Origin of the sequence: Pseudomonas sp. Irchel s3f19 (genome assembly GCF_900187555.1) — a bacterium.
GTDB lineage: Bacteria > Pseudomonadota > Gammaproteobacteria > Pseudomonadales > Pseudomonadaceae > Aquipseudomonas > Aquipseudomonas capeferrum.
In genome coordinates this window covers 1-57157 of sequence record NZ_FYDW01000016.1, presented here as the reverse complement: position 1 = coordinate 57157, position 57157 = coordinate 1, and the positions used below count along the sequence as shown (strand labels likewise).

General features: G+C 64.3%; 47 protein-coding genes and 2 pseudogenes (1 of these 49 cut by a window edge). 17 read left to right on the top strand and 32 right to left on the bottom strand.

Annotated elements, in window-relative coordinates:
• The 4 genes in view from CKW22_RS24600 to CKW22_RS24585 are tightly spaced (at most 33 nt apart) and all read right to left on the bottom strand, a layout consistent with a single transcriptional unit that may run on beyond the window.
• A protein-coding gene (locus tag CKW22_RS24600) for an acetoin dehydrogenase dihydrolipoyllysine-residue acetyltransferase subunit (protein WP_095065385.1) crosses the window boundary here: on the bottom strand, positions 1 to 1013 show its 5' portion. 94 nt of this gene lie to the left of the window's left edge; 1013 of the gene's 1107 nt are visible here — the first part of the coding sequence; it begins with the start codon at positions 1011 to 1013; the stop codon falls past the left edge of the window.
• Complete coding sequence (locus CKW22_RS24595) at positions 1010 to 2032, bottom strand: alpha-ketoacid dehydrogenase subunit beta (RefSeq protein WP_016497851.1); 1023 nt, start codon at positions 2030 to 2032, stop codon at positions 1010 to 1012. Before CKW22_RS24595 ends, CKW22_RS24600 begins: the two co-directional genes overlap by 4 nt.
• 33 nt (positions 2033 to 2065) lie before the next feature.
• A complete protein-coding gene (locus CKW22_RS24590) occupies positions 2066 to 3043 on the bottom strand; it encodes a thiamine pyrophosphate-dependent dehydrogenase E1 component subunit alpha (protein ID WP_033703401.1) in 978 nt (325 codons plus the stop codon).
• 22 nt (positions 3044 to 3065) lie between these two features.
• On the bottom strand, positions 3066 to 4121 hold the full coding sequence (locus CKW22_RS24585; protein WP_047583489.1) for an ATP-NAD kinase family protein: 1056 nt from the start codon (positions 4119 to 4121) through the stop codon (positions 3066 to 3068).
• A 283-nt stretch (positions 4122 to 4404) separates the two neighbouring features.
• On the opposite strand from CKW22_RS24585, the gene CKW22_RS24580 reads away from it, so the two are divergent.
• On the top strand, positions 4405 to 6258 hold the full coding sequence (locus tag CKW22_RS24580) for a sigma-54-dependent Fis family transcriptional regulator (RefSeq protein ID WP_095065383.1): 1854 nt from the start codon (positions 4405 to 4407) through the stop codon (positions 6256 to 6258).
• A gap of 149 nt (positions 6259 to 6407) precedes the next feature.
• Here CKW22_RS24580 and accC read toward each other — a convergent pair whose 3' ends face one another.
• From accC to CKW22_RS24550, 6 genes are all read right to left on the bottom strand, one after another.
• Positions 6408 to 7763 carry an acetyl-CoA carboxylase biotin carboxylase subunit gene (accC, locus tag CKW22_RS24575; protein WP_033703398.1) on the bottom strand — a complete coding sequence of 452 codons (1356 nt, stop codon included), beginning with the start codon at positions 7761 to 7763 and terminating at the stop codon, positions 6408 to 6410.
• 17 nt (positions 7764 to 7780) lie between these two features.
• Positions 7781 to 8242, bottom strand: a complete 462-nt coding sequence (gene accB / locus CKW22_RS24570; RefSeq protein WP_033703397.1) for an acetyl-CoA carboxylase biotin carboxyl carrier protein — start codon at positions 8240 to 8242, stop codon at positions 7781 to 7783.
• Between the two features lie 99 nt (positions 8243 to 8341).
• Positions 8342 to 8794 carry a type II 3-dehydroquinate dehydratase gene (gene aroQ / locus CKW22_RS24565; protein WP_033703396.1) on the bottom strand — a complete coding sequence of 151 codons (453 nt, stop codon included), beginning with the start codon at positions 8792 to 8794 and terminating at the stop codon, positions 8342 to 8344.
• Between the two features lie 179 nt (positions 8795 to 8973).
• The gene (locus CKW22_RS24560; RefSeq protein ID WP_095065381.1) at positions 8974 to 10752 is read right to left on the bottom strand and encodes a protein-disulfide reductase DsbD; all 1779 of its coding nucleotides are present in this window, start codon (positions 10750 to 10752) and stop codon (positions 8974 to 8976) included.
• Between the two features lie 130 nt (positions 10753 to 10882).
• The gene (locus tag CKW22_RS28235) at positions 10883 to 11662 is read right to left on the bottom strand and encodes a methyl-accepting chemotaxis protein (RefSeq protein ID WP_371856448.1); all 780 of its coding nucleotides are present in this window, start codon (positions 11660 to 11662) and stop codon (positions 10883 to 10885) included.
• A gap of 1315 nt (positions 11663 to 12977) precedes the next feature.
• Entirely contained in the window at positions 12978 to 14345 is a 1368-nt protein-coding gene (locus tag CKW22_RS24550; RefSeq protein ID WP_033703393.1) for a diguanylate cyclase, read from the bottom strand.
• A gap of 249 nt (positions 14346 to 14594) precedes the next feature.
• Between CKW22_RS24550 and CKW22_RS24545 the strand changes: the two genes are divergently transcribed.
• The 6 genes and pseudogenes from CKW22_RS24545 to CKW22_RS24520 all read left to right on the top strand — a co-directional run bounded on the left by CKW22_RS24545 (position 14595) and on the right by CKW22_RS24520 (position 19761).
• Positions 14595 to 15662: a DUF2333 family protein gene (locus tag CKW22_RS24545; RefSeq protein WP_033703391.1), complete on the top strand. Its 1068-nt coding sequence runs from the start codon at positions 14595 to 14597 to the stop codon at positions 15660 to 15662.
• Positions 15663 to 15664: 2 nt separating this feature from the next.
• On the top strand, positions 15665 to 16198 hold the full coding sequence (locus CKW22_RS24540; protein WP_033703390.1) for an NUDIX hydrolase: 534 nt from the start codon (positions 15665 to 15667) through the stop codon (positions 16196 to 16198).
• Between the two features lie 231 nt (positions 16199 to 16429).
• Positions 16430 to 16801 (top strand): translation initiation factor Sui1, encoded by a 372-nt coding sequence (locus CKW22_RS24535; protein ID WP_033703388.1) that lies wholly within the window; start codon positions 16430 to 16432, stop codon positions 16799 to 16801.
• Positions 16802 to 16953: 152 nt separating this feature from the next.
• Positions 16954 to 18867, top strand: a complete 1914-nt coding sequence (speA, locus tag CKW22_RS24530; RefSeq protein WP_033703387.1) for an arginine decarboxylase — start codon at positions 16954 to 16956, stop codon at positions 18865 to 18867.
• A gap of 153 nt (positions 18868 to 19020) precedes the next feature.
• Positions 19021 to 19194: pseudogene (locus CKW22_RS28010) on the top strand (transposase); the annotation flags it as partial.
• A 111-nt stretch (positions 19195 to 19305) separates the two neighbouring features.
• The gene (locus CKW22_RS24520) at positions 19306 to 19761 is read left to right on the top strand and encodes a transposase (protein WP_095065375.1); all 456 of its coding nucleotides are present in this window, start codon (positions 19306 to 19308) and stop codon (positions 19759 to 19761) included.
• Between the two features lie 63 nt (positions 19762 to 19824).
• On the opposite strand, the gene CKW22_RS24515 is transcribed toward CKW22_RS24520, so the two are convergent.
• Positions 19825 to 21162 carry an MATE family efflux transporter gene (locus CKW22_RS24515; RefSeq protein ID WP_033703386.1) on the bottom strand — a complete coding sequence of 446 codons (1338 nt, stop codon included), beginning with the start codon at positions 21160 to 21162 and terminating at the stop codon, positions 19825 to 19827.
• A gap of 166 nt (positions 21163 to 21328) precedes the next feature.
• Between CKW22_RS24515 and CKW22_RS24510 the strand changes: the two genes are divergently transcribed.
• Positions 21329 to 26239 carry an alpha-2-macroglobulin gene (locus CKW22_RS24510; protein WP_095065373.1) on the top strand — a complete coding sequence of 1637 codons (4911 nt, stop codon included), beginning with the start codon at positions 21329 to 21331 and terminating at the stop codon, positions 26237 to 26239.
• A gap of 186 nt (positions 26240 to 26425) precedes the next feature.
• Here CKW22_RS24510 and CKW22_RS24505 read toward each other — a convergent pair whose 3' ends face one another.
• Entirely contained in the window at positions 26426 to 26719 is a 294-nt protein-coding gene (locus CKW22_RS24505) for a hypothetical protein (protein ID WP_033703383.1), read from the bottom strand.
• Positions 26720 to 26796: 77 nt separating this feature from the next.
• On the opposite strand from CKW22_RS24505, the gene pbpC reads away from it, so the two are divergent.
• Both pbpC and CKW22_RS24495 read left to right on the top strand, forming a co-directional pair.
• The gene (pbpC, locus tag CKW22_RS24500; RefSeq protein ID WP_033703382.1) at positions 26797 to 29151 is read left to right on the top strand and encodes a peptidoglycan glycosyltransferase PbpC; all 2355 of its coding nucleotides are present in this window, start codon (positions 26797 to 26799) and stop codon (positions 29149 to 29151) included.
• A 93-nt stretch (positions 29152 to 29244) separates the two neighbouring features.
• Complete coding sequence (locus tag CKW22_RS24495) at positions 29245 to 30918, top strand: ShlB/FhaC/HecB family hemolysin secretion/activation protein (protein WP_095065371.1); 1674 nt, start codon at positions 29245 to 29247, stop codon at positions 30916 to 30918.
• A gap of 41 nt (positions 30919 to 30959) precedes the next feature.
• On the opposite strand, the gene CKW22_RS24490 is transcribed toward CKW22_RS24495, so the two are convergent.
• From CKW22_RS24490 to CKW22_RS24455, 8 genes are all read right to left on the bottom strand, one after another.
• A complete protein-coding gene (locus CKW22_RS24490) occupies positions 30960 to 31715 on the bottom strand; it encodes a response regulator transcription factor (RefSeq protein ID WP_095065369.1) in 756 nt (251 codons plus the stop codon).
• Positions 31716 to 31854: 139 nt separating this feature from the next.
• The gene (locus tag CKW22_RS24485; protein WP_095065367.1) at positions 31855 to 32325 is read right to left on the bottom strand and encodes a prepilin peptidase; all 471 of its coding nucleotides are present in this window, start codon (positions 32323 to 32325) and stop codon (positions 31855 to 31857) included.
• A gap of 195 nt (positions 32326 to 32520) precedes the next feature.
• A complete protein-coding gene (locus CKW22_RS24480; protein WP_095065365.1) occupies positions 32521 to 33090 on the bottom strand; it encodes a DUF4136 domain-containing protein in 570 nt (189 codons plus the stop codon).
• A gap of 19 nt (positions 33091 to 33109) precedes the next feature.
• Positions 33110 to 33745, bottom strand: a complete 636-nt coding sequence (locus CKW22_RS24475) for a DUF4136 domain-containing protein (RefSeq protein WP_095065363.1) — start codon at positions 33743 to 33745, stop codon at positions 33110 to 33112.
• A 22-nt stretch (positions 33746 to 33767) separates the two neighbouring features.
• The gene (locus tag CKW22_RS24470) at positions 33768 to 34517 is read right to left on the bottom strand and encodes a methyltransferase (protein WP_033703375.1); all 750 of its coding nucleotides are present in this window, start codon (positions 34515 to 34517) and stop codon (positions 33768 to 33770) included.
• Positions 34514 to 34819: a MazG-like family protein gene (locus CKW22_RS24465; protein WP_033703374.1), complete on the bottom strand. Its 306-nt coding sequence runs from the start codon at positions 34817 to 34819 to the stop codon at positions 34514 to 34516. Before CKW22_RS24465 ends, CKW22_RS24470 begins: the two co-directional genes overlap by 4 nt.
• A gap of 87 nt (positions 34820 to 34906) precedes the next feature.
• Positions 34907 to 35758 (bottom strand): MaoC/PaaZ C-terminal domain-containing protein, encoded by an 852-nt coding sequence (locus tag CKW22_RS24460; RefSeq protein WP_095065360.1) that lies wholly within the window; start codon positions 35756 to 35758, stop codon positions 34907 to 34909.
• Positions 35759 to 35760: 2 nt separating this feature from the next.
• On the bottom strand, positions 35761 to 37113 hold the full coding sequence (locus CKW22_RS24455) for a 3-oxoacyl-ACP reductase (protein ID WP_095065358.1): 1353 nt from the start codon (positions 37111 to 37113) through the stop codon (positions 35761 to 35763).
• A 118-nt stretch (positions 37114 to 37231) separates the two neighbouring features.
• On the opposite strand from CKW22_RS24455, the gene CKW22_RS24450 reads away from it, so the two are divergent.
• A complete protein-coding gene (locus tag CKW22_RS24450; protein ID WP_033703507.1) occupies positions 37232 to 38509 on the top strand; it encodes an acetyl-CoA C-acetyltransferase in 1278 nt (425 codons plus the stop codon).
• A 71-nt stretch (positions 38510 to 38580) separates the two neighbouring features.
• Positions 38581 to 39360, top strand: a complete 780-nt coding sequence (locus CKW22_RS24445) for a helix-turn-helix transcriptional regulator (protein WP_033703371.1) — start codon at positions 38581 to 38583, stop codon at positions 39358 to 39360.
• 64 nt (positions 39361 to 39424) lie between these two features.
• Here the strand turns inward: CKW22_RS24445 and CKW22_RS28230 are convergent, their stop codons facing one another.
• The 5 genes and pseudogenes from CKW22_RS28230 to CKW22_RS24425 form a co-directional block, all read right to left on the bottom strand.
• Positions 39425 to 40153 (bottom strand): methyl-accepting chemotaxis protein, encoded by a 729-nt coding sequence (locus tag CKW22_RS28230; protein WP_371856447.1) that lies wholly within the window; start codon positions 40151 to 40153, stop codon positions 39425 to 39427.
• Positions 40154 to 40282: 129 nt separating this feature from the next.
• A pseudogene (locus tag CKW22_RS28225) lies at positions 40283 to 41212 on the bottom strand (cache domain-containing protein); the annotation flags it as partial.
• 327 nt (positions 41213 to 41539) lie between these two features.
• Positions 41540 to 41950 carry a Cu(I)-responsive transcriptional regulator gene (gene cueR, locus CKW22_RS24435; RefSeq protein ID WP_095065356.1) on the bottom strand — a complete coding sequence of 137 codons (411 nt, stop codon included), beginning with the start codon at positions 41948 to 41950 and terminating at the stop codon, positions 41540 to 41542.
• Positions 41947 to 44346: a heavy metal translocating P-type ATPase gene (locus CKW22_RS24430; protein WP_033703367.1), complete on the bottom strand. Its 2400-nt coding sequence runs from the start codon at positions 44344 to 44346 to the stop codon at positions 41947 to 41949. The genes cueR and CKW22_RS24430 overlap by 4 nt, the downstream gene beginning before the upstream one ends.
• A gap of 52 nt (positions 44347 to 44398) precedes the next feature.
• Entirely contained in the window at positions 44399 to 44785 is a 387-nt protein-coding gene (locus CKW22_RS24425; protein ID WP_033703366.1) for a hypothetical protein, read from the bottom strand.
• A gap of 142 nt (positions 44786 to 44927) precedes the next feature.
• On the opposite strand from CKW22_RS24425, the gene CKW22_RS24420 reads away from it, so the two are divergent.
• Together CKW22_RS24420 and CKW22_RS24415 are read left to right on the top strand one after the other, a co-directional pair.
• Complete coding sequence (locus tag CKW22_RS24420; protein ID WP_033703365.1) at positions 44928 to 45125, top strand: heavy-metal-associated domain-containing protein; 198 nt, start codon at positions 44928 to 44930, stop codon at positions 45123 to 45125.
• A gap of 103 nt (positions 45126 to 45228) precedes the next feature.
• Positions 45229 to 46410, top strand: coding sequence for a multidrug effflux MFS transporter (locus tag CKW22_RS24415; RefSeq protein WP_033703364.1), 1182 nt, complete (start codon positions 45229 to 45231; stop codon positions 46408 to 46410).
• On the opposite strand, the gene CKW22_RS24410 is transcribed toward CKW22_RS24415, so the two are convergent.
• On the bottom strand, positions 46361 to 46558 hold the full coding sequence (locus tag CKW22_RS24410) for a hypothetical protein (protein WP_033703362.1): 198 nt from the start codon (positions 46556 to 46558) through the stop codon (positions 46361 to 46363). The genes CKW22_RS24415 and CKW22_RS24410 overlap by 50 nt on opposite strands.
• Positions 46559 to 47086: 528 nt before the next feature.
• On the opposite strand from CKW22_RS24410, the gene CKW22_RS24405 reads away from it, so the two are divergent.
• Positions 47087 to 47800, top strand: coding sequence for a helix-turn-helix transcriptional regulator (locus CKW22_RS24405; RefSeq protein WP_033703360.1), 714 nt, complete (start codon positions 47087 to 47089; stop codon positions 47798 to 47800).
• 19 nt (positions 47801 to 47819) lie between these two features.
• Here the strand turns inward: CKW22_RS24405 and CKW22_RS24400 are convergent, their stop codons facing one another.
• From CKW22_RS24400 to CKW22_RS24375, 6 genes are all read right to left on the bottom strand, one after another.
• Positions 47820 to 48767 (bottom strand): adenosine deaminase, encoded by a 948-nt coding sequence (locus CKW22_RS24400; protein WP_047583501.1) that lies wholly within the window; start codon positions 48765 to 48767, stop codon positions 47820 to 47822.
• 83 nt (positions 48768 to 48850) lie between these two features.
• Entirely contained in the window at positions 48851 to 50206 is a 1356-nt protein-coding gene (locus CKW22_RS24395) for an 8-oxoguanine deaminase (protein ID WP_033703358.1), read from the bottom strand.
• A gap of 120 nt (positions 50207 to 50326) precedes the next feature.
• Positions 50327 to 51013: an SDR family oxidoreductase gene (locus CKW22_RS24390; RefSeq protein ID WP_033703357.1), complete on the bottom strand. Its 687-nt coding sequence runs from the start codon at positions 51011 to 51013 to the stop codon at positions 50327 to 50329.
• 370 nt (positions 51014 to 51383) lie between these two features.
• Positions 51384 to 51968: a YigZ family protein gene (locus CKW22_RS24385; RefSeq protein ID WP_033703355.1), complete on the bottom strand. Its 585-nt coding sequence runs from the start codon at positions 51966 to 51968 to the stop codon at positions 51384 to 51386.
• 9 nt (positions 51969 to 51977) lie between these two features.
• On the bottom strand, positions 51978 to 52640 hold the full coding sequence (locus CKW22_RS24380; protein WP_033703354.1) for a TetR/AcrR family transcriptional regulator: 663 nt from the start codon (positions 52638 to 52640) through the stop codon (positions 51978 to 51980).
• A gap of 90 nt (positions 52641 to 52730) precedes the next feature.
• Entirely contained in the window at positions 52731 to 53648 is a 918-nt protein-coding gene (locus CKW22_RS24375; protein ID WP_033703353.1) for a LysR family transcriptional regulator, read from the bottom strand.
• A 118-nt stretch (positions 53649 to 53766) separates the two neighbouring features.
• Between CKW22_RS24375 and CKW22_RS24370 the strand changes: the two genes are divergently transcribed.
• Positions 53767 to 55113, top strand: a complete 1347-nt coding sequence (locus CKW22_RS24370) for an aspartate aminotransferase family protein (RefSeq protein ID WP_047583502.1) — start codon at positions 53767 to 53769, stop codon at positions 55111 to 55113.
• 72 nt (positions 55114 to 55185) lie between these two features.
• Positions 55186 to 56679, top strand: a complete 1494-nt coding sequence (locus CKW22_RS24365) for a CoA-acylating methylmalonate-semialdehyde dehydrogenase (protein WP_033703351.1) — start codon at positions 55186 to 55188, stop codon at positions 56677 to 56679.
• Positions 56680 to 57157: the final 478 nt, after the last annotated feature.

The window sequence follows — 57157 nt, the reverse complement described above, 5'->3', positions numbered from 1 at the left end:
TCGGCCTCCAGCCCGTCGGCATGGCTGGCCGGGATGATCGCGTCCTTCCCGCCCCAGATCACCAGCGCCGGGTGCTGCCCCAGCACGCCCCGCAGGTCGTGGCGCTGCTGGTCGCCTTCGGCAATGGCCGCCCCCAGCTGGCGCAATGCCGCGTCGACGCCTTCCAGCCGCTTGAACTTGAGCATGTCCTCCAGCAACTGCCGGGTAACCAGCGCCGGGTCGGCAAACAGCTGCACCATCTGCGGCTTGAGTGCATTGCGGTTGGCAGCGGCCACGAAGCCTTGCAGGTACTGGCCGTTGATCGCTGTGCCCAGCCCGGCACTGGCCACCAGGCTCAAGCTTGCCACCCGCTGCGGCGCCAGGCGTGCCACGTTGAGGCTGACTGCGCCGCCCATCGAATGCCCGGCCAGGTGGGCCCGGGGGATCTCCAGGTGGTCGAGCAGTGCCAATACCGCTTCGCTAAGTTCATCCAGGTCCCCGCGTTGCAGCGCCTTGGCCGACTCGCCATGCCCGGGCAGGTCGAGCGCGATGACGCGGCGTTCGGCGGCCAGCGCCGTGTGGTTGAACAGCCAGTTGTTCAAGTCACCGCCAAAGCCGTGCACCAGCACCAGCGGCGTACCGCCTTCGCCCAGTTCGAACCAGCGCAACAGGCGGCCGCCCACTTCGGCTTTTTGCGGGGCTGGGCCCTGCGCCTGGTCTGCGCCACCTTCGGCGACGAACTCGGCCTGGAAGCGCTGCACCACGGCGTCGATCTCGGCCTCGTCGGCTTCGCCTTCGACCACCACCGCCAGCAGCGCACCGACCGGCAGGGTTTCATCCGGCTTGGCCACCAGGCGGCGCAGTACACCGCTGAAGGGCGCCTCGACGCTGCTGCTGATCTTGTCGGTCTCGACGTCCAGCACTTCGTCGCCCTTGCTGATGGCGTCACCTTCCTGCTTGAGCCAGGTATCCACCCGGCCCTCGGTCATCGACAAGCCCCACTTGGGCATGGTCAGCGTATGGATCTGGCTCATGCGGCGCTCCTTGCGGCTTCGATTACCTTGCGCACGGCGGCCTCGATTTTCGCCGCGTCGGGGATGTACAGGTCTTCCAGGGCGTCGGAGAACGGCACCGGCGTATGCGGCGCGGTGACCATCTCGATCGGGCCCTTGAGGGCGCCGAAGGCTTTTTGCGCCACCAGTGCACTGATGTCGGTGGCCATCGAGCAGCGCGGGTTGGCTTCGTCGATCACCACCAGGCGGCCGGTCTTCTCGACGCTTTCGAGAATGCTGTCTTCATCCAGCGGGCTGGTGGTGCGCAGGTCCAGCACTTCGCAGTCGATGCCCTGGCGGGCGAGGTTGTTGGCGGCCTCCAGGGCCACATGGACCATGCGCCCATAGGTCACCAGGGTCACATCGTCGCCGTCGCGCAGGAAGTTGGCTTCACCGAACGGCACCGTGTAGACCTCTTCCGGCACTTCGCCCTGCATGCTGTAGAGCAGTTTGTGCTCACAGAAGATCACCGGGTCGTTGTCGCGTATCGCCTGAATCAGCAGGCCCTTGGCATCGTAGGGCGAAGAGGGGCAGACCACCTTCAGCCCGGGGATGTGCGTCCACAACGAGGTGAGCATCTGCGAGTGCTGGGCTGCCGCGCGCAGGCCGGCGCCGTACATGGTACGCATCACCAGCGGGGTCACCGCCTTGCCGCCGAACATGTAGCGAAACTTGGCGGCCTGGTTGAGGATCTGGTCCAGGCAGCAGCCGGCAAAATCCACGAACATCAGTTCGCACACCGGGCGCAGACCTTGGGTCGCGGCACCCACGGCGGCGCCGACATAGCCGATCTCGGACAGCGGCGCATCCAGTACCCGGCCTGGGAACTGGTGGTAGAGGCCTTTGGTCACGCCCAGCACGCCGCCCCAGGCATCCTCTTCGCCGGGGGCACCGGCACCGCCGGCGACGTCTTCACCGATGATGAACACGGTGCTGTCACGGCGCATTTCCTGGGCCAGGGCTTCGTTGATGGCCTGCTGGTAGCTGATCTTTCTTGCCATGGTGATTCTCCTCTTGTTCTTTTAATCCGCAGCTCAGGGGTAGCTGACGTAGACGTCGCTGAGCAGGTCGGCGGGCTGTGGCTTGGGATCGGATTTGGCACGGCGCACGGCGTCTTCGATCAGGTCCTCGACACGGGCGTCGATGGCGTCCAGTTGTTCGGCACTGAGCAGGCCGGCGCGGGTGGTCTTGTTGCGGAACTGCATCAGGCAATCACGGGTTTCGCGCAGGTTCTTCACTTCATCCGGGGCGCGGTAGGTTTGCGCGTCGCCTTCGAAGTGGCCGTAGTAGCGGCTGAGCTTGACCTCGATCAGCGAAGGCCCTTGCCCGCTACGCGCCCGTTCGATGGCGGCGCCGGCGGCCTCGTACACGGCGAAGAAATCGAAGCCGTCGATGGTCACACCCGGCATGCCGAACCCGGCGGCGCGGTCGGCAATGTGGTCGCAGGCCACCGACCAGTTCGAGGCCGTTGCCTCGGCGTAGCCGTTGTTTTCGGCGACGAAGATGCACGGCAGGTTCATGATCGCGGCCATGTTCATGGCTTCGAACACGGCGCCCTCGTTGGAGGCGCCGTCGCCGAAGAAGGCCACCGACACGTCATCGCGGCCCTTGAGCTTGGCGGCCAGAGCAGCACCGGCAACCAGCGGCGCACCGGCCCCGACGATGCCGTTGGCGCCGAGCATGCCCTTTTCCAGGTCGGCAATGTGCATGGAGCCGCCCTTGCCGCCGCATACGCCAGTTCTCTTGCCGTAGATCTCGGCCATCATGCCGTACACATCCACGCCCTTGGCGATGCAGTGGCCGTGCCCGCGGTGGGTCGAGGCAATGCAGTCGCTGTCGCGCAGGTGGGCCATGACCCCTGCAGCGGAGGCCTCCTCGCCAGCATAGAGGTGGACGAACCCGGGGATCTCGCCGGTGGCAAACTCCACGTGCAGACGCTCTTCGAATGCGCGAATGGTGCGCATCACTTCATAGGCATGCAGCAGTTGTTCGGTACTGAGTTGATTGGACATCTTGTTGTTCTCCAGGGTTGTCTCAACACGCGGTTGCAGGGTGTAGCCGGTGGCCGCGCGGGACGGCCAGCAGGTGATGGCAGGCGGCGTGGGCCAGTACGGCCTCGACGTCCACGGTCAGGGGGCCTTGGTGGTCCAGGGTGATGGTGGGGGTGTCGTGTTCGGCGAATTCGATCTCGCGTTCGCCGTCCAGGGCCAGCGTGCCGCTGGCCAGGCTCAGGCGATAGGCGACACCGGGCGTCAATGGGCCGCTGGCGGTGATGCCACAGCCTTGCAGCACACCGGGCGCCAGCGGTGCGAGCAGGGCCTGTTCAGCGCCAGGGTTCAGGCGTACCCAGGCGCCGTGAGCATCCAGGCGTGAAACCGGGCACCACAGGCCGCACAAGGCGGACAGGCCAATGGCGTGGGGTTCGGCGAAGCAGGCGAACACTTCGCTGAGGTCTTCGCTGCGGCTCAGGGCCCGGGCGCCGATGAAGCGCTGGGGCGACACGGCGACTTCCACCAGGGCCCACTCGGCCAACTGCTGCTCGGGCACCTTCACCAGCAGGCGCTTGTTGCGGCGCAAGCCGATGCTGGCGGGTACGCGGCCGCTGGCGAGCAGGCCGCCGGCCAGGCCGGCGCTGGTGGCTTCGCGCAATTCAGGGAAGGCATTGTTGGTGCCGGTGGACAACGTCAGCAGTGGCGTGTCGCCTGCCTCGGCAGCAACGGCTTTGTGGGTGCCATCGCCGCCGAGTACCGCGATCATCGTCACGCCTTGCTCGACCATGCGCCGGGTGGCCAGGCGGGTATCGGCAACGGTCTGGGTCAACGGCAGGTCGATGATCTCGAGGTTCGGCCAGTGCTGATCGCGAGCGCCCGGGCCTTGGCTGGCCTTGAGCACGGCGGCGGCGATGCCGGTCATGTCGGTGGGCAGCAGAACCTTGCCGATGCCGGTGGCACCGAAGGCGGCGAGCAGGCGCTGGATCGCCGAAGCCTTGTCGGTGCTCGAATAGAGCCCGGCACTGGCAGTCAGGCGGCGCAGGTCGCGGCCAGAGGCAGGGTTGGCAATGATCCCGACAGTCGGGGTGGGTTGCGGCATGGCGCACCTCATATTCTTGTTTGCCATGGGCAGAGCAAGGTGGGTGCCAGCTTTGCTCGGCAGGCCTGAAGTGGCCGCCTTAGAGCGGTTGCGGGATAGCACCAGGCATGTGCCGGGCGGCCCCTGCGAGACGCCGCGTGCCGCGCCGGGGCCGTGTTTGCCGAGACGCTGAGACGCAGCGTCTCAAGCCAACCGGTAATCACACAGTGCTTGTCGGGGCATGCCTGGAAGCGCTTAATGGCCGCACAACGACAAAAACAGCAACGAGAACCGGAGGGCCTGAATGCTTGCCGCGAACTCCCGAGCCCATGTCGACTGCGTCAGCCGGGTGCTGAAAAACGCCGATCGCCTGCCCCAGGCGCCGGTGCCGCCGCTGATCCTCGACTCCTGGCGCCGCTCCATGGACCTGTATCGCCTCGATCCAGGCTCGCAGCAGGGGCCACGTATCCTTTCCCAAAGCCTGCTCAACGAATGCCGCGAACGCGCCGAGCTGTTCTTGCGCATCGCCAGCGATGCGGTGGCGCGGCTGCATGAACGGGTGCGCGGCGCCGACTATTGCGTACTGCTTACCGATGCCCAAGGGCAGACCATCGATTACCGGGTCGAGTCGGCCATCCGCAACGACTGCCGCAAGGCCGGGCTGTACCTCGGCACGTGCTGGTCGGAGGGCGAGGAGGGCACCTGTGGGGTGGCGGCGGTGCTGACCAGCAAGGCGCCGGTCACGGTGCACAAGCGCGATCACTTTCGCGCCGCCTTCATCGGCCTGACCTGCACCGCGGCGCCGGTGTTCGACCCGCTCGGCGAGCTGCTTGGCGTGGTGGATGTGTCCGCCTTGCAGTCCCCGGATGATCGCCGCAGCCAGCACCTGATCCGGCAGTTGGTCGAGCAGACTGCGCGCGAGATCGAAAACGCGTTTTTCATGCACAGCGCCCAGGGCCATTGGGTCATGCGTGCGCATGGCACACCGGGCTACGTCGAGAGCCAGCCGGATTACCTGCTGGCCTGGGATGCCGACGGCCGTCTGCAGGCGCTCAACAGCCTGGCCCGCCAGCGGCTGGTGGAGCGCCTGGGCCGCTTGCCCGAGCATATCGGCGAATTGTTCGACCCGGGCCAACTGCGCTCCATCAACGAGGCCTCGGCGCAACGCCTGCCTGGCTGGGGCGAGCTGTATGGCCGGGTCAGCGCACCGCAACGGCGCCCGCAAGCGCAGCGGTTGCGCCAGGCGCAGGATACGCGCATCGAGCAGCACTTGCGCCTGGCCACGCGGGTCAAGGACTGCAACCTGGCGGTGCTGGTGCAGGGTGAGACAGGCGTCGGCAAAGAGGTTTTCGCCCGTCAGTTGCACCTGCAAAGCCTGCGGCGTGAAGGGCCCTTCGTCACGCTGAACTGCGCAGCCATCCCCGAGAGCCTGATCGAGAGCGAGCTGTTCGGCTATGTGGCCGGGGCGTTCACCGGGGCTTCCAGCAAAGGCATGCAGGGGCTTTTGCAGCAGGCTGATGGCGGCACGTTGTTCCTCGACGAGATCGGCGACATGCCGCTGAATCTGCAGACCCGCCTTCTGCGTGTGCTGGCCGAGGGCGAGGTGGCGCCACTGGGGGCTGCGCGGCGTGAGCGGGTGGATATCCAGGTGATCTGCGCGACGCACCGGGATCTGGCGGCGATGGTGGCGGACGGGCGTTTTCGCGAGGACCTGTATTTCCGCCTGGCCAACGCCAGGTTCGAGTTACCGCCGCTGCGGGATCGGGAGGACCGGTTGGGGTTGGTTCATCAGTTGTTGGCCGAGGAAGCGGAGGCGTGCGGTGTCGAGGTGATGCTGGCGGATGATGCATTGCAGGCGCTGTTGCTGTATCGCTGGCCGGGCAACTTGCGCCAGCTTCGCCAGGTGTTGCGCTATGCCTGTGCGGTGAGTGAAGGCGGGTGGGTCAGGCTTGAGGATTTGCCGCAGGAGGTGCGTGGTGATGCGTTGCCCTCTGGCGACCGTAGCCTTTCCAGCCCGGCGCGGCAGCTGTTGCTCGATGCCTTGATCCGGCATCGCTGGAAGCCGGCAGATGCGGCGCGGGCGTTGGGGATTTCGCGGGCGACGTTGTATCGGCGGGTGCATGAGCATCGTATCGAGATGCCGCGGATGAAAGGGTGAGGATTGTTTGGGGGATTGTGCGGTGACGGCGCTCGATCTCATAGGCAACACACCCCTCAAGGCATGCACCTATCAGCATCACCAACTTCCTGCAGCCAATAAAAAACCCCGGCACAAGTCCGGGGTTTTCATCACATCACACTACACAATCACTCCTGGCTAGCCAGTTTGTGCTCGAGGTAATGAATGTTGACGCCGCCTTTGCAGAAACCTTCATCACGCACCAGGTCGCGGTGCAGCGGGATGTTGGTCTTGATGCCGTCGACGACGATCTCGTCCAGCGCATTGCGCATGCGCGCCATGGCTTCTTCGCGGTCCTTGCCGTAGGTGATCAGCTTGCCGATCAGCGAGTCGTAGTTCGGCGGAACCGAATAACCGCTGTACAGGTGCGAATCGACGCGAACGCCGTTGCCGCCCGGTGCGTGGAAGTGCTTGACCGTGCCTGGGCTCGGGATGAACTTCTTCGGGTCTTCGGCGTTGATCCGGCACTCCAGGGAGTGACCACGGATCACCACGTCTTCCTGGCGGAACGACAGCTTGTTGCCAGCGGCGATGCTCAGCATCTCCTTGACGATGTCGATGCCAGTGACCATTTCCGACACCGGATGCTCAACCTGTACGCGGGTGTTCATCTCGATGAAGTAGAAGTTGCCGTTCTCGTACAGGAACTCGAAAGTACCCGCACCGCGGTAGCCGATCTCGATGCACGCATCGACGCAACGCTTGAAGACTTCCTGACGGGCCTTCTCGTCGATGCCCGGTGCCGGCGCTTCTTCCAGTACCTTCTGGTGACGGCGCTGCAGCGAGCAGTCACGGTCGCCCAGGTGGATGGCGTTGCCCTGGCCGTCGGACAGTACCTGAACTTCCACGTGACGTGGGTTGGTCAGGAACTTCTCCAGGTAGACCATCGGGTTGCCAAACGCAGCACCGGCTTCGGTACGGGTCAGCTTGGCCGAGGAAATCAGGTCCTCTTCCTTGTGCACCACACGCATGCCGCGACCACCACCGCCACCGGCGGCCTTGATGATCACCGGGTAGCCGACGTCACGGGCGATTGCCAGGGCGACTTCTTCGTCTTCCGGCAGCGGGCCGTCAGAGCCCGGTACGGTCGGAACGCCCGACTTGATCATCGCGTCCTTGGCCGAAACCTTGTCGCCCATCAGGCGAATGGTGTCGGCTTTCGGGCCGATGAAGGCGAAACCGGATTTTTCTACCTGCTCGGCAAAGTCGGCGTTTTCAGCCAGGAAGCCGTAGCCCGGGTGGATCGCGGTGGCGCCAGTGACTTCGGCGGCAGCGATGATCGCCGGGATGTGCAGGTAGGAACCTTTGGAGGGCGCAGGACCGATGCAGACCGACTCGTCTGCAAGACCCAGGTGCATCAGTTCGCGGTCAGCCGTGGAGTGCACGGCGACGGTCTTGATGCCCAGCTCTTTGCAGGCACGCAGGATCCGCAGGGCAATTTCCCCGCGGTTGGCGATCAGGACTTTTTCGAGCTTCGCAGACATCGTTGGCTCTCCGCGGTTCAAACGATGGTGAACAGCGGCTGGTCAAACTCAACCGGCTGGCCGTCTTCTACCAGGATGGCGTCGATGACACCGCCGAACTCGGCTTCGATGTGGTTCATCATCTTCATGGCTTCGACGATGCACAGGGTGTCGCCCTTTTTCACCGACTGGCCAACTTCAGCGAAGTTCGGCGAGGTCGGCGATGGTTTGCGGTAGAAGGTACCAACCATCGGCGAACGCACCACGGTGCCTTTCAGGGCCGGGGCAGCGGCTTCGGCGACCGGGGCAGCAGCAGCGGCAGCGGCCGGGGCAGCTACAGGGGCGGCAGCCATCGGGGCCGGTGCGTAGAACTGTTGAGCTGCTGGGGTCTTGCTGTGACGGCTGATACGGACCGACTCTTCGCCTTCCTTGATCTCCAGTTCGTCGATGCCAGACTCTTCCAGCAGTTCGATCAGTTTCTTGACTTTACGGATATCCATTAATCATCAACTCCCAAGGTTCGGTCAGGGGGCGTAATTGAAAACGTGTCTAGAACGTTTCTCTCAAACCCCGGCCCACTTAGGCCAGGGTCTCTGTCATCAGGGCTGTGCGTTGGCAGCCAGTTGTTCCAGCGCGGACTCCAGGGCCATGCGATAACCGCTGGCGCCCAGGCCGCAAATCACCCCTACGGCCACATCGGAAAAGTAGGAGTGGTGGCGGAACGGTTCGCGTTTGTGCACGTTGGACAGGTGCACTTCGATGAATGGGATGCTCACCGCAAGCAATGCGTCACGTAATGCGACACTTGTGTGGGTGAAAGCAGCCGGATTGATCAGGATGAAGTCCACACCCTCGTTGCGTGCGGCGTGAATACGGTCGATCAGTTCGTATTCGGCATTGCTCTGCAGGTATTGCAGATGGTGGCCTGCGGCGCGGGCACGTTGCTCCAGGTCCTGGTTGATCTGGGCCAGGGTCACGGCGCCGTAGTGGCCCGGCTCGCGGGTACCGAGCAGGTTGAGGTTGGGGCCGTGAAGCACCAGTAGCGTAGCCATCTGCGGATTCCTTGGATTTGTAGGGCAATTCGACACAGCGCGGCGAGTGTGCCGCAAAGCGACAGCAAGTGTCCAGTTCCCGGCAATAGCCAGCACGATGTCCGAGATTCGCGCGAAGTATGTGACCGGATGATTAAATCCGGTCACTGTGCCGAGGATTTTCTGCGGCCCGCCGGAAGTTATAGACCGAGTTTGCCGCGCACGCGCGCCAGAACCTCGGCAAAATCGCCGGCGTTTATCTCGCCAATGACCCGATCGCTGGTCATTTCGCTGCCGTTCGCTGCAAAGAACAGCAGCGCGGGCGGGCCGAACAGTTGGTAGCGATCGAGCAGGGTGCGCTGCTCGGCGTTGCTTTCGGTGATGTCGAAGCGCAGCAGCTTGAACGCGCCCAGCTGCGCTTGGACCTGCGCGGCGTTGAGCACTTCGTGCTCGATCACCTTGCAGCTGATGCACCAGTCGGCGTACCAGTCGAGCAGCACCGGCTGGCCGGCGGCCTTGGCCTGGGCCAGGGCGGCGTCCAGCGCGGCGGGGGTAGTGATGGTCTGCCAGGCATCCGCGGGGGCGGTAGGGCCAGCACTGCCAGCAGCCACGCCGGGCGCAGGCAAGGGGCGCAGCGGGTCGCCCTGGCCATTGAGCGCCCCGTACCAGCAGGCCAGGGCGTACATCAGCAAGGCCAGGCCCAGCAGCTGTGCCAGGCGCTGGCGCGGGGTTTTGATAACGAACTCCACGGCGCCGAGGAACACCGCCACACCGCCGGCCAGGAAGCCGACCAGAAGCAAGGTCAGCGGCCCGGGCAGTACGCGGCTGAGCAGGCCGATGGCCAGGCCCAGCAGCAGCACACCGATGGCGTTTTTCACCGTGTTCAGCCACGGGCCGCTCTTCGGCAGCCAGGCCGCGCCGCCGGTGGCCACCAGCAGCAGCGGCGCACCCATGCCAAGGCCCAGGGCGAACAGCTTGAGCGCACCGCCCAAGGCATCACCACTGGCGCTGATATAGAGCAGGGCACCGGCCAGCGGTGCCGACACGCAGGGCGACACCAGCAGGCTGGAAAGTACGCCCAGCACCGCTGCGCCGAGCAACGAGCCACCCTTGGTGCGGCTGGCGACGTTGTCGAGGCGGTTGCTCAAGGCTTGCGGCAGCTTGAGCTCGAACAGGCCGAACATGGCCAGGGCGAACACCACGAAAAACAGCGCGAAGGGCACCAGCAACCAAGCCGACTGCAGGCGCGCCTGCAGGTTGAGGCCGGCACCGAACAGGCCCATCAGCGCGCCCAGTACCGCGAAGCTGACCGCCATCGGCAGGATGTACGCCAGTGACAGCGCCAGCCCGCGCAGCCCACCGACCTGGCCGCGCAGGACCACGCCCGAGAGAATCGGCAGCATCGGCAGTACGCAGGGGGTGAAGGTCAGGCCGACGCCGGCGAGGAAGAACAGCAACAGCGATTTCCAGTTCCAGCCCTGTGCACCGGCCGCCGGCGCTACAGCGGCGGCACCGCCTTCGCCGTCGATGCTCAGGCGCTCGGTTTCCGGCGGGTAGCACAGGCCCTTGTCGGCGCACCCCTGGTAACCCACCAACAGGGTGAACGCGCGTGAGTCGGTGCGGGGTAGTTCGATGTCGAGCACACCGTGATACACCTCGACGTCACCGAAGAATTCGTCGTGCTTGGCTTCGCCCTTGGGGATGTTGGGCGTGCCCAGGGCCACGTCGGCCGGTTCCGTGCGGAACTGGAAACGGTGGCGGTAAAGGTAGTAGCCGTCGGTGGCGACGAAGCGCAGTTTGATGTGCTGGGCGTCGGCCTGGATCAGGCTGAGCTTGAAGGCTTCGTGAACGGGCAGGAAATCTGCGGCGTTGGACAGGGAAGCGGCGCCGAGGGTGGCGCTTGGGCGGTTGTCGAGCAGGCCCGTAGCGAAGGCAGGGCTGGCCAGCAGCAGGAACAGCAGGAGAAACAGGCGGCGCATGGCGGACTCGCGAGGTGGAACGTGCTGGGCATGATAACGGAGTTGGTCTGGATTTGGCGTGTGGCGTCTGGGCGAGCGACACATGGCCGCTGTTGCTTGTATCGCCTGTACCGGCCCCACAGGCAGACGATCAGACCCTGAACGCACGCACAGCCGTGCTCAGCTCGCTGCCCAGGTTCAGCAATTGCTCGCCTTGCTCGCGCCCCTCGCCAATGCGCTGCAAATTGTCCTCACCCAACGCATGAATCCGCTCGCTATGGTCGCGAATCTCGCTCACCGCGCCGCTCTGCTGTGCCGTGACATCGGCGATGCGCACTGCGGTATCGGCAATGGTGCCAATGGCGCGGACAATTTCGTCCAGCGCGCCGTCAGCGGCCTGGGCCTGGCTGGCAGTGGCCTCGGCATGTTCGAGTTGCGCCCGCATGCCCGCCACCGAGCCCTTGGCCGCCTGCTGCAAGCGGTCGATCAGCGCCTGGATCTCGCCCGTCGCACCGGTGGTGCGTTGTGCCAGGGAGCGCACTTCGTCAGCCACCACGGCAAAGCCGCGGCCCATTTCGCCGGCGCGCGCAGCTTCGATCGCGGCATTGAGGGCCAGCAGGTTGGTCTGCTCGGCAATCGAGCGAATCACCGTCAACACACCACCAATGGTGGCAGACTCTTCGGCCAACTGTTCGATCATGCGGGCATTGCCCTGCACCTCGTCGACCAGCTCACGCAAGCCGGACAAGCTCTGGCCGATCACCGCCTGGCCGCGTTCCACCGCACGCCCCGCATCATGGCTGGCGTCGGCGGCGGCGCTGGCATCGCCGGCCACTTGCTGGATGGTGGCCTCCAGTTCAGCGAGCGCGTCGCGGATTTGCCCCGTATCGCCGGCCTGGCGCTCGGCCCCGTCGTGCAGGGCGGCACTCATGCCGGCCAAGGCGTGGCTGCTGCCGGCCACCTGCTCGGCGTTGTGGCGCAGGGTGCCGACCAGGGCCACGAGGTACTGGCGCAGGCGGTTGAGCGATTCCTGGATGTCGTGCAGCTCGCGGTTGGTCTTGCCCAGGGCGATGGGTTCGGCGAAATCGCCCTCGGCCCAGTGCGACAGGGCCGGAGCCAGGCTGGTCAGGGTTCGCGCCAAGCGCCGCTGCAGGGTGTCGATGAGCAGGGCGATCAGCAGGATCAGGCCGATCATCAGGCCTTGGCTGATACGCACTTCGGCGGCGATCCGGGCATGCTCGCCGCGGACCTGCGGCTCCAGCCCGGCGATGGCCTGTTGCACCGCTTCCAGGCGCTGGCCCGCGCTGGCGGCCAGGGCGGCGCGGCGTTCGATCTGCTCGCGGGTGCGTTGCAGTTCGGCCGGGTAGCGATTGAGCAGGCTTAGCAGTTCGCGCTTGAGGCCGACGGCGATGTCTTCCCGCTGCTCGCTGGCTTGGGTCTGCAGGCCCATCATGGCGGCGAAATCGTCGGCATTGGACTCGGCCGCTCGGGTCACGCCAAGCAACGGCAGGCTGTCGATGGCCTGGGCCTGGGCGCGGATCAGTTGCAGTTCGCGCTCCACTTCATCGGCCAGTTCAGGGCGGCCACTGCTGACCAGCTTGTCGCGTGCCAGCGACAGGCGCCCGAGGTGCACGGTGGCGTCGAGTAGCGGCAGCAGGTAGCGGTCGGCCTCGGCACTGCTGCTGTCCCGGGCGTAGCCGGCCAACTGTTCGAAGTTGGCCCCCAGTTCGCGCTCGGCCTGCAACAGCAGCGCTTGCGGGTCACCGGCCAGCTTGCCGGCCGCCAGCAGTTCGTCGGCGGTAAAGGCCTGCAGGCTGTCGAGGCTGGGGCGCAGTGTGCCGGCCAACGCCTCGGGCCATTCGGCCAAAGCCGCCTGCAACTGCTGGTTGGCCTCCATGGCGGCGGCGTGGCGCAAGGCGTCACCGCTGCCCAGGTAGGCCTGGATGTTGCGCGCTGCCTGGTTCTGGAACTGCTGGGACAGGCCCAGGTAGCGCTCCATCATCTGATAGGGGCGCTCCAGGGCACGCTGCGACCACCACAGGGTCGCGCCCAGGGCGATGCAGACGGTCACCAGCAACAGGGTGTTGAAATTGGTCAGCCACTTCAGGCGCATAGCCGCGAACTTCCTGCGGGGAGTGGGAGAAGTAAGCGCCTGAAGTTATTGCGGTTTTGTTACGCAGTGATGACGGCTGGGGCTCGCTGAGAGAAATAGATGGCATTTGGCCTTTATCGGCCCCTGCAAAGGCCTAGGGTTCGACCCGCACCACGCAGTTACGCCCCGCATGCTTGGCTCGGTACAACGCCTCGTCAGCCGCACTGGCCATGGTCAGCGCATCCAGCTCATCGTCCAGTTGCACCACGCCTGCGCTGAACGTGCAGTTCAGGTCACGCGGCTGCGCCGGATAAAGAATTTCGGCAAACCGCCGCCGGATCTCGTCCAGCACCTTGTGCGCGGCATCCAGTGCGGTATTGGGCATGACGATGGCGAACTCTTCGCCACCATACCGGCCAATGAAATCGGTCTTGCGCAGCCGTTGCTTGAGGAACAGTGCCAAGCTCTTGATCACCCGGTCGCCCATCGGGTGCCCGTGGCGGTCGTTGATCTGCTTGAAACGGTCGATATCGAGCATGGCGAAGCTCAGCGGCTGCTGCTCGCGCCGGGCGCGGTAGCAGCAGTCTTCGAGCAGTTGCAGGATGTGGGTGTGGTTGTACAGCCCGGTGAGGCTGTCGCGGACCATGCGTGATTTGAGGTGGCGGGCACGGGCGGCGCGGTTGCGCACGGTGGTGATCAGGTGACGCGAGCGAAACGGCTTGGTCAGGAAGTCATCGCCGCCCTCGCTCATGGCATCGAGCTGCTTGTCCAGGTCGTCCTCGGCCGACAGGTAGATGATCGGCACACTGACGTAGCGGTCATTGTGGCGGATCACCTTGGCCAGCTCCGGGCCGGTGCAGGCCGGCATGTACAGGTCGAGGATGATCAGGTCGGGCTGGAAGTCGGCCAGTTCCGCCATGGTGCGGATCGGGTCGGTCAGGCTGCGGGTGATCATGCCCGCGCTGGCGAGCACGCGCTCGGTGTGCAGGGCCTGGGTGCGCGAGTCGTCGATGATCAATACCCGCAACGGGTCGTGCGGGGTCGCGCTGGTCAGCAGTTCGACCTTTTCCAGCAGGCTGGAGGCTTCCAGCGTGCCGGTGAGGAACTCCTTGCCGCCGGCGCGCACCGCCGCCAGACGGGTAGGGGTATCGGTTTCGTGATGGCTGAAGAACAGCAGCGGAATGGGCTGCGGCAAACCCTGCTGAGCCTGGGCCTGAGCTTGGGCTGCCAGGAGCAGGCCCTGGCCGCTACCGGTGAAGTCCACGTCCATGACGATGGCCGAAGGCGGGCATTCACTGAGCGATGCGTGGAAGGCATCGGCACTGAACAGGGGCTGCACGCCAAGGCCGAAGAACTCCAGCTGTTGGGCCAGGCGCTGGGCACGCTCGTGGTCCTGCAGAAGGATGTACACCGGCTTGCGCAGGGGCAGCGGCACCTGGTTGAGCGGGTCATCCTTGCGCAGGCCGGTACGCGACAGGTGCTGGGCGGGGCACTGCTGGCTCGGATCGACTGCTTGGCTCATGTCCTGGCTACTTTTGGGTGGGTGGTATGCAGGTTCGATGATGGCTCTATGCTAGCAGCTCTTTACCTTTGGGTGAGTGCCCTCCATCAACAAAGGGTTTAGAACGAATATTCAGTTACCGACCCACTGGTCGCTTATGCGTACGGCAGTGTCTGCTTTATAGTGCAGCGACGCGGGCTTGCCGTGGCACCCTGGCGCACGCCTGTGGTCAAAGCCCCTGAACCGTCGAGACTGATTAAGGACAATGCCATGCTGGACTGGAAAAACCGCGAGGCCAAAGCCGAACCCCGCGAGCGTGTTGATGGCCGTGGCGCCGCCGCCCGTAGCTACCTGGGCGGGCTCTGGAGCCGTGCTCTGGGTACCCTGATCGGCCTGTACCTACTGGTCTGCATCGGCCTGGGTTGGTACTGGAGCCAGGAGCCGGAGCTGTTCCCGGTGCAGCAGAACGCCCAGACCGCGGCCGAGCGCAATGGCCAGCAGATGGTGGTCGGCTACACCACCATCGAAACCCTCAAGACCGTCGCCGGTACCCTGCTGAACAAGCCGGGCGGTTACATCTCCAACGACCGCTTCCCGCCGGGGCTGTGGATGGACAACATGCCGAGCTGGGAGTACGGCGTGCTGGTTCAGGTCCGCGACCTGTCCCGTGCCCTGCGCAAGGACTTCGCCCGTTCGCAGTCGCAGTCCACCGAAGACGCCGACCTGGCCAAGGCCGAGCCGCGCTTCAACTTCGACAACAAGAGCTGGATCCTGCCGTCGAGCGAGTCGGAATTCGAAGAAGGCATCAAGTCGCTTAACCGCTACCAGACCCGCCTCGCCGCTGGCGATAAAGGCGCGATCTTCTACACCCGTGCCGATAACCTGAACAACTGGCTGGGCGATGTGGCCACCCGCCTGGGTTCGCTGTCGCAGCGCCTTTCGGCCAGCGTTGGCCGGGTCAAGCTCAACACCACCCTGAAGACCGAGTCGGTGCAACCTGGCCAGGCGCCGCAGGTTGACGAGGAGGTGGTCGAAACCCCATGGCTGCAGATCGACAACGTGTTCTATGAGGCCCGTGGTCAAGCCTGGGCGCTGTCGCACCTGCTGCGTGCCATCGAGGTCGACTTCGCCGACGTGCTGGCGAAGAAGAACGCCACCGTCAGCGTGCGCCAGATCATCCGTGAGCTGGAAGCCTCGCAGGAAGCGCTGTGGAGCCCGATGGTGCTGAATGGCAGCGGCTTTGGCATGTGGGCCAACCACTCGCTGGTCATGGCCAACTACATCTCCCGCGCCAACGCTGCGGTCATCGACCTGCGTCAGCTGCTGTCGCAGGGCTGATAGTGGTCATCAGCACCAAGGAAGCCGCCCACCGGGCGGCTTCCGACCGTGAGCTGGTCGCCTGGGTCGACGAGGCCGATCAGGTACTGGGTGCCCTGCCCAGGGCTGAACTGCGTGAGCGCGGCCTGATCGGCCGCTGCACGTTCATCTTGCTGTTCAATGGTGCCGGTGAGTTGTGCGTGCACCGGCGTACTTTGAGCAAGGCGCTGTACCCTGGGTATTGGGATGTGGCAGCAGGCGGCATGGTGACGGCGGGCGAGGGGTATGCCGAATCGGCAGCCCGGGAGTTGGCCGAAGAGCTGGGTGTCGATGGCGTCGCGTTGCGCTTTCATGAGCGCTTCTACTTCGACCAGCCTGATAACCGCTTGTGGTGTGCGGTGTATTCGGCGGTGTCCGATGCGCCTTTGCGCTTGCAGCCGGAGGAGGTGAGCGAGGCGCGGTTCATCAGCCTGGAGCAGGCCCAGGCAGAAAGCCTGGGCATGCCGTATTGCCCGGACTCGTTGGCGGCGTTGCAGCGGTATAGAGCCAGTCTGTAGGTGCGGGTTTAGCCGCAAGAGGCCGTCCCAGACACCTGCGTTTCATGGCAAGGGCTACGCCCTTGTTCGCGGGTAAACCCGCTCCTACACAAGCCCCCGATTTATCGTTACACTGCGCGCCCTTTTCGGGCTGCCGCAGGATCTTGCGGCAGTAGCGCCGCCCCTGCCAGAGTGGGGCTTCGCGGTCGGCTCCCGCCGACCAGTTTTTGTCCTCAGCACAGAGGAACAAAAGTGGCCAAGAAAGCTTCTTCCTTCGCCGCCCTTGGCGGTCTCGTTTACTCCACCGATGCCGGTCGGCACTGCCCCGACTGTGGCCAGCCGGTGGATGCCTGCACCTGCAAGCAGCAAGTCGTCCCCGAGGGGGATGGTACTGCCCGTGTGCGCCGTGAAAGCAAAGGCCGCGGTGGCAAGACCGTGACCACTGTCACCGGCGTGCCGCTGCCCCTCGATCAGCTCAAGGAGCTGGCCACCACGCTCAAGCGCCGCTGCGGTACCGGTGGCGCCTTGAAGGACGGGGTTATCGAGATTCAGGGCGACCATGTCGAGCTGTTGATCGGCGAGCTGACCAAACAGGGTTTCAAAGCTAAAAAGTCCGGCGGCTGAGGCCAGCGCGCGATTTTTTGCCCAGTGCTTTCTAAACTCGTTCCTGTTGGCAGGGTCTACCCCTGAACCGGACGAACCGTCATTTTCAGCTTTTACACTGCGCCGGCCCTTTTGTTGGGGCAGTGTCTTCGACTTATCTATAGGGGACTTGAATGTCCGTACGACGCACACGCAAAGACGATGGTAGCCAATGGACCGTGGCCGACAGCCGCAGTGTTTACGGCATCCGCCATTGGGGCGCTGGTTATTTCGCCATCAATGAAGCCGGGCGCGTCGAAGTGCGCCCCAATGGCCCCCAGAGCGCGCCGATCGACCTGTTCGAGCAGGTCGACGAGCTGCGCCAGAGCGGCCTGTCGTTGCCGTTGCTGGTGCGCTTCCCCGATATCCTGCAAGACCGCGTACGCCAGCTGACCGGTGCGTTCGACGCCAACATCGCGCGCCTGGAGTACCAGAGCCAGTACACCGCGCTGTACCCGATCAAGGTCAACCAGCAGGAAGCGGTGGTGGAAAACATCATCGCCACCCAGAATGTCTCGATCGGCCTTGAGGCCGGCTCCAAGCCTGAGCTGCTGGCGGTGCTGGCGCTGGCGCCGAAGGGCGGCACCATCGTCTGCAACGGTTACAAGGACCGCGAGTTCATTCGCTTGGCGCTGATGGGCCAGAAGCTGGGCCACAACGTGTTCATCGTCATCGAGAAGGAGTCCGAGGTCGCCCTGGTGATCGAGGAGGCCGCCGAGCTGAAGGTGAAGCCGCAGGTGGGCTTGCGTGTGCGCCTGTCTTCGCTGGCTTCGAGCAAGTGGGCGGACACCGGTGGCGAGAAGTCCAAGTTCGGGTTGTCTGCCGCCCAGCTGATTTCGGTGGTGCAACGCTTCCGCGATGCCGGCCTGGACCAGGGCATCCGCCTGCTGCACTTCCACATGGGCTCGCAGATCGCCAACCTGGCCGACTACCAGCACGGCTTCAAGGAAGCCATCCGTTACTACGGCGAGCTGCGTGCGTTGGGCCTGCCGGTCGATCACATCGACGTCGGCGGTGGCCTGGGTGTGGACTACGACGGCACCCACTCGCGCAATGCCAGTTCCATCAACTACGACATGGATGACTACGCCGGCGTGGTGGTGGGCATGCTCAAGGAGTTCTGCGACGCGCAGGGCCTGCCGCACCCGCACATCTTCTCCGAGAGCGGCCGTTCGCTGACCGCGCACCACGCCATGCTGGTGATCCAGGTGACCGACGTCGAGAAACACAACGACGACGTGCCGACCATCGAGAACAAAGAGGCCCTGCCGCAGACCGTGCAGTGGCTGGCCGACCTGCTCGGCCCGACCGACATCGAGATGGTCACCGAGACTTACTGGCGCGCCACCCACTACATGGGTGACGTGGCGGCGCAGTATGCCGATGGCAAGATCAGCCTCGCCGAGAAGGCCCTGGCCGAGCAGTGCTACTTCGCCGTGTGCCGTCGCCTGCACAACTCGCTGAAGGCACGCCAGCGTTCGCACCGTCAGGTGCTGGACGAGCTCAACGACAAGCTGGCCGACAAGTACATCTGCAACTTCTCGGTGTTCCAGAGCCTGCCGGACACCTGGGCCATCGGCCAGGTGTTGCCGATCATCCCGCTGCATCGTCTGAATGAGGAGCCGCTGCGTCGTGCGGTGCTGCAAGACCTGACCTGTGACTCCGACGGCAAGATCAACCAGTACGTCGACGAGCAGAGCATCGAGACCAGCATGCCGGTGCATGCGCTCAATGAGGGTGAGGACTACCTGCTGGGCGTGTTCCTGGTCGGCGCCTACCAGGAGATCCTGGGCGACATGCACAACTTGTTCGGTGACACCGACTCGGTGAACATCTACCAGAACGCCGATGGCAGCGTGTACCACGCCGGTATCGAGACCCACGACACCATCGAAGACATGCTGCGTTACGTGCACTTGTCGCCGGAGGAGTTGATGACTCACTACCGCGACAAGGTGGCCAGCGCGAAGATCAGCGCGCGTGAGCGGACCCAGTACCTTGATGCCTTGCGCCTTGGGTTGACCCGCTCTTCGTACTTGTCTTCGTGATCGTTGGGGCCGCTTAGCGGCCCTTTCCGACCGGGCCGGCGCCCCGGCAAGGCCGCTCCTGCACGGGATCGCGGTGCTTTTGTAGGAGCGGCCTTGCGTCGCGAAATGAGGGCGAAGCCCTCACCGAGGTCACACCCGGTCTTTACCTGCTGACATCGGCTGGGTGCAGAACGTCGGCATATCTGGCAACGGGGTTACCATGATCGGGCACTACGCAAAGAAGACGATGTAAAAGCCGCCGCGCGTTACATCGTCGCCAATCCCATGCGTGCCGGTCTGGTGCAGCGTGCTGGCGAGTATTCACATTGGGATTGTGTGTGGCTGTAGGTCAGCAGGTGAGGGCGAAGCCCTCACCGAGGTCACACCCGGAAATGATCCGTACATCGTCTACTGAATCACCATGACTACCCTTGAATGCAATATTCAAAGGAGCGCGGCATGGACAGCCAAGGCAATCACCGTTTACGCATCGGCCGAGTCTCCGAACCCGGTCGTCTTTACCTGCTGACTGCTGTCACCCGCAGCCGCTATCCATTGTTTTGCAACATATGGTTCGCCAGAGCGGTGATTCAGCAGTTGCGCCTGGCTGATCAACAAGGCAACTGCCAAACGCTTGCTTGGGTACTTATGCCAGATCATCTTCATTGGTTGATCGAACTGGGCCCCATCAGTTTGGGAAGCCTGATGTGCGCGTTCAAATCCAGAAGCAGCTGTGCTCTTTATCGGCTGGGTGCAGAACGTCGGCATATCTGGCAACGGGGTTACCATGATCGGGCACTACGCAAAGAAGACGATGTAAAAGCCGCCGCGCGTTACATCGTCGCCAATCCCATGCGTGCCGGTCTGGTGCAGCGTGCTGGCGAGTATTCACATTGGGATTGTGTGTGGCTGTAGGTCAGCAGGTGAGGGCTGCGCCCTCATTTCGCGACGCAAGGCCGCTCCTACAGGCATCCGGCACTACCGAATCCACAACCCCTTTTGCTGCAACCGCCACCCAACCCACCCCAGCGTCACCGCCCGCAGCGCCATGAAGCCAAGAAACGCCAGCCACAACCCATGGTTGCCAAACCCGCTCATGCCCCACGCCACCGGCAGCGCAATCACCACCGAAACCAGCATCGCATTGCGCATTTCCCTGGCCCGCGTGGCGCCGATGAACAGCCCGTCCAGCAAGTAACTCCACACCGCCACCACCGGCAGCACCGCCAGGTACGGCAGGTACGGGTAAGCCGCTGCCCGCACGCTGTCGATATCGGTCTGCAGGTCGATGAACAGATGCCCCCCCAGCAGGAACAACACGGCAAACCCGACGCTGGTGATCAGCGACCACCCACACGCCACGACCAACGCGCGGCGTAGGCTGGTGTGGTCGCGCGCACCAATGGCGTGCCCGCACAAGGCCTCGACAGCATGGGCCAGGCCATCGAGGGCGTAGGCGGTCAGCAGCAGGCCATTGAGCAATAACGCGTTGGCGGCCACCGTCGCTTCACCCAGGCGTGCGCCTTGCACGGTGATCAACAGAAACACCAGCTGCAAGGCCAGGCTGCGCAGGAAGATATCGCGGTTGACGGCCAGCAGTGGCCGCCATGCCTGCCAGCGCTTCAACGCCGCCCAGGCGATGTGCCCAGGGTAGGCGCGCAGGGCCGGGCGGGTCAGGGCCAGCCCCAGCAGCGCGGCGCTCCATTCGGCGATCACCGACGCCCGCGCCGAACCCAGCACCCCCCAGTCCAGGCCGAGTACGAACCACAGGTTGAGCACGATGTTCAGCAGGTTGGTCGTCAGCAGAATGGCCAGCGGCGCCCTGGCATTCTGGGTGCCCAGGAACCAGCCGACCAGCGCGTAGCTGGCCAATGCAGCAGGCAGCCCGAGCAGGCGAGTGTGGAAGAAATCTTCGGTGGATTGCTGCAACGCCGCGCTGGGCTGCATCGCATGAAGTGCAAGCTGGCTGAAGGGCAGCGCCAGCAGGCCGATGATCACGGCAAAGCCCAAGGCCAGCAGCAGCCCTTGCACCAGCACCTGGCGCAACGCTGCGCCGTCGCCGCGGCCGGCAGCCTGGGCCGCAAAACCGGTAGAGCCCATGCGCAGAAAGCCCATCAGGCCGACCATGAAGGTGAACAGGGTGGCGCCCACCGCCACTGCGCCCAGCTGATGGGCATGGGGCAGGTGGCCAATGACGGTGCTGTCGACCAGCGCCACCAGCGGTACCGAGATATTGGAGAGGATCATCGGTGCGGCCAGGCCCCAGACCTTGCGGTGGGTAGGGCGGTCGCGCCAGTCGGTGGTCAGGGAGCTCATCGGTGTCCTAAGGTCATGGGGGCAGCGTTTGCAGGCCACAGTGTACCGGCCAGGCAACCAATGCGCGCGAACGCGGTCTCACCTGGCGCTCGACTTCGGGTGATGCGCCCGGCGTTGCGCTATAGTTGCTGCCCTCACGTACACGCTGCCAAAGAGTTCCCACACCATGTTCAACAAAGGATTGTTGCTGGCCTGCGCGCTGGCGTTGCTCAGTGCTTGTGACTCATCTGCGCCGGACAAACCGGCGCCGGCTGAGAAACCGGCAGCCACCACGCCCGCCGAGGTGCAACCGGCCAAGCGCGAAGACCCCGCCGTGCTCGCCAAGCGCTACGAGGGCCGCGCGCTGACGGTGCTGGATGTCTCGGAAGTGCAGCTCGATGGCGCCAGCGCGTTGTCGATCAGCTTCTCGGCGCCGCTGGATGCCAAACAGGACTTTGCCGCCAAGCTGCACCTGGTCGACACTGTCAAAGGCAAGGTCGATGGTGCCTGGGAACTCTCCGACAACCAGATGGAGCTGCGCCTGCGCCACCTCGAGCCGCAGCGCAAGCTGGTGCTGACCGTCGACAAAGGCCTGCTGGCGGTCAACGGCCAGCAGCTCGACAGCGAGTCGGTGACCCGCCTGGAAACCCGCGACATGCAGCCGACCATCGGCTTTGCCAGCCGCGGCTCGCTGCTGCCCACGCGCCTGGCCGAAGGCCTGCCGGTGATCGCCCTCAACGTCGACAAGGTCGATGTCGAATTCTTCCGCGTGAAGCCCGAGATGCTGTCGACCTTCCTGGTCAACTGGGGGCGCAACAGCAGCCTGTATTCCTACCAGTCCAAAGAAACCCTGGCCATGGCCGAGCTGGTCTACAGTGGCCGTTTCGACCTCAACCCGGCGCGCAACACCCGCGAGACCGTGTTGCTGCCGATCGCCGGGATCAAGCCGCTGCAGGCGCCGGGTGTGTACCTGGCGGTGATGCGTGCTTCTGGCACTTACGATTATTCGCAGCCGGCCACCCTGTTCAGCCTCAGCGACATCGGCGTCTCTGCGCACCGCTTCCGCGACCGCCTCGACGTGTTCGCCCAGGCCCTGGAAGGGGGCAAGGCGATGCAGGACGTCAACCTTGAGATACACGATGAGAAGGGCAAGCTGTTGGCCCAGGCCAAGACCGATGGCGAAGGCCACGCCCAGCTGCCGATCACGCCCAAGGCCGATACCTTGATTGCCACCCAGGGCGTGCACACCACCTTGCTGCGCCTGAACACCGCAGCGTTGGACCTGGCCGAATTCGACATCACCGGCCCTCAGGCCAACCCTTTGCAACTGTTCATCTTCGGCCCCCGCGACCTGTATCGCCCCGGCGAGACCGTGCTGCTCAACGGCCTGCTGCGCGATCAGGATGGCAAGCCGGTCAAGGCCCAGCCCGTCAGCGTGGAAGTACGCCGCCCCGATGAGCAGGTCAGCCGCAAGTTTGTCTGGGAGGCCGATGGCAATGGCCTGTACCAGTACCAGTTGCAATTGGCCAGCGAAGCACCGACTGGTCGCTGGCAATTGCTGCTCGATTTGGGGGGCGGGCGCAAGCAGGTCTACGAGTTTCTTGTCGAAGACTTCCTCCCCGAGCGCCTGGCGCTGGAGCTCAAAGGCAGCAGCACGCCGCTTGCGCCTGATCAGGATGCGCACATCCAGGTCGATGGCCGCTACCTCTACGGCGCACCTGCCGCAGGTAATCGCCTGAGTGGCCAGGCCTACGTGCGCCCGTTGCGCGAAGCAGTGCCGGCGCTGCCGGGTTACCAGTTCGGCTCGGTCACCGAAACCGAGCTGAACCAGGACCTGGAGCTGGACGAGGTCACCCTCGACCAGGCCGGCAAGGCGGTGGTCGATATCGAAAGCCGCTGGGCCGAAGCCCGCTCGCCGCTGCAACTGACCGTGCAGGCGAGCCTGCAGGAGTCCGGTGGCAGGCCGATCACCCGTCGCCTGGAACAGCCGATCTGGCCGGCCGAGCGCTTGCCTGGCCTGCGTGGGCTGTTCGAGGGTGAGGAGACCGACAGTGACGGCCCGGTGGAATTCGAGTTCCTGGTCGCCGACCGTGACGGCAAGAAGCTTGCGGCCAACGACCTCAAGGTGCGGCTGATCCGCGAACGCCGTGACTACTACTGGAACTACTCGCAGAGCGACGGCTGGAGCTACAACTTCAACGAGAAATTCCTCACCCAGAGCGAGCAGACCGTCAGCGTCAAGGCCGGCTCGACCGCCAAATTGTCGTTCCAGGTCGAGTGGGGCCCTTACCGGGTCGAAGTCGAAGACCCGGAAACCGGCCTGGTCTCCAGCGAGCGCTTCTGGGCCGGCTACCGCGCCCAGGACAACGCCGAAGGCGGCGCGGTGCGCCCCGACCAGGTCAAGCTGGCCCTGGACAAACCCTCCTACGCCGATGGTGCCTCGGCCAAGGTCACGGTAACGCCGCCGGCAGCCGGCAGCGGCTACCTGATGATCGAGTCCAGCGATGGCCCGCTGTGGTGGCAGGAAATCGACGTGCCGGCCGAGGGCAAGACCTTCGACGTGCAACTGGACAAACAATGGGCACGCCACGACTTGTACATCAGCGCCCTGGTAATTCGCCCCGGCGAGCGCAAGGCCAATGCCACGCCTAAACGCGCCGTGGGCGTGCTGCACCTGCCGCTGGACCGGGCCGAGCGCAAGCTCGCGGTCAGCCTGCAGGCACCGGAAAAAATGCGCCCCAAGCAGCCGCTGACGGTGAAGTTCAAGGTGGCCAAGGCCGATGGCAGTGCACCCGCTGCGGGGCAACAGGTGCATGTGCTGTTGTCTGCGGTTGACGTGGGCATCCTCAACATCACCGACTTCAAGACCCCCGACCCGTTCGCCAGCCTGTTCGGTCGCAAGGCCTATGGCGCTGACCAACTGGACATCTACGGCCAGTTGATCGAAGCCGGCCAGGGCCGTCTGGCCAGCCTGGCATTCGGCGGTGACGCCGCCATGGCCAAGGGTGGCAAACGCCCCAACACCACGGTGACCATCGTCGCGCAGCAGAGCCTGCCGGTGACCCTGGACGACAAGGGCGAAGGCCAGGCCACGGTGGACATCCCCGACTTCAACGGCGAGCTGCGGCTGATGGCCCAGGCCTGGACCGAGGATCACTTCGGCATGGCCGAGGGCAAGACCGTGGTCGCCGCGCCGTTGATCGCCGAACTCTCGGCGCCGCGCTTCCTCGCCGGCGGCGACCGCACCAGCCTGGCGCTGGACCTGGCCAACCTGTCCGGCCAAGCCCAGCAACTGAATGTCGAAATCAGCACCGAAGGCCAGTTGAGCCTGGCCACCAGCGCTGTGCAAAGCGTTGCCCTGGCTGAAGGCCAGCGGTCCACGCTGATGATCCCGGTGCAGGCCCAGGGTGGTCTGGGCCAGGGTAAGGTGAAGGTGCGCGTCAATGGCCTGCAATTGCCGAACGAGCCGGCCACGGCCTTCGAGCGTGAGTGGACCTTGGGCGTGCGCCCGGCCTACCCGGCAATGCTCAAGCACTATCGGGTGGCGCTGAAGGACCAGCCATGGGCGTTGCCCGAGGCTGACCTGGCGGCCTTCGAACCGGCGGGCCTTGAAGCCAGCCTGGTGGTGTCGAGCCGGCCGCCGCTGAACCTGGCCGAACAGATCCGCGCCCTCGAAGCCTACCCGTATGGTTGCCTTGAGCAGACTACCAGCGGGCTGTACCCGTCGCTGTACGCCGATGCCGAGAGCCTCAAGCGCCTGGGCATCAAGGGCGAGCCGGCCGATGTGCGCAAACGCAAGATCGAGATGGGCATCGAGCACCTGCTGGGCATGCAGCGTTACAACGGCAGCTTTGGCCTGTGGAGCTCGGACAGCGAGGAGGAGTACTGGTTGACCGCCTATGTCACCGACTTCCTGCTGCGTGCCCGTGACCAGGGCTACGGCGTGCCGGCCGAAGCGCTGAAGAAAGCCAACGAACGCCTGCTGCGCTACCTGCAGGAACGCAACCTGATCGAGGTCGACTACAGCGAGAGCGCCGACCATACCCGCTTCGCCGTGCAGGCCTATGCTGCGCTGGTATTGTCGCGCAACCTGCAGGCACCGCTGGGCGCCTTGCGCGGGCTGTTCGAACGCCGCGCCGACGCCCGCTCGGGTCTACCGCTGGTGCAACTGGCCGTGGCGCTGGACAAGATGGGCGACAAGCCACGCGCCGAGCAGGCCTTGCAAGCCGGGTTGGGCATCAGCCGCAGCAAGGGCTGGATGGCTGACTACGGCAGCACCCTGCGTGACCAAGCGTTGATCCTGGCGCTGTTGCAGGAAAGCAACCTGGCCAGCAACCAGGTCGACCAACGCTTGTTCGCGCTGTCTGACGAGCTGGCGGCCAACCGCTGGCTGTCGACTCAGGAACGCAACGCGCTGTTCCTTGCCGGCCGTGGTTTGCTCGGCAAGCCGGAGGGCAAGTGGCAGGCGCGGCTGGACAGCGCAGGCGAAATCCGCGAGCTCGACAACGCAGCGTCGGGCCTGAAGCTCGAAGGCCCGTTGTTGGCTTCGCCGTTGACGGTGCAAAACGAAGGCAGCGAAACGCTTTACCAGCAGCTGACCCTCTCTGGCTACCCACGCCAGGCGCCATCGGCTGGCGGCAATGGCATGGAGATTCGTCGCGAGTACCTGGGCATGAACGGCCAACCACTGGACCTGCACAACCTGCGCAGTGGCGACTTGGTGTTGGTGCACCTGGCGCTCAAGGCCAAAGAGCGTGTGCCGGATGCGTTGGTGGTCGATTTGCTGCCGGCGGGGCTGGAGCTGGAAAACCAGAACCTGGCACAGAGCGCCGCCAGCCTGGACAACGCCAGCAGCGCGGTAAAGGAGTGGCGTGAGTCGATGCAGAATGCCAGCGTGGTGCATCAGGAGTACCGTGATGACCGTTATGTGGCCGCGCTCAAACTCGATGGCTATAGCACCACGCACCTGCTGTACTTGGCACGGGCGGTAACGCCGGGCACCTATCGCGTGCCGCCGCCGCAGGTCGAGTCGATGTACCGGCCGAACCTGCAGGCCGTGGGCGAGGGGCAGGGCGAGATGACCGTCAACGCCCGCTAAGCCGCAGCTGCCCCGCGTGCTTGGGTTGTTGTAGGAGCGGCCTTGCGTCGCGAGAGGGCCGCAGCGCGGCCCCAGCGATATCAAGGTTAACGCCGAAATCCTGGGGCCGCTCTGCGGCCCTTTCGCGACGCAAGGCCGCTCCTACACACACCCAAAAAACACATCAAAGCGAGGGGCGGCAGGGCCTCAGTGAATCACCCAGCTCATCACCCACAACCCCAGCACCAGCCAGATGATCCCGAGGATGATCGACGCCCGCATGAAGGCACGGATGGCCGAGTACAGCAGCATCAGGCCGACCACCAGGGCAAGGATGCTGACCAGCGAGGTGTCCATGCCCAGCGTGCGCGCCAGGCCATCGATGAAATTGCCCCCGGCATTGGCCAGCAGGTTGAACAGCCCGCTCAATGCGTCGACGATAACTCGGATCAACGAACCCAGTGCCTGGCCCAGCCACTCGAAAAAACCTTCTACATGCATAGTTGCTTCCTGATCGACACGTCGGCGAGTTTGCCGTTTCCAAGCCTTTGGCCATCAGTTGGCCAAGTCGGTTCCCGATGCCAAGCTTAGCGTGGCCGCGCACGCGAGCGGGCAGAATTGCCCGTGCCGGTGTCATCACTCTGGTGCTGGCTGTCGGCCTGCTGTGGCTGGCTGACCGTATCTGGCCGCTGCCCATGCCAGGCGACGACCTGGCGCGGGTAGTGCTGGCCGAAGACGGCACGCCATTGTGGCGCTTTGCCGACGCCGAGGGCGTGTGGCGCTATCCGGTCAGCCCGGATGAGGTCTCGCCGCTGTACCTGCAGGCACTGCTGACCTACGAGGACCGCTGGTTCTATCGCCACCCCGGGGTCAACCCGCTGGCCCTGGCCCGCGCGGCCTGGCTGAACCTGCGCGGTGGGCGCGTGGTGTCGGGCGGCAGTACGTTGTCGATGCAGGTGGCGCGCCTGCTCGACCCGCATGACCGCACCTTGGCCGGCAAGCTGCGCCAGTTATGGCGTACGGCGCAGCTGGAGTGGCACCTGTCGAAGCGCGAAATCCTGCAGATCTACCTCGACCGCGCGCCCTTTGGCGGCACCCTGCAGGGGGTGGCGGCTGCCAGTTGGGCATATTTGGGCAAGTCGCCCAAGCACCTGACACCTGCCGAGGCGGCGCTGCTTGCGGTGCTGCCCCAGGCACCCAGCCGCCTGCGCCCGGACCGCCATCCCGAACGTGCCCAGCGTGCGCGCGACAAGGTGCTTCAACGGCTGGCCGAGTACCAGGTCTGGCCCGCCCAGCAGCTCAAGGAGGCCGCCGAAGAGCCCTTACTGCTGGCGCCGCGGCAAGAGCCGGCCCTGGCGCCGTTGCTGGCGCGGCGGCTGAACACCGCCGGTAGCCCGCCACTGATTCGCACCACACTCGACGCGGCCCTGCAAAGGCGCCTCGAAGACCTGCTGCTAGGCTGGCGTGCACGCCTGCCGGAGCGCACGTCGGCGGCGATTCTGGTGGTGGATGCACAGACCATGGCGGTGCGCGCTTACCTGGGGTCGATCGACCTGGCCGATGAGCGACGCTACGGCCATGTCGACATGGTGCGCGCCTTGCGCTCGCCCGGCTCGACGCTCAAACCGTTCCTTTACGGCATGGCGCTGGACGACGGGCTTATCCACTCCGAATCGCTGCTGCAGGATGTGCCCAGGCGCTACGGCGATTATCGGCCTGGCAACTTCTCCATGGGTTTCAGCGGGCCGGTGTCGGCCAGTTCGGCCTTGGCCCTGTCGCTCAACCTGCCGGCGGTGCAGTTGCTGGAAGCCTATGGCCCGAAACGCTTCGCGGCGCAGATGCGTGTGGCCGGCGTGCCGCTGATGCTGCCGCCCCTGGCCGAGCCCAACCTGTCGCTGATCCTCGGCGGTGCGGGCAGCCGCCTGGAAGACCTGGTCGGCGGCTATGCGGCCTTCGCCCGAGCCGGCAACAGTGCGCGCATCCGCCTGCAGCCCCAGGAGCCGTTGCTGGAGCGGCGCCTGCTGTCGCCAGGGGCGGCGTGGATTATCCGGCGTATTCTCAGTGGCCAGGCGCGTCCGGACCGTGACCCGCACGCCGAGCTGGTGCAGCGCCCGCAATTGGCCTGGAAGACCGGTACCAGCTATGGCTTCCGTGATGCCTGGTCGATCGGCGTCGGGCCGCGCTACCTGATCGGTGTCTGGATCGGCCGCCCTGACGGCACGCCAGTACCTGGGCAGTTCGGCCTGGCCTCGGCGGCGCCGTTGATGCTTCAGGTGCATGACCTGCTGAGCAACCGCGACGCCCAGCGCGGTATCCGCGTGCCGGTCGAGCAGGTGCCCGATACCATCGGCGTGGCAGCCATCTGCTGGCCGCTGGGCCAGCCGATGAATCGGCAAGACCCCAACTGCCGTCGCCAGCGTTTTGCCTGGACACTCGACGGCACCACGCCGCCGACCTTGCAGGCAGCCGACCAACCGCTGGGGATGGGCTTGCGCGAGCGCGTCTGGGTCAATGCGCAAGGGCAGCGCGTCGATGGCAGCTGCCTGGGGGCCAAGGTACGTGACATCGCCCTCTGGCCTGCGCCGCTGGAGCCGTGGCTTCCCCGCGTCGAACGGCGTGCGGCGCGCTTGCCGGCAGTCGACCCGACCTGCCCACCGCAGGCACCGGCGACTGCGCCACCTCTTTCAATCGTCGGTGTACGCCCGGGTGACAACCTGCGCCGCCCGGCAACCAGCAGCGAGCCGTTGCAGTTGCACGTTTCTGCCCTTGGCGGGGGTGGACGGCGCTGGTGGTTCCTCAATGGCCAGCCGTTGGGCGAGACCCTGGGCCAGGACAGCCTGCTGGTGCGCTTCGAACGCGCTGGGCAGATCGAGCTCAGCGCGCTGGATGAAAGTGGCGAGACCGCGCGGGTGGCGTTTCAGGTCAGCGAGTAGCCGTTCGACGATTGCCGGGCCAGCACCTACGCTTTGCAAGTGACGGGTGTGACCGGCTGGCGCCGCGGTACCCGAGGGATCATGGAGCGTCCTATGCGTCCTCTGGTCGTGCCCCTGTTATTGCTGCCTTGGGCCCTGCTGGCCCAGGCAGAGGCGTTGCCGGTGTTTCTCGACAGCCATGAAAACGAGCGTCGGCTGCCTGCCGCCAACCTGCCAATAGACACCTACCGCCCCGACACTTCGCCGCTGCGGCTGGCGCTGTCAGATGCCAATATTGCTGGTTGGGCACCTGCGGACACCCGGCTGGTGTTGCACAAGGTGCGTTTCGAGGGCGGCACGGTGTTCCCCCTGAGCGAGCTGCGCGACCACTACCAGCCGCTGATAGGGCACGAGATCACGCTGGGCGAGTTGCAACAGTTCACCGAGCGCCTCACCCAACGCTATCGGCAGGACGGTTACCTGCTCTCGTATGCCTACCTGCCACCGCAGGATGTCGCAGACGGCCGCATCCAGGTGGTGCTGGTGGAGGGCTATATCCAAGGCTACCGGCTGCAAGGCGACATCGGTTCGGCCCGCCGTTACCTGGAGCAGTTACTTCAGCGTTTGCAAGCCGAACGGCCGCTCACACGTGAAACGCTGGAGCGCTACATCGGCATTGCCGAACGCATCCCGGGCGTTGCGCTAGGCGCCGAACTGACCGCGGCGCATTCGCCTGAGGGTGCCGCTCACCTGACGGTGCACGCGCAGCGTAGGCCGTTTGCCGCTGGCATTACCGTAAACGATGGCAGCCGTGAGGACACCCAGGCGCTGTTCACCGTGGCCAGCAATGCCCAGACCCGCTATGCCGAACAGGTCCAGGCAAGCCTGCTGCTGCCTCCCGGGGATGATCAGGCCCATTACCAGCGTTTGGCTTACAGCCAGTACCTGGACGCCGAAGGCAGCCAGTTGTTGGTATCTGCTTCGCGCTATCGCAGCACGCCGGGCACCCGTATTCGCCTGGATGACGGCAGCGATCTCACCCAGAAGCGGGAAAGCGAGCGTTATTCGGTAGGCCTTGGCCAACCACTGATCGTCAGGCCGGATGAGTGGCTGACGGTGATGGGGCGCTTCTACGCGGTCAGCGAGCATCTCGAAGATCGGCCTGCGGGGCGTTTGCCGGTGCGCGAATACGATAACTACGTACGGGCGCTGTCATTCGAGGGCAACTGGCGCAAGGCCGAGGCTCGCCGCTTGCGGATCGTCAGTGCCGGGGTCTATCAAGGCCTGGATTACCTCGGCGCGCGCAGCGACGCCGACTATGACCTCGACTTCTTGCGGTTGCGCCTTTCGGGGTTGCAGAACGATACCCTGTTCGACGCTTGGCAGGGGGTGGTGTCGGGCGCCCTGTACTGGAGCGACGACAAACTACCCGACAGCGAACGGGCGGTGTTTGGTGGGCAGGGTTTCGGCCGTGGTTACCCCCGTGACCAGGCAGCAGGGGACAAGGGCTGGGGTGTGGCGTACGAGCTCAACTACAGCGTTCGGCACAGCGGCGGCTGGCTTAAGGTGGTGCAGCCTTATGCGGTGCTCGATGCAGCGCGTGCCTGGTACAACGCCGGCAAGGTCGAGGATGCCCGGATGGCGTCTGCTGCGCTGGGGCTGCGGCTGGGGGATGGGCGTTATTTCGATGTTGCTGTGGAAGTAGCGAAACCTCTGGCGGATGCTGCCTTGGACAGCCTGAGCCGAACGCCACGCGTGACGCTCAGCTTCACCTATCAGATGCAATGAACCCCGCTCGATACGCTCCTGCGCAACACCGGCGTTCGTGATCAATGCGCGGTAAAGCGCTGATGCACCGGGGAAGAACTCGGCGTCAGCGCCAGCGCCAGTTGCGTGCGGTTGTGCATGTGGGTCAGGCGCAGCACCTGGGACACATAGAGCTTCACGGTGTTTTCAGTGATGCCCAGTTCGCAGGCGATCTGGTAGTTGGTCTTGCCTTTGCTGACCAACCGCGCCACTTCCAGTTGGCGCGGCGACAGCTTCTCGAACACCGCAGGCAGCTCGCTTTCGCCTTCCTCGACATCATTGGCACGCCGATGCACACCCTGGCCGCGGGCCTTTTCAAGGTCGTGGTAGAGCTCGTCAACGGACGATGCCAGGTCCTGCAGGCGCTGGTTCAGGCCGCCCAGTTCCTTGAGGTTGCGCTGGCGCTCGAGCAATGCCTGCTCCTGGCGGCGAACGCCTTCGAGCAGTTCGTCGAGGTTCATGGGCTTTTGGTAGTAGTCGGCAAAACCTGCGCGCAAGGCGCGGATCACATCCTGCTTCTCCGCACGTCCTGTCAGCATGATCGCTTCGAACATGCGCTTGCTGCCGGCAATTTGCTTCAGTGCGCGGACCAGTTCGATGCCATCGCGCTGCGGCATGTGCAGGTCGCACACCACCAGGCCAATGCTTTGATCGGCCAGGTAGCGCTCGATGGCCTGGTCGGTGGAATTGGCAGGGACGCAAGGGTGACCTTGGCTTTCGAGAAATTCACACAGTTGCTCGACGATCAATGGCTGGTCATCAACCACCAATACCTTCATTTCACTCGACGGCTTGTTCACGATCAACTCCCTGTTCGTAATCGGCCCTGCTCCCGGGCCAGACGCTCTGGCAGCTTAAAAGTAGTCGTACTTTGCGAGTCTGTACAAGGCCCGTACAAGTTATCGGACCACAAAATGATTATTGGATCCATACCGCTGTCAGAAGAAAGCCTGCCAATACGTAGGGCACGAAGGCCTGCTTGTCGTCCATCTGCTCCGTGAGGGCCTGCAAGCGCTTCTTTACCTTGGGGTTGAGCAGGGTCCACAACCGGCGACGGGTGAGCAGCCACAGCAGCACCGTGACGCCCGCCCCGATGAAGGTGCCGAGTACATACTGAGGGCTGGTGGCGAGGGCCAGTGCGCCCATCAGCTTGACGTCGTCGGCACCGAAGCGCCCGAGCATGTAGCCGGGTAGGGTCAGCAGCATGACGATGGCCAGCGCCCAACCGGCGTCGCTGGCCTCGGCGCCGATCCAGCTGTGGCCGGTAGCGAACAGCCAAGCCAGGGCGCAGGCCGCGACGCCGAGTGTCAGCAGGTTGGATATCTGGCGTTGACGCACATCCTGTTCGGAGCACAAGGCAAGCCACATCAAGAGAACAATGCTTTGCATTGGCAGGTCGCCTTCCCTAATTGTTGAACACTTCTACCCGGTCAGTCAGGTTTCCTTAACTGAAGATAGACGGGAACGTGCAGGGGAGTGCAGTTGGCAACGAAAAAAGGCGTGGTAGAAATGGATTATGTCGCGGTTGGCACAGCGCTTTTGGGGGGCGGCCCTATCGCAATGCAAGGCCGCTCCCGCTGACTGCTACTTCTTGCTACCCGGCGGGTAGTTGGCCAATACCTTGGCCACGGTATTGTGAATGGCGGTATTGCGTTCCTCCGGGCTTGGCGGGTAGTTGTTCATGATCTGTTCGGCACTGCCGCGCCACACCAGCTTGCCGTCACGCCCATCGAACATGTCGACCTGAATGGTGGCGACCTTGTAGTCGACACTGCGGGTTTCGTTGTACATCGGGCCGCCCCAGTAGCCGCCCCAGTAGCCACCCCACCCACCGCCGTAGTTGGTGGTGATCTGTTGCTGGCGCTGTTCGACGATCAGGTACGTGCGTACGTTCAGGTCAGGCCGTGCAGTGCCCTGCACCGGGCGCAGGCCACGCTGGTCGAGCTGGCCGGCAACCGCCTGACGAATGCGCTGCTCGGTCAGGTCGCTCTTGATTCGGGGGTCGTCCGGGCGGTACTGCAAGCCGGGTTCTTGCCACGCCCAACTGCGGTAGGCGGCAAAATCGCGGCTGGCGTCGAAATCATGCTGGACGTTATTGCTGGAGCAGGCCGCAAGTAATAGCGCAAATGACAGTAGAACGAGACGGCGCAACATGATGGTTCTCCGGTAGACGTTAACTGGGAGGATAGCCGCTGAGCGCCTTGTGCACAGAATCACGCAAGGCACTTTCGCGATCACGCGGCGAGTCCTTGTCGCTATTGCTTTCAGCACTGGCGCTCCAGACCGGCTGGCCGTTGCGCGCGTCGAACAGATCGATGCGCACCACCATCACCTCGACCTCGTAGGTGCGCACGATCGGTGCGCTGGCATAGGCACCGTAGCCATTGCGATAGCCGCCATAACCGACACCGCCATAAGGGTAGGCGCCGTAGTAGGGGTCGTAGGTGTCATAGTCGCGCACTTGGCGCAGGCGTTTTTCCAGGCGCATGTCGGCGCTGACCAGCAAATCGCCGGTGCTGCCCCGCGCCGGGCGCAGGCCATGCTGGTCGAGCGCGCCGCTGATGGCATCGGCCAGTTGCGCCGGGTCGGCATTGGCCGTGCCGCTGGGCAACTGGCCGTCACGCCAGCTCCAGCTGCGATAGTGCCCATAGTCACGGGCGGGTGCCGGGTAGGCACTTGCGTCGAAAGTGGTGGCTGCCGCAGCGGGCGCGGGCGGTATCGGGCGGCCGCTGGCGACATACGGGTTGCTGCCCTGGCAGCCAGCCAGGGCGAGGGGCAGCAGGGCCAGGCACAACAGACGGTACGGCATGTATTCCTCCCGGCGGGCGGGGTCAGCGGGGGCGGCAGATCCAGTGCAGGTAGCGACCGAGCCCGGCAAAGCTTGGGTGCCTGCGGTGGGCCAGCTCCATTTCCAGAAGGTCGAGCAGTTCGGCCTTGGCCTGGAACTCCTTGGGCATATAGTCGTGGAACACCCTGACACCACTCTGGCTTTCGACCTGCCACATAGGCTCAAGTTGCGCCTTGAGCTCACGTGGATCAAGTGGTTTCTGTGGGGTCAGGCTCTGCTTTTCACCTTCCAGGCGGTTGCTGCGCAACTTGCGGAAATGGCCCTTGAGCAGGTTGCGATAGACCAGCGCGTCGCGGTTGTAGAAGGCCAGCGAAAGCCACCCGGTGGGGGCGGTCAGCTGATGCAGCACGGGCAGGATGCTTTCGGGTTCGGCCAGCCATTCGAGCACAGCGTGGCACAGCACCAGGTCGTAGGGTTCGGTGAGTTGGCCGAGCAGGTCCTGCCACGGCGCCTGGATGAAGGTGGCCGTCTGGCCCGCTTCGGCAAAGCGCGCACGGGCACCGTCGAGCATGGGCGCGGCGGGCTCGGCCAGGGTCAGCTGGTGGCCGCGCTCAGCCAGCCACAGGGCCATGTGGCCCAGGCCTGCGCCGATATCGAGAATGCGCAGCGGGCGGTCGGGCAATGTTTCGGCCAGGTCGGCTTGCAGCACGGCCAGGCGAATTGCACCTTTGGCACCGCCGTAGATCTTTTCCGCGAAGCGCGTGGCCAGTTCATCGAAGTGACGGTCGTTCATCGCGCGAAGCGCCTCTCGCTGTCGGCCAGTTTGGCCCGTACCACCTGGTCCATGTCCAGGCCCAGCTCGCTGCACAGCAGCAACAGGTAGAGGACCACATCGCCCACCTCCTGGCCGGCGTGGGCGAGTTTGTCGGCGGGCAACTGGCGGGATTGGTCTTCGCTCAGCCACTGGAAGATTTCCACCAGCTCGGCCATTTCGACGCTGGCGGCCATGGCCAGGTTCTTCGGGCTGTGGAAGCCGCGCCAGTCGTTGTTGTCGCGGATCTTGTGCAGGCGTTCGGTGAGTTCTTGCAGGTTCATCGGGGCTCTCCTAATGCCGCATAGCTTCGGCGCAGGTCCGATGCAAAGCAAGAGGATTCGGGGGCGGCTGCGCAGCCGCCACACGGCCTAGAGCTGGTCCCAACGCCCGAGCATGTGCAGCAACTCGCCATGCCCATCCAGCCGCAGTTCCCCTGCGGGCCCGGCCTCACTGGCACTGAGCACCACCTCCGATGGCAACCGCACCGGCTTCAGGAAATCCACCTCGAAGCCATAGCCACTGTTCGGCAGGTGCCCGCGCAACGCCGCAAGCGCCATGGCCTGGCTCCACATACCATGGGCAATGGCCTTGGGAAACCCGAACAGTCGCGCACTGGCGGCGCTCAGGTGGATGGGGTTGTAGTCCCCGCACACCTTGGCGTATCGCCGGCCGATATCGCTGTCTGCATACCAGCGGCTCGCCTCTGCCAGTGGGCCCGGTTCGCGTTCTGCCAGCTCACTCGCCTGGCCTTCCTGGTGCAGCCCGCGTACCAGCATGCGGCTGGTTTCGCGCCAGAGCAGGCCCAGGCCATCTTCGGCTTCGGTGATCAGGTCGAAGGTGCCGCCCTTGGCATGAGGTTGCAGGTTGTCGGCGTACACCGCAAACCGTAACCCATCGATGCCACCCAGGGGGCGCAGCACCTCGATGCGGTTATACAGATGCACCAGCCCGAGCAGTGGGAAGGGGAAGTCGTGGCCGGTCAGCAGCTGCAACTGGAGGGGGAAGGCCATGACATGTGGATAAGTGCCCGGCAAGCGGCCATCGTCGGTGAAGTGGCAGAGCCGGTGGTAGGCCGCAAGGTTGTCGGGCTGGGCCCGAATGACGCAGCGCAGGCCTGTGTCCGGCAGGCTGTCGCCGCTGATTTTGCGTTTGCTGGCCGCGCGCAGGTAGAGGCTGGCGCGTGAGTCCGGGGCGTGTAGGTCGTGCCAATGTCTGCTCATGGTCAGGCTCCCATCAGTGCCTGGCCACAGACCCGCAGGACCTGGCCATTGACCGCACCGGAACCCGGCTGGCTGAGCCAGGCGATGGCCTCGGCAACATCCTGTGGCCGCCCGCCCTGGCCCAGGGAGCTCAAGCGGCGCCCGGCCTCGCGCAGCCCCATGGGCATGGCGGCGGTCATGTGCGTTTCGATGAAGCCGGGGGCCACGGCATTGATGCTGGCACCGCGCTCGGCGAGCTTTGGCGCCCAGGCTTCGGCGAAGCCGATCAGCCCGGCCTTGCTCGCCGCGTAGTTGGCCTGCCCACGGTTACCGGCGATGCCGCTGACCGAGGCCAGCAGGGTGATGCGCGCGTTGTCACCGAGCGCGCCAGCGTCGTACAACGCCTGGGTGAGCACCTGCGGCGCCTTGAGGTTTACCGCCAGCACGGCGTCCCAGTATTCCGGGGTCATGTTGGCCAATGTCTTGTCACGGGTGATGCCTGCGTTGTGCACCACGATGTCGATACCCCCAGGCAGTGCTTCGAGCAGTTGCGCTGCTGCGTCGTTGGCGCAGATGTCCAGGCCCAGCGCCTGGCCGCCTAGCCGCGCGGCGAGGGCTTCGAGGTCTTGCCGCGCTTGCGGCACATCCAGCAGCACCACTTCAGCGCCGTCGCGCGCCAGGGTTTCGGCGATGGCCGCGCCGATACCGCGTGCCGCACCGGTCACCAGGGCGCGACGGCCGCCAAGCGGGCGGGTCCAATCCTCGACCTGGCTGGCGCAGGTTTCAAGGCGCAGGACCTGGCCAGAAATGAACGCGCTCTTGGGCGAGAGGAAAAAACGCAGTGCACCTTCCAGTTGGTCTTCGGCACCTTCAGCGAGATACAGCAGCTGCGCGGTCGCACCGTTGCGCAGCTCTTTGGCCAGCGAGCGGCTGAAACCTTCGAGTGCACGTTGCGCGACACTGGCCAGTGGGTCGTCGAGGCTCTCCGGGGTGCGGCCGAGAATCACCACGTGGGCGCAAGGCGCCAGGCTGCGCAGCAATGGCTGGAAGAATTCGCGCAACTGCTTCAATTTGTCGCTGTCGGACAGATGAGTGGCATCGAACACCACGGCCTTTAGCTTCGGCCCCAGGCCCGCCACCCAGGCCTGTGCCTGCAAGCCTTCGGCATTGAAACTGTAGAGTTCGTCGGTGAGGCGCGGGGCGATGGCCTCGACCCGGCTTGTCAGTGGCCCGCCACCGATTACCAGGGCGCCCTCCACCGGGCGCAGGCGGCCGGCCTGCCAGCGCTCCAGCGGGGCCGGGTGTGGCAGGCCAAGGGCATCCACAAGGCGGCGGCCGAGGTTGGAGTTGGCAAAGCCGAGGTAGCGATCGCTCATGAGTGGGTCTCCCTGAAGGCAAGCTTGAAAGTGTGGACCAACTTTGTGGCAAGGTCGTTCGAATGCGGTAAAAACACCTAGGCTGTACGGTTTAAATTGTTTCAGGAGGAACATGCGCATGCGTTCACCTCGCCGGGTCGCGATCCTGGGCGGCAACCGAATCCCGTTCGCCCGCTCCAATGGCGCCTACGCCACCGCCAGCAACCAGGCGATGCTGACCGTCGCCCTCGAGGGCCTGATCGAGCGCTACCGCTTGCATGGGCTTCAGCTGGGCGAAGTGGTGGCAGGCGCGGTGCTCAAGCATTCGCGTGACATGAACCTGACCCGCGAATGCGTGCTCGGTTCACGCTTGTCACCGCGCACACCGGCCTACGACATCCAGCAGGCCTGCGGCACGGGGCTGGAGGCTGCACTGCTGGTGGCCAACAAGATTGCCCTGGGGCAGATCGACAGCGGCATTGCGGGCGGCGTGGATACCACCTCCGATGCGCCCATTGCCGTCAACGAAGGGTTGCGCCACATCCTGCTGGAGGCCAACCGCGGCAAAAGCCTGGCTGAACGGCTCAAACCTTTTCTCAAATTGCGCCCTGGCCACCTGAAACCTGAGTTACCCCGCAATGGCGAGCCGCGCACAGGCCTGTCGATGGGCGAGCATTGCGAGCGAATGGCACAGGCCTGGCGGATTGAGCGCAGTGCACAGGACGAACTGACCTTGCTCAGCCATCAACGGTTGGCAGCTTCTTATGCCGAAGGTTGGCAGGATGACCTGCTCACGCCATTTCTGGCGTTGGGCCGTGACAACAACCTGCGCCCGGACCTGACCCTGGAACAACTGGCCAAGCTCAGGCCAGCCTTCGACCGCAGCGGCCTGGGCACGCTGACGGCAGGCAATTCCACGCCGTTGACCGACGGTGCTTCGCTGGTGCTGCTGGGCAGCGAAGCATGGGCGCAGGAACAGGGGCTCTCGGTGCTGGCCTATCTGGTGGACGGCGAAACCGCTGCGGTGGATTTCGTCAACGGCCGCGAAGGCCTGTTGATGGCGCCGGTGTATGCGGTGCCGCGCTTGTTGGCGCGCAATGGCCTGACCCTGCAAGACTTTGACTACTACGAAATCCACGAAGCGTTCGCTGCCCAGGTGTTGTGTACGCTCAAGGCCTGGGAGGACGCGGACTATTGCCGTGAGCGGCTGGGGCTGGACGCAGCGCTTGGCGCGATCGATCGCAGCAAGCTCAACGTCAAGGGCAGTTCGTTGGCGGCGGGGCATCCGTTCGCGGCGACGGGTGGGCGGGTGCTGGCCAACCTGGCCAAGCTGCTGGCGACGGCGGGCAAGGGGCGCGGGTTGATCTCGATCTGTGCGGCGGGCGGGCAGGGGGTGACGGTTATCGTCGAGCGGTGATCTTGCGGGATGGCGCCACAGTCATCCCCCCAGCTGTTAGGCTTGTCCGATCAGAACTACAAGAAACCGCCATGCCGATCATCGGACACCCCCGGCCCATCCCCGCATTGGACCATCTGCCCAGGCCGCTGTATGCCCGCGCCGAAAGCCTCGGTGCCGGCTCCTGGACCACCCGCCATCAGCACGATTGGGTGCAGTTCTCCTACGCCATCAGCGGCGTGCTGGGTGTATACACCCGCGAAGGCAGCTATTTCGCGCCCCCCCAGTGGGGCGTGTGGGTGCCTGCCGATGCCGAACACGAGGTGGTGACATCGATGCAGGCCGAAATGCGCAGCCTGTACGTTCGCCGCGATGCCTGCCCGTGGGCACCGGAGCACTGCCGGGTGCTGGAGGTGACGCCGTTGGCGCGGGAGCTGATCAAGCAGTTCTGCCTGCTCCCGGCAGACTACCCGGAAGGTGACAGCGCTGAGGCGCGATTGGTCGCGGTGCTGCTCGACCAGTTGCGCACGTTGCCAGAGGTGGGCTTCTCGTTGCCGCTGCCACGCCATCCAGGGTTGCTGGCGCTGTGCAATGGCCTGATCGCCGCGCCAGACCAGCCACAGACCCTGCAGCAATGGGCGCAGCAATTGGCATGTTCGGAAAAGACGCTGATGCGGCTGTTTCAGCGGGAGACCGGGTTGAGTTTTCGCAATTGGCGGCAGCGTATGCGGCTGTTGTCATCGCTGGCGTTGCTGGAGGCGGGGGATAACGTGACGGAGGCGGCGTTGGGCTGCGGTTATGACTCGACCTCGGCTTACATCGCAGCGTTCAAGCAATTGTTCGGGGCGACGCCGGGGGAGCTGAAGTTTTAACCTCCAGCGCCCTGTACCGGCCTAGGTGAACCCCAGAGGCCGGTAACAGAGGCCGGTTGGCCGATCAGGTGCGGAAACGTCGCACCAGTGCATCCAGTTCGTTGGACAGCCCTGCCAGGCTTTGTGAGTCCTGCCGCGCAGCCTGGGCAAGTTCGGCCACCAATTGCGCATCGCCGTGGATCTGGCTGATGTGCCGGTTGATGTCCTCGGCTACCTGGTGCTGCTCTTCGGCGGCCGTGGCGATCTGCGTGTTCATGTCGCGAATCACATCCACCGACTCACGGATCTGGCCAAAGCTGTCGCGGGCCAGGCCAATGCGGCTGACCGACTGCTGCGACACTTCCAGGCTGGCGTGCATCTGCTCGGCGACTTCGGCAGTGCGGCTGGCCAGGTTGCCCAGCAGGCCGTCGATCTCGGCGGTGGAGTCGGCAGTACGCTTGGCCAGCGCCCGCACTTCGTCGGCAACCACGGCGAAGCCGCGGCCCTGTTCACCGGCGCGGGCGGCCTCGATCGCGGCGTTGAGCGCCAGCAGGTTGGTTTGCTCGGCAATCGAGCGGATGGTGCCGAGGATCGACTGGATGGCGTTGCTGTCGCGCTCCAGCTGCTGGATCGACTGGGCCGACTGCTCGATTTCCTGGCTCAGGCGATCGACGCTGTGCACCGCCGCATCGATTTGCTGCTGGCCCTCACGGGCCTGCTGCTGGCCGCTGTCGGCTGACTGCGCCGCCTGGCTGCAGGAGCGGGCGACTTCGTTGGCGGTGGCGACCATTTCGTGGAAAGCGGTGGAAACCATGTCCACGGCTTCACGCTGGCGCCCGGCAGCCTCGGCCATGTCGTTGGACACCTGGGTCGAGCTGGTGGAGGTGCTGAGGATCTTGCTGGCTGCAGCACCGATGTGCTGGATCAGGCTGCGAATCGCGCCGAGGAACTGGTTGAACCAGTTGGCAAGCTGGGCGGTTTCGTCACGGCCGCGTACTTCCAGGTTGCGGGTCAGGTCGCCTTCGCCCTGGGCAATGTCTTCCAGGCCGCTGGTAACGCTGTTGATCGGGCGCACGATCAGCTTGGCGAAGGCCGCACCCACCACGGCGAACAGTGCTGCCAGCACCAGGGCGATGGTGCCGATCAGCCAAGTCAGGCGGGTGGTGGTCTGCATCACCTCGCTCTGCTCGATCAGGCCGATGAAGGTCCAGCCCAGTTGTTCGTCGGGGTAGATGTTGGCCATGTAGCGCACGCCGTTCAGCTCGACCTCGACCAGGCCTTTACCTGCCTTGGCCAGGGCGGCATAGCCGTCGCCGAAGCTGCCCAGTTGCTTGAAGTTGTGGCTGGCATCGCGCGGGTCGACCATCACGTTGCCGTTGTTTTCCACCAGCATCAGGTAGCCGCTTTCGCCCAGCTTGATCTGCTGGACGATCTGCGTCAGGCCCTTGAGCGAAACGTCGATGTTGACCACGCCGCCCGGGTTGCCAAGCTGGTTGGCCACGGCGCGCACGGTGCTCACCAGCACGGCGTCGTCGGCAGCCCAGTAGTAGGCGCCGGTACGCAGGGTCTTGCCTGGGTTGGCCATGGCCAGCTGGTACCAGGGGCGAGGGCGCGGGTCGTAGTTGACGAACTTCTGCCCCGCCGGCCAGCCGACATAGCCGCCGTCACTCACACCGTAGGAAAGGTAGGCGTAACCCGGGTGCGAATCGGCCAGGCGGGTGAAGAATTCGAGCACTTGCTTGTCCTGATCGCCCAGTTCATATGACGGGTTGGCGCTCATGAACTTGTTCAGGTTGTTGCCTGTGGCCGCGATCATCGGTTGCGAGGCCAGGTATTCGACGTTCTGGTTGATGCCCTGGAAGAAGATGTTCATCGCGTTGCTGACCTGGCGAATTTCCCGGCTGCTGCTGTCGAGGAATCCATCGCGGGCTTCGCCGCGCAGGTTGAGGACCACCAAGGTGGCCACGAGAACGATGGGCAAGCCGGCGATGACCGCGAATGCCCAGGTCAGTTTCTGTTTGATGCTCATCGACGCTCCCGGAATTTTTATATTGTCGACACACGAGGCAGGTAGTTACTGCATCGGCAGCGCCCGGGATTAGATGAAGGCAAATGCCCGTATTTATTAGGGAATGTCGCAGCAGGCGATGATTCGGTCGTGTTTAGGCGAATATGGCATACCAAAGCCTCGCCGCGCGGCTCAGCGGCAACATTCGCTCACCTTGCCGTTGGCCAGATCCTTGAGGATCGGACAGTCCGGCCGCTCATCCCCCTGGCAGTGGGAAACCAGATCGCCGAGGGTATCGCGCAGGCTCACCAGCTCTTCGATGCGCCGGTTCAGCTCGTCCATATGCTGCATGGCCAGCGCCTTGACGTCGGCACTGGCGCGCTGGCGGTCTTGCCAGAGCGTCAGCAGTTTGCCGACCTCTTCCAGGGAAAACCCCAGATCGCGCGAGCGCTTGATGAACGCCAGGCTGTGCAGGTCTTCTGGCTGGTACAGGCGGTAGCCGCTGTCGCTGCGGGTGGCCGGTTTGAGCAGGCCGATGGACTCGTAATAGCGGATCATCTTGGTGCTGAGCCCGCTGCGGCGGGCTGCCTGGCCGATGTTCATGGAGCCTCCTGGGCGCTGCTGGTGGGTTTCCAGGTCTTCAGCCATAGCGCATTGCTGACCACACTGACGCTGGACAGGGCCATGGCGGCGCCGGCCAGCACCGGGTTGAGGTAACCCAGCGCGGCCAAGGGGATACCGACCAGGTTGTAGATGAACGCCCAGAACAGGTTCTGGCGGATCTTCGCGTAGGTCTTGCGGCTGATCTCCAGGGCGGCCGGTACCAGGCGGGGGTCACCGCGCATCAGGGTGATGCCGGCGGCCTGCATGGCCACATCTGTGCCACCGCCCATGGCGATGCCGATGTCGGCCGCGGCAAGGGCCGGGGCATCGTTGATGCCGTCGCCTACCATCGCCACCACGCCGTCCTGTTTGAGCGCCGTCACCGTGGCGGCCTTGTCGGCTGGCAGCACTTCGGCGTGCACGTCGTCGATGCCGAGGGCGTCGGCAACCACCTTGGCGCTGCCGCGGTTGTCGCCGGTCAGCAGGTGGCTGCTGATGTGTTGTGCGTGCAGGGTATCGATAGCCTGCGCAGCACCCGGCTTGAGGCTGTCGCCGAAGGCGAACAGGCCCAGCACCCGGGGTTGTGCGCCGCGCTCGACAAGCCACGACAGCGTACGGCCTTCGGCTTCCCAGGCGTGGGCCTTGGCGGCCAGGCCACCGGGTTGCAACATGCTTTCATCAAGCAGGCGGCGATTGCCCAGGGCCAGATCACGGCCTTCCACTTGCCCGGCGATACCCCGCCCGGTCAGCGACTGGCTGTCGACCACCGCAGGCACCTCCAACTGCTGTTCGGCGCACGCATCCAGCACGGCCTTGGCCAACGGGTGCTCACTGCCGCGCTGAAGGGCGCCGGCCAAGCGGTGCAGCTCGGCGGTGCTGCCGACCAGCGCCTGGCTGTGGACCACCCGGGGGCTGCCGGAGGTGAGGGTACCGGTCTTGTCGAAGACCACCCGGTTGACCGCATGGGCACGCTCCAGGGCCTCGGCGTCCTTGATCAGGATGCCGTGGCGGGCGGCCACGCCGGTGCCGGCCATGATCGCCGCCGGCGTGGCCAGGCCGAGCGCACAGGGGCAGGCGATCACCAGCACGGCGACCGCATTGATCAGCGCGGTTTCCAGCGGGGCGCCGGCCAGCCACCAGCCAACCAGGGTGACCAGCGCGATCACCAGCACGGCCGGGACAAAGACCTGGCTGACCCGGTCCACCAGCTTCTGAATGGGCGCCTTGGCCGCCTGGGCATCTTCGACCAGGCGGATGATGCGGGCCAGCACGGTTTCGGTACCCAGTGCCTGGGTGCGCACCAGCAGCCGACCTTCGCCATTGATGGCGCCACCGGTAACGGGGTCGCCAGGTTGTTTGGGCACCGGCAGGCTCTCGCCGCTGATCAGGGCCTCGTCGGCGTGGCTGCTGCCTTCCTCGACTTGGCCATCGACCGGGAACCGTTCACCGGGTTTGACCGCTACCAGGTCACCGAGCCGCAACTGGGCGATCGCCACATCTTCCTCACGGCCATCTATCACGCGCACCGCGCGTTCGGGGCGCAGGGCTTCAAGGGCGCGGATGGCGCTGGCGGTCTGGCGCTTGGCGCGGCTTTCGAGGTATTTGCCCAGCAAGACCAGGGCAATGACCACGGCCGAGGCTTCGAAGTACAGGTGTGGCGCCATGCCGGCCGGGGCTTGTGCCCATTGGTACAGGCTCAGGCCGTAGCCGGCACTGGTGCCCAGGGCCACCAGCAGGTCCATGTTGCCGGCACCGGCACGCACGGCCTTCCAGGCCGCCACATAGAAGCGCGCACCGAGAATGAACTGCACGGGCGTTGCCAGCACAAACTGCGCCCAGGCGGGCAGCATCCAGTGCAGGCCGAAGGGCTGCACCAGCATCGGCAACACCAGCGGCAGGGCCAGCAGCAGGGCAGCAGCGACGGCCAGGCGTTCGTTGCGCAGGCGGCGCTGGGCATCGCCCTGCTCATTCTTGCCCGCATGCGGCAGGCTGGCGCTATAGCCGGCCTTTTCCACGGTGTTGATCAAAAGGCTGTCGTCGAGGGCCGCGAGCACCTCGAGGTGCGCGCGTTCGCTGGCCAGGTTGACGCTGACCTGCTCGACCCCGGGCAGTTTGCCGAGCGCGCGTTCGACACGGCCGACGCAGCTGGCGCAGGTCATGCCGCCGATCTGCAGCTCGACGGTGCGGGTGGGGACGCCGTAGCCGGCTTCACGCACGGCGTCGAGCAAGGCCGGCAGGCTGCTGGCCGGAGCCTGGACCCGGGCCTGTTCGGTGGCAAGGTTGACGCTGACCTGTTCAGCGCCGTCGACCTTTCGCAGGGCGCGCTCGACCCGGCCGGCACAGCTGGCGCAGGTCATGCCGGAAATCGGCAGGTCGAACGTGGTGGATGCGGGCATGGCTGTCCTCCTTGGATTGGCCTCCAGCATCAACCTTGCCACGTAGGCAAGGTCAATAGCCGAGGCCGGCGCGCTTCAATTCCAGCCCATTGTGGCCCATGGCAATCCGGTAATTGTTGATCTGGCCCGCCTGCAGGTTCAAACGCGTGCTGCGCTGGTCTTCGATACCCGCAGCGCAACCGGGCGCTTGCCCTGGCAGTAGGCGCAGGCGCACATCCACTGGGCCGGGTGGCAGGTTGAAGGAGGTGGACTGCTCCTGGAACACGCGCCCGGAAAGCTGGTCGTTGAGGTAGACGCCAATTTCGCAACTGGTGGCCACTTCCAGGCGCTCCCGGGAGATGATCAATACGCTGTAGTCCGAGTTGCCCTCGGCGCTGGCCGGTGGCACCGCAGCCAGCGCGCTCAAAAGCCCGACGACGCCCAATGCTGCCCTGAACATGAAAAATCTCCTGCTTGCCTGATCGTCAAAGGCGCAGCTTGGCCGACGTGAGCGCGGATTTCCAGCCCAGGCGCTTGCAAGGGCTTGACCTTGACCCGATGGCAAGCTTGAAACTGCGTCAAAACCTGAAGGAGGTAACCCCATGCAAGTGTTCAATGTACAAGGCATGACCTGTGGCCATTGTGTCAAAGCGGTGACCCGGGCAGTGCAGGCGCAAGATGCCGCGGCTCAGGTCGAGGTCGACCTGGCGGGCAAGCAGGTGCGGGTGCAGAGTGCGATGGCGGTGGAGCAGATCCTCACGGCGATCCGTGACGAGGGTTATCAAGCCGAAGTGGCCTGATGCCCAGGGGCGCTTGGTGCCCCTTTTGTTGCAAATGTTTTCATGCTGATGGAGCCCTTAGCAGGTAGACTTACGCACTTGCTTAGCCTGCTATGGATTCCTGATGAACCTGCGAATGGTGCTGATCCTGGGCGCATTGAGTGCGTTCGGGCCTTTGGCGATCGACTTTTACCTGCCCGCCTTCCCGGCCATGGCGCAGGCTTTCGCCACCGATGAAAAACACGTCCAGACCACCTTGGCCGCCTACTTCCTTGGCCTGTCCATCGGCCAGTTGGCGTATGGCCCGGTGGCCGACCGCTTCGGGCGGCGCAAGCCTCTGCTGTTTGGCGTGACACTGTTTACCCTGGCCTCGCTGGCGTGCGCCTATGCCCCCAACCTCGATACCCTGGTGTTGGCGCGGTTCGTCCAGGCGCTGGGCGGCTGCGCCGGGATGGTGCTGTCGCGGGCGATCGTCAGTGACAAGTGCGACCCGGTGGCGTCGGCCAAAGTGTTTTCGCAACTGATGCTGGTGATGGGCCTGGCGCCGATCCTCGCGCCGATGCTGGGCGGGGTGTTGGTGAACCTGGCGGGCTGGCAGTCGATCTTCCTGGTGCTGAGCCTGTTCAGTGCCGCCTGCCTGCTGGCGGTCAGCCTGGGCCTGCCGGAGAGCCTGCCGGCGGACATGCCGCGCCAACCGCTGTCGGGGGCGTTGCGCCAGTACCTGCGCCTGCTCAATGACCGGGTGTTCCTCGGCCATGCCTTGACCGGTGGTATTGCCATTGCCGGTATGTTTGCCTACATCGCCGGCTCGCCTTTCGTCTTCATCAAGCTGTATGGCGTGCCTGCCGAGCATTACGGCTGGTTGTTCGGCACCAATGCGGCGGGTTTTATCCTCGTGGCGCAGGTCAATGCACGCTTGCTGGCCAAGCGTGGCCCGGCTTTCTTGCTGGTGCGCGCAGTGTGGATGTACCTGGCCGCAGGTTTGCTGTTGCTTGGCGTTGCCGCGCTGCGGCCGAGCCAATTGTGGCCGCTGCTGGTGCCGTTGTTCGTGTGCATCGCAAGCCTGGGCTGCATCATCCCCAATGCCTCGGCCTGCGCCATGAGTGGGCAGGGCGCACGGGCAGGCAGCGCCTCGGCATTGATGGGCTGCCTGCAGTTCAGCGTCGCCGCGGGCGCAGCGGCATTGGTCGGGTTGTTGCACGATGGCAGTGCGGTGCCGATGACACTGGTGATCAGCCTGTGCGGGGCACTGGTGGTCAGTGTCGCGCTGCTGACCCGGCGCTTGCAGGCCAGGCGGCCTGCGTAAGCGGGTGGGGCGCCTGCAGGCGGGTTTCCAAGGTGGCGACGAAGGCACGTGCTTCGGCCTCGCTGCGGAAACTGACCACGTGTTGGTCGAGCTGAACCTGCCAGGGGCAGATCGGGTTGCGGCTCGACGCACTGACGACAATTTTCATCGCGGCATACCTCCAATGGTGTTGAGAGCGGATGAAGTGTAGCGCTGTGCCCTGTGCATGCCATGACCGGTATCTGCGTTCTGACTGACGGTCAGTGGCGCTGTTATTTCCCACATTACTTCATGCTGCCCGGGTGTAATGCCTGGAAGCATGTAGAAGCTTCGCTTTTGTTTGCGCTATTTATGGTAGCCCGCTGTCGGTCGCATCCGAATGTACTCCGGGCGATTATTCCTCATGCGCTGTCTGTGCCCCGCAAAGTTCTGGGGCATTGTTCATCTGCGCGGTTTCGGCGCGTTCCACGAACCTGCACATCATCTCGCATGGGTAGGCATACCCAATGGACTTCAGACAGGCGGGCCGCATCCGCTGGCTGCCTGAGTGGGGTTTTCTGCGGCTTATACTGGCCCCCAGAGCCAGTGTCAGCGAGAGGGGTTTCCCTGTCGGTGCTGGCAATTATCAGGCAGGCGATCCGCGTTGCCAGGGTTGGCCATTGCATCCACATGTGAACGTGCAGGGAGTTACAGGGATATGAACGCAGTCAGCAGTATCAGCCAGATCGCCAGCCTGATGGCCGACCCCAAGCGCAGTGCCATGCTCTGGGCGTTGATCGACGGCACGCCGCGCCTGGCGAACGAACTCGCGATGATGACCGGGTTGACGTCATCCTCCGCTTGCGCCCACCTTTCGTTGCTGTCTTCGGCCGGTTTGCTCAGGCACGAAGCGCGCGGGCGTAAACGCTACTTCCGCTTGGCGACCCCGCAGGTGGGGGCTGCGGTGGAGGCATTGGCCAGCGTGCAGTTGTGCAGCGCCAAAGCGCACCCGCCCGAGGCGACTGCCACGCAACTGCCCATGTCGCTACGCAGGGCGCGGCGTTGCGGGGACCATCTGGGTGGGGAGCTTGCCGGCGAGTTGTACCACCGCCTGGTGGCGGCCGGCTGGCTGGAGGGCACCGACCGTCAACTGGTGGTCAGTGAGCGAGGGCGGGCCGAGCTGGCGCTGGTGGGCGTTTACATCGACGCCCTGGCGCCACACCAGCAACGGGGTTGCGTGATCTGCCGCTGCACCGACTGGAACAACCAGGGCCCTCACCTGGGGGGCGTGCTCGGGCAGGCCCTGTTCAGGCTGTTTCTTCAGTCTGGCTGGATGCGCGAGTCCGAGGATACGCGGGCATTGCATATCTCGGCGCTGGGCATCCAGCACATCAATCGCATTGCCCGCGTCACGACGTTGCAGGTCGGCTGACCGCAACGCCACCCGCCAATCAGACCAGCCGCGCGTCCAGGCTGTTTTGCGCCAGGCGGCGGGCCTGGTCTTCGGTCATGCCCAGGTGGGTGTGCAGGGCATGGAAGTTTTCGGTGACGTAGCCGCCGAAGTAGGCTGGGTCGTCCGAGTTGACCGTGACCTTCACCCCGCGTTCGAGCATGTCCAGGATGTTGTGCTGGCGCATGTGGTCGAACACGCAGAGCTTGGTGTTCGACAGGGGGCAGACGGTCAGGGGGATCTGCTCGTCGATGATGCGTTGCATCAGGCGCTCGTCTTCGATGGCGCGCACGCCATGGTCGATGCGTTTGATCTTCAACAGGTCCAGGGCTTCCCAGATGTATTCGGGCGGGCCTTCTTCACCGGCGTGGGCAACGGCGACGAAGCCTTCGCTGCGGGCGCGGTCGAACACACGCTGGAACTTGCTAGGCGGGTGGCCCATTTCAGAGCTGTCCAGGCCTACGGCGATGAACGCATCGCGGAAGGGCAGGGCCTGGTCGAGTGTCTTGTGCGCTTCTTCTTCGCTGAGGTGGCGCAGGAAGCTCAAGATCAGGCCACTGCTGATGCCCAATTGTTCACGGCCATCCTTGAGCGCCTGGTTGATGCCGTTGAGCACCACTTCAAAAGGGATGCCGCGGTCGGTATGGGTTTGCGGGTCGAAGAACGGTTCGGTGTGGATGACGTTCTGCGCCTTGCAGCGTTGCAGGTAGGCCCAGGTCAGGTCGTAGAAGTCCTGCTCGGTACGCAATACATCCGCGCCCTGGTAATAAAGGTCGAGGAATTCCTGCAGGTTGTTGAAGGCATAGGCGCCACGCAGTGCCTCTACATCGGCCCAGGGCAGGGCGATCTTGTTGCGCTCGGCCAGGGCAAACAGCAGCTCGGGCTCCAGCGAGCCTTCCAGGTGCAGGTGCAGTTCGGCCTTGGGCAGGGCGTTCAACCAGTCATACATAGGTGGTTATCTCGATCAGGTACGGTTGTCGCCATTCTACAGGGCCTGGCCAGGCAATGCGCCCGGCCAGGCCCTGTGTTGGCTCAACCGGCGATCAGTTGCGCGGCGGCCTGGCGGTGGTTGGCGATCAGGCCCTGGATATCCAGGCCTTCGATCTGGCCGTCGACCACCCGCCACTGGCCACCGACCATGACCCGGTCGGCCCGGTCGGCTCCGCACAGCAGCAGCGCCGACAGCGGGTCATGGCTGCCCGAGAAGCGCAGCTCGTCGAGTTTGAACATCGCCAGGTCGGCTTGCTTGCCAACGGCCAGCTCACCAATGTCCTGGCGCCCGAGCAGGCGTGCCGAACCCCGTGTCGCCCAACCCAGGGCACGCTCCGGGGTGATCTGCTCGGCGCCATAGCGCAGGCGCTGCAGGTACAGGGCCTGACGGGCTTCGAGGATCATGTTGGAGGCATCGTTGGAGGCCGACCCGTCGACGCCCAGGCCCAGCGGGGCGCCGGCGGCTTCAAGGTCCACGGTCGGGCAGATGCCCGAGGCCAGGCGCATGTTCGAGCTCGGGCAGTGGCAGATGCCGGTGCCGGCCGCGCCCAGGCGGGCGATTTCGTCGGCATTGAAGTGAATGCCGTGAGCCAGCCAGGTGCGTGGGCCGAGCCAGCCGACGCTGTCCAGGTAGTCCACTGTGCGCAGGCCGAAGCGTTGCAGGCAGAAGTCTTCCTCATCGAGGGTTTCCGCCAGGTGGGTGTGCAGGCGCACGTCCAGTTCTTCGGCGAGCGTGGCACTGGCCCGCATGATTTCAGGCGTGACCGAGAAGGGCGAGCAGGGCGCCAGGGCAATCTGGATCTGCGCACCGTCACCGCGTTCATGGTAGCTGTGGATAAGCCGCTGGCTGTCGGCCAGAATCACCTCGCCCTGTTGCACCGTTTGCTGCGGGGGCAGGCCGCCGTCGTCTTCGCCCAGGCTCATCGAGCCGCGGGTCAGCATCGCGCGCATGCCCAGCTGGCGCACCACGTCGACTTGCACGTCGATGGCATTGTCCAGGCCTTGGGGGAACAGGTAATGGTGATCGGCGGCGGTCGTGCAACCCGACAGCAGCAGTTCGGCCAGTGCTACCTGGCTGGCCAGCGCCAGTTTCGCGGGGGTCAGGCGTGCCCACACCGGGTACAGCGTCTTCAACCAAGGGAACAGCGGCTGGTTGACCACAGGTGCCCAGGCCCGGGTGAGGGTCTGGTAGAAGTGGTGGTGGGTGTTGATCAGGCCCGGGGTGACCACATGCTCGCGGGCATCGAACACTTGGTCGCAGGGTTGGCTGGGGCTTTCGCCGAGGGCCAGAAGCTGTGTGATACGGCCGTCTTCGATGACCAGCCCGCCACGGGCGTCGGTGTCGTTGGCGGTGAAGATGGCAAGCGGGGATTTCAACCAGATGCGGGTCGCAGGCATGGTGCCGGCTCCTCTGAAAGTGGGTTCAGGTTAGCCAGCTCAGTGTTGCCCTGTCTGCTGATCCAGGTCCGCCGCGGGGGCGAGGCATCGAGTCTACTGCCTCGCCACGCAGCTTTCAATTCACCAGGTCAGGGGCTCACCTTTGTAGTTGATGAAGCGCAGGCCGCCCTTGCCGCTTTGCGCCTTGATCTGCTCGAGCATGCCGCGGGTGCTGGTGAGTACGTCGATCTCGGCGTTCTCGCCGCCCATGTCGGTCTTCACCCAGCCAGGGTGCATGGCCAGTACGCAAAGGCCGGGGCGCTGCTGTTCGACAACGAAGCTGTTGATCATCGAGTTCAGCGCCGCCTTGCTGGCTTTGTACAGGCAGACTTCACCGCCGTCCGGCACGGTCACGCTGCCCAGGATCGAGCTCATGAAGGCCAGCACGCCGCTGCCCTCGCGAACCTGGCCGACCAGGCGCCGGGCGACGCGGATGGGCGCCACTGCGTTGGTCATGAACAGGTCGCCGATGTCCTGGTTGCGGACGGTTTCCAGGTCTTGTGGCAGCGGGCCCATGACGCCGGCGTTGACGAACAGCAGGTCGAACACTTCGCCTTGCAGGCGTTGCTTCAGCCCGTCGAGCTGCGCGGTATCATTCATCTCCAGCTGCTCGATGCGCACACCGGGGACACTGGCCAAGGCGCCGGCCTTTTGCGGGTCGCGCACCGTGGCGATGACGTTCCAGCCGTCCTCTTGCAGGCGTTGCACCAAGCCCAGGCCAAGCCCACGGGAGGCGCCGATGATGAGTGCGGTTTTTGCGGTGGCCATGTGGACGCGCTCCTTGATCGATTGCAAAAGAAAGGTATTGAGGATACTGCAGACTGGCAGTTGCCGCCTTGCCCGCCTTTGGTTAATTAATGATCAGTTGCGCCAGGCCTTGTGTGGCTGGGCGTTTGGCCTATTGGCTAACGGGTTATCCACAGGCTGTTCCACAGTTATTGTGTGCAAGCTACACGGGTTGCCGGGGCTGCCTTGTGAATCGGGTTTGGGGATAACTCTCAGGGTTTCAGTCATTTGCAGCTGTCATCAAATAGTGATCAAAATATGATCAAAGCTCTGCAGGCCTTGAAAAACCTAGCCTGCAAGAGAGTGCCCCAAGCTTATCCACAGGCAGGCCCACAGTTCATGTGCGTAATGTTCAGCGTGCTTCGAGCAGTATGCGCCCACGGCTCAGGTCGGCCAGCTGCTGTTGCAGCGCGGCCAGCTGGGCTTCACCCACCGCAATGTGCAGGTCTACACCATTGGCGGTGAACTGTTCATCCAGCACCAGGCCGTCAGCCTCTGCCAGGCGCAGTTTCAGCAACGCCAGCTCGCTGAAGCTGCAACTGCAGGTGAATTCGCTGCGTTGCACCAACAACCGCTTGGGAGCCTGTTGCAGGCATTTGTTGGCGCCGCCGCCATAGGCCCTGGCCAGGCCTCCGGTGCCCAGCTGGATGCCGCCGTACCAGCGGATCACCAGCACCACCACCTGATCGCAGTCTTGCGCTTCGATAGCCGCCAGGATCGGGCGACCGGCGGTGCCACCCGGCTCGCCATCGTCATTGCTGCGATACTGGCCGCCCAGCTTCCAGGCCCAGCAGTTGTGGGTAGCGGCCAGGTCGCTGTGGCGTTCGATGAAGCTCATCGCCTCGGCAGCACTGGTAATCGGGCCGGCGAGGGTGATGAAACGGCTTTTGCGGATTTCTTCACGAAACTCGCAGAGGTCGAGCAGGGTAGAAGGCATAAATGGCTGTCAGGCACTCGGCTTGATGCCGCACCCCTTGAGAATGATGTGGATAAGGTTGTTGCTGGCGTCTTCCATGTCTTGCTTGGTCAGGCGGCTGCGGCCGGTGACCTGGCAGATCTGCGTGGCGAAGTCGGCGTAGTGCTGGGTGCTGCCCCAGAGCAGGAAGATCAGGTGCACCGGGTCGACCGGGTCCATCTTGCCCGCTTCGATCCAGGCCTGGAACACCGCTGCCCGGCCGCGGAACCACTCGCGGTAGTCGGCGCTGAAGTACTCGTTCAGGCAACTGCCGCCGCTGATCACTTCCATGGCGAAGATCCGCGAGGCCTGCGGGTTGCGCCGCGAAAACTCCATCTTGGTGCGGATGTAATGGCTCAGCGCTTGGCCCGGGTCGTCCTCGACGCTCAAGGCGTTGAAGGTGCTGTCCCACAACTCGATGATGTTGCTCAGCACGGCAATGTACAGGCCCAGCTTGTTGGTGAAGTAATAATGCAGGTTGGCCTTGGGCAAACCGGCCTTCAGGGCAATGGTGTTCATGCTGGTGCCCTTGAAGCCATGGCGGGCGAATTCGTCTTCGGCGGCCTGGATGATGGCCTGTTCGTTCTTCTGGCGGATGCGGCCGGCGGGCTTGCCCGAGGCGGAGAGGCGATGCGCTGGGACTTCAAGGGTCATGGACGATTCCGTACGGGTCAGTGGCAGCGGCTGTCGGACAAGATTACCTGCCTACGCCGAAGTGACAAGCGTTTGCGTCAGAGACTGGCATCAGCGTGTCGCAGCCAGGCTATCCAGGAAGCTCTCCAGCACCAGGTTCGGCCGCCGCCCTTTGCGTGTCACCCAACTCAGGCTCAGGTCATAGAAGCGCTGGCGGGGCTTGAGGGCCCGCAGCCGGCCTTGCTGCACCCAGAAGCTGGCGTAGTGGTCTGGCAGGTAGCCGATGTAGCGCCCGGTGAGGATGAGAAACGCCATGCCTTCGCGGTCCGACGCGCTGGCCGTGCAGTGCAGCGCCTGGTAGTGAGCCTGGACATCGGCTGGCAGGCGGAAGGTTGGGGTGATGGCCTCCTGGCTGTTGAGCCTGTCGTCGTCTATCTGGTGATCGTCGGCGTAGAACAGCGGGTGGCCGACCGCGCAATACAGCAGCGAGCGCTCGCTATACAGCGGTTGGTATTCAAGGCCTGACAGGGCGATGGTCTGTGGCACCACGCCAACATGCAGACTGCCGTCGAGCACGCCGTGCTCGACCTGGCTGGGGGCGATCATGCGGATGTTGATGCGCACGTCAGGGCCGCGGTCCTTGAGCTCGGCAAGCGCATGGGTGATGCGCATATGCGGCAGGGTCACCAGGTTATCGGTCAGGCCGATGTTCAGCTCGCCGCGCAGGTGCTGGTGCAGCCCGTTGACCTCGGTACGGAAGCTCTCCAGGGCACTGAGCAACTGCAAGGCCGAATGGTAGACCTCGCGGCCTTCCTCGGTCAGCGAAAAACCGGCACGGCCGCGCTGGCACAGGCGCAGGCCCAGGCGCTGCTCCAGGTCGTTCATTTGCTGGCTGATGGCCGAGCGGCCGATCCCGAGTACGTTCTCGGCTGCCGAGAAGCCGCCGCACTCGACGACGCTGCGGTAGATCTTCAACAGGCGAATGTCAAAATCGCTGACTTGAGCGAGTGGGTCGGGGCGTCGGCTCATTAGTTTAGTGTTGCCCTATCTGAAGATTAGAAATGCAGGCTTTTTCAGACTTTATCGCCGTGCCAATTTAGCTGCAACAACATCCATCGTTGCCTAATCGTCTTCCGAGGAACCGCCGATGAACATGCCCGAAACCGCCCCCACCGGTATCGCCAGCCAGCTCAAGCTGGATGCGCACTGGATGCCCTACACCGCCAACCGCAATTTCCATCGCGACCCACGCCTGATCGTGGCGGCGCAAGGCAACTACCTTGTGGATGACAAGGGGCGCAAGATTTTCGACGCCTTGTCTGGCTTGTGGACCTGCGGTGCCGGGCATACCCGCAAGGAAATCACCGAGGCGGTAACCCGTCAGCTTGGCACCCTGGATTACTCCCCAGCCTTCCAGTTCGGCCACCCGCTGTCGTTCCAGCTGGCTGAAAAGATCACCGAGCTGACTCCGGGTGATCTGAACCACGTCTTCTATACCAACTCCGGATCCGAGTGCGCCGATACAGCGTTGAAGATGGTGCGTGCCTACTGGCGCCTGAAAGGCCAGGCGAGCAAGGCCAAGATCATCGGCCGTGCCCGCGGTTACCATGGCGTCAACATCGCCGGTACCAGCCTGGGTGGCGTGAACGGCAACCGCAAGATGTTCGGCCAGTTGCTGGACGTCGACCATTTGCCGCACACCGTGCTGCCGGTAAACGCCTTCTCCAAGGGCATGCCGGAAGAGGGCGGCATCGCCCTGGCCGACGAGATGCTCAAACTGATCGAGCTGCACGATGCCTCGAACATCGCGGCGGTGATTGTCGAGCCACTGGCCGGGTCGGCAGGTGTTCTGCCGCCACCGAAGGGCTACCTCAAGCGCCTGCGCGAGATCTGCACCCAGCACAACATCCTGCTGATCTTCGACGAAGTGATCACCGGTTTCGGCCGCATGGGCGCGATGACCGGTGCTGAAGCTTTCGGCGTAACGCCAGACCTGATGTGCATCGCCAAGCAGGTGACCAACGGCGCGATCCCGATGGGTGCGGTAATTGCCAGCACCGAGATCTATCAGACCTTCATGAACCAGCCCACCCCGGAATACGCGGTGGAGTTCCCCCACGGCTATACCTACTCGGCCCACCCTGTAGCCTGCGCCGCCGGCCTCGCCGCGCTGGACCTGCTGCAGAAGGAAAGCCTGGTGCAGGCCGCTGCCGAACTGTCGCCGCACTTCGAGAAGCTGCTGCACGGTGTCAAAGGCACGAAGAACGTCGTCGACATCCGCAACTACGGCCTGGCCGGCGCGATCCAGATCGCTGCCCGCGATGGCGATGCGATCGTGCGCCCTTATGAAGTAGCGATGAAGCTGTGGAAGGCGGGCTTCTATGTTCGCTTCGGTGGCGACACCCTGCAGTTCGGCCCAACCTTCAACACCCAGCCGCAGGAACTGGACCGCCTGTTCGACGCAGTGGGCGAGACCCTGAACCTGATCGATTGATCTTCGCGAATATGACGACAGGCGCGTGAGGTGATCACGCGCTTGTAATACCCTCTTTATCTGGAGTTATGCATGAGCATTGTTCAGCACCTGATCAACGGCGAGCTGGTTACCAAGGGTGAGCGCACCGCCGATGTCTTCAATCCGTCGACCGGCCAGGCCGTGCGCAAGGTCGAACTGGCCAGCCGTGCGACCGTGCAGGAGGCCATCGACTCGGCCAAAGCGGCGTTCCCGGCCTGGCGCAACACACCGCCGGCCAAACGTGCCCAGGTGATGTTCCGTTTCAAGCAACTGCTGGAGCAGAACGAAGCACGCATCTCGCAGATGATCAGCGAAGAGCACGGCAAGACTGTGGAAGACGCTGCGGGCGAGCTGAAGCGCGGTATCGAGAACGTCGAGTTTGCATGTGCGGCGCCGGAAGTGCTCAAAGGCGAGTACAGCCGCAACGTGGGCCCGAACATTGACGCCTGGTCCGACTTCCAGCCGCTGGGTGTGGTTGCCGGTATCACGCCGTTCAACTTCCCGGCCATGGTTCCGCTGTGGATGTACCCGCTGGCCATTGCCTGCGGTAACGCGTTCATCCTCAAGCCTTCCGAGCGTGATCCGAGTTCGACCCTGTTCATTGCGCAACTGCTGCTGGAGGCTGGCCTGCCGAAGGGCATCCTCAACGTGGTGCACGGTGACAAGGAAGCGGTGGATGCACTGATCGAGGCCCCAGAGGTAAAAGCCCTGAGCTTCGTAGGTTCGACGCCAATTGCCGAGTACATCTATGCCGAAGGCACCAAGCGCGGCAAACGCGTCCAGGCGCTGGGTGGTGCGAAGAACCACGCCGTGCTGATGCCTGATGCTGACCTGGACAACGCCGTCAGCGCCCTGATGGGGGCTGCCTACGGTTCGTGCGGTGAGCGTTGCATGGCTATTTCCGTGGCGGTGTGCGTGGGTGACCAGGTTGCAGATGCCCTGATCGCCAAGCTGGAGCCCCAGATCAAAGCCTTGAAGATCGGTGCGGGTACGTCTTGTGGCCTGGACATGGGCCCGCTGGTAACGGCTGCTGCCCGTGACAAGGTGGTTGGCTATATCGACGACGGTGTGGCTGCTGGCGCCAAGCTGGTGGTAGACGGCCGTGGCTTCCGTGTGGCGGGTAATGAGGATGGTTACTTCGTGGGTGGCACCTTGTTCGACAAGGTGACCCCGGAGATGCGCATCTATAAAGAAGAGATCTTCGGCCCTGTGCTGTGCGTGGTGCGGGTGAACAGCCTGGAGCAGGCCATGCAACTGATCAACGATCACGAGTATGGCAACGGCACTTGCATCTTCACCCGTGATGGTGAGGCGGCGCGCCTGTTCTGTGACGAGATCGAAGTGGGCATGGTTGGTGTGAACGTGCCGCTGCCGGTACCGGTGGCTTATCACAGCTTTGGTGGCTGGAAGCGTTCGCTGTTTGGTGACCTGCATGCTTATGGGCCGGATGGTGTGCGCTTCTATACCCGCCGCAAGGCGATCACCCAGCGCTGGCCGCAGCGGGCTAGCCATGAGGCGTCGCAGTTTGCGTTCCCTAGCCTTTAAGGCGTGACGTGAAGCGGGGAGGCCGGAAGGCCTCCCCGTTTTCTATATCGAGACAGGCACCAAGGCGCCGCGCGCCTATCCCTCAGGAATAACTGGCCCGAAACAAATGTAGGAGCGGCCTTGCGTCGCGATGCGCCGCGCGGGCGGCGCTCGATCTCATAGGCGCCGAAAGGGTAATGGCGGGCACCTGTCAGCCTTGATGCGGCCCTTTTCCCTTTATATGTCACTTTCTTGAAATTAAGGGTTGACGCGATTTCGAATCCCCTTATAATGCGCCCCACTTCCAGCGTAGTCGGAACGAAAAACTCCTTGAGATTCAATGAGTTGATCGAGCCAGGTAGTGGTGGAAGTGCTCCGATCGAAAGATCGTCAGCGGTTAAGATGGTGGTTGACAGCGCTTCTAAACGCTGTATGATTCGCCTCCCGCTACGAGAGATCGCAGCGAGTCAAGTGTTTGAAGCTAAACGAGTTTCTCGCA

Coding starts and splice junctions, on each gene's coding strand:
- CKW22_RS24385 (WP_033703355.1), bottom strand. CDS start 51,968: ATGCCTTCTACCCTGCTCGACCTCTGCGAGTTTCGTGAAGAAATCCGC.
- CKW22_RS24365 (WP_033703351.1), top strand. CDS start 55,186: ATGAGCATTGTTCAGCACCTGATCAACGGCGAGCTGGTTACCAAGGGT.
- CKW22_RS24505 (WP_033703383.1), bottom strand. CDS start 26,719: ATGCATGTAGAAGGTTTTTTCGAGTGGCTGGGCCAGGCACTGGGTTCG.
- CKW22_RS24560 (WP_095065381.1), bottom strand. CDS start 10,752: ATGCGCCGCCTGTTTCTCCTGCTGTTCCTGCTGCTGGCCAGCCCTGCC.
- aroQ (WP_033703396.1), bottom strand. CDS start 8,794: ATGGCTACGCTACTGGTGCTTCACGGCCCCAACCTCAACCTGCTCGGT.
- CKW22_RS24580 (WP_095065383.1), top strand. CDS start 4,405: ATGCTTGCCGCGAACTCCCGAGCCCATGTCGACTGCGTCAGCCGGGTG.
- CKW22_RS28235 (WP_371856448.1), bottom strand. CDS start 11,662: ATGAGTGCCGCCCTGCACGACGGGGCCGAGCGCCAGGCCGGCGATACG.
- CKW22_RS24490 (WP_095065369.1), bottom strand. CDS start 31,715: ATGAAGGTATTGGTGGTTGATGACCAGCCATTGATCGTCGAGCAACTG.
- CKW22_RS24465 (WP_033703374.1), bottom strand. CDS start 34,819: ATGAACCTGCAAGAACTCACCGAACGCCTGCACAAGATCCGCGACAAC.
- pbpC (WP_033703382.1), top strand. CDS start 26,797: ATGCCAAGCTTAGCGTGGCCGCGCACGCGAGCGGGCAGAATTGCCCGT.
- CKW22_RS24395 (WP_033703358.1), bottom strand. CDS start 50,206: ATGCCTGCGACCCGCATCTGGTTGAAATCCCCGCTTGCCATCTTCACC.
- CKW22_RS24460 (WP_095065360.1), bottom strand. CDS start 35,758: ATGAGCAGACATTGGCACGACCTACACGCCCCGGACTCACGCGCCAGC.
- CKW22_RS24510 (WP_095065373.1), top strand. CDS start 21,329: ATGTTCAACAAAGGATTGTTGCTGGCCTGCGCGCTGGCGTTGCTCAGT.
- CKW22_RS24375 (WP_033703353.1), bottom strand. CDS start 53,648: ATGAGCCGACGCCCCGACCCACTCGCTCAAGTCAGCGATTTTGACATT.
- CKW22_RS24515 (WP_033703386.1), bottom strand. CDS start 21,162: ATGAGCTCCCTGACCACCGACTGGCGCGACCGCCCTACCCACCGCAAG.
- CKW22_RS24410 (WP_033703362.1), bottom strand. CDS start 46,558: ATGAAAATTGTCGTCAGTGCGTCGAGCCGCAACCCGATCTGCCCCTGG.
- CKW22_RS24425 (WP_033703366.1), bottom strand. CDS start 44,785: ATGTTCAGGGCAGCATTGGGCGTCGTCGGGCTTTTGAGCGCGCTGGCT.
- CKW22_RS24545 (WP_033703391.1), top strand. CDS start 14,595: ATGCTGGACTGGAAAAACCGCGAGGCCAAAGCCGAACCCCGCGAGCGT.
- CKW22_RS28230 (WP_371856447.1), bottom strand. CDS start 40,153: ATGGTTTCCACCGCTTTCCACGAAATGGTCGCCACCGCCAACGAAGTC.
- CKW22_RS24550 (WP_033703393.1), bottom strand. CDS start 14,345: ATGAGCCAAGCAGTCGATCCGAGCCAGCAGTGCCCCGCCCAGCACCTG.
- CKW22_RS24445 (WP_033703371.1), top strand. CDS start 38,581: ATGCCGATCATCGGACACCCCCGGCCCATCCCCGCATTGGACCATCTG.
- CKW22_RS24455 (WP_095065358.1), bottom strand. CDS start 37,113: ATGAGCGATCGCTACCTCGGCTTTGCCAACTCCAACCTCGGCCGCCGC.
- CKW22_RS24475 (WP_095065363.1), bottom strand. CDS start 33,745: ATGCCGTACCGTCTGTTGTGCCTGGCCCTGCTGCCCCTCGCCCTGGCT.
- CKW22_RS24400 (WP_047583501.1), bottom strand. CDS start 48,767: ATGTATGACTGGTTGAACGCCCTGCCCAAGGCCGAACTGCACCTGCAC.
- CKW22_RS24480 (WP_095065365.1), bottom strand. CDS start 33,090: ATGTTGCGCCGTCTCGTTCTACTGTCATTTGCGCTATTACTTGCGGCC.
- CKW22_RS24595 (WP_016497851.1), bottom strand. CDS start 2,032: ATGGCAAGAAAGATCAGCTACCAGCAGGCCATCAACGAAGCCCTGGCC.
- cueR (WP_095065356.1), bottom strand. CDS start 41,950: ATGAACATCGGCCAGGCAGCCCGCCGCAGCGGGCTCAGCACCAAGATG.
- CKW22_RS24430 (WP_033703367.1), bottom strand. CDS start 44,346: ATGCCCGCATCCACCACGTTCGACCTGCCGATTTCCGGCATGACCTGC.
- CKW22_RS24450 (WP_033703507.1), top strand. CDS start 37,232: ATGCGTTCACCTCGCCGGGTCGCGATCCTGGGCGGCAACCGAATCCCG.
- CKW22_RS24590 (WP_033703401.1), bottom strand. CDS start 3,043: ATGTCCAATCAACTCAGTACCGAACAACTGCTGCATGCCTATGAAGTG.
- CKW22_RS24370 (WP_047583502.1), top strand. CDS start 53,767: ATGAACATGCCCGAAACCGCCCCCACCGGTATCGCCAGCCAGCTCAAG.
- CKW22_RS24470 (WP_033703375.1), bottom strand. CDS start 34,517: ATGAACGACCGTCACTTCGATGAACTGGCCACGCGCTTCGCGGAAAAG.
- CKW22_RS24420 (WP_033703365.1), top strand. CDS start 44,928: ATGCAAGTGTTCAATGTACAAGGCATGACCTGTGGCCATTGTGTCAAA.
- CKW22_RS24485 (WP_095065367.1), bottom strand. CDS start 32,325: ATGCAAAGCATTGTTCTCTTGATGTGGCTTGCCTTGTGCTCCGAACAG.
- CKW22_RS24585 (WP_047583489.1), bottom strand. CDS start 4,121: ATGCCGCAACCCACCCCGACTGTCGGGATCATTGCCAACCCTGCCTCT.
- CKW22_RS24405 (WP_033703360.1), top strand. CDS start 47,087: ATGAACGCAGTCAGCAGTATCAGCCAGATCGCCAGCCTGATGGCCGAC.
- accC (WP_033703398.1), bottom strand. CDS start 7,763: ATGTCTGCGAAGCTCGAAAAAGTCCTGATCGCCAACCGCGGGGAAATT.
- CKW22_RS24495 (WP_095065371.1), top strand. CDS start 29,245: ATGCGTCCTCTGGTCGTGCCCCTGTTATTGCTGCCTTGGGCCCTGCTG.
- CKW22_RS24415 (WP_033703364.1), top strand. CDS start 45,229: ATGAACCTGCGAATGGTGCTGATCCTGGGCGCATTGAGTGCGTTCGGG.
- CKW22_RS24520 (WP_095065375.1), top strand. CDS start 19,306: ATGGACAGCCAAGGCAATCACCGTTTACGCATCGGCCGAGTCTCCGAA.
- accB (WP_033703397.1), bottom strand. CDS start 8,242: ATGGATATCCGTAAAGTCAAGAAACTGATCGAACTGCTGGAAGAGTCT.
- CKW22_RS24390 (WP_033703357.1), bottom strand. CDS start 51,013: ATGGCCACCGCAAAAACCGCACTCATCATCGGCGCCTCCCGTGGGCTT.
- CKW22_RS24380 (WP_033703354.1), bottom strand. CDS start 52,640: ATGACCCTTGAAGTCCCAGCGCATCGCCTCTCCGCCTCGGGCAAGCCC.
- speA (WP_033703387.1), top strand. CDS start 16,954: ATGTCCGTACGACGCACACGCAAAGACGATGGTAGCCAATGGACCGTG.